The following is a 57,671-nucleotide window of genomic DNA, read 5'->3' as shown; positions in this document are numbered from 1 at the left end:
GGGAAGCAGAGGACGTTGTTGACCTGGTTCGGATAGTCGGAGCGGCCCGTGCAGATCATGGCGTCGGGGCGCACTTTTCGCGCCTCTTCCGGCATGATCTCGGGCGTCGGATTGGCCAGCGCCATGATCAGCGGTTTGTCGCCCATCGCCTTCGCCATCTCGGGCTTGAGCACGCCCGGTGCCGACAGGCCGATGAAGATGTCGGCGCCGCCGATGACGTCACCGAGCGTGCGTTTGTCGGTCTTCTGCGCATAGACCGCCTTCCAGCGGTCCATCGTGGTGTTGCGCCCCTCGTGCACGAGGCCGTCGATGTCGCAAACCCAGATGTTCTTGCGCTGCGCGCCCATCGACACCAGAAGATTGAGCGTCGCGATCGCAGCGGCCCCTGCCCCCGACGCCACGATCTTGACCTCGGACAGCTTCTTGCCGTTCAGCCGGAGGCCGTTGGTGATGGCGGCGGCGACAATGATGGCGGTGCCGTGCTGGTCGTCATGGAACACCGGGATCTTCATGCGCTCCTTCAGCTGCGCCTCGATCTCGAAACATTCCGGTCCGCGGATGTCCTCGAGATTGATGCCGCCGAAGGTCGGCTCGAGCGCCGCCACCGTCTCGACCACGCGATCGATGGTGTCGGCAGCGATCTCGATGTCGAACACGTCGATGCCGGCGAATTTCTTGAACAGGACCGCCTTGCCCTCCATCACCGGCTTGGAGGCCAGCGGGCCGATATTGCCGAGGCCGAGCACCGCGGTGCCGTTCGAGACCACGGCGACCAGATTGGCGCGGGTAGTCAGCGTCGCGGCCTCGGCCGGGTTCTTGGCGATCTCGGTACAGGCAGCCGCAACGCCCGGAGAATAGGCAAGTGCGAGGTCGCGCTGGTTGGCAAGCGGCTTGCTCGCCTGGATCTCGAGCTTTCCGGGGCGCGGCAGACGATGGTAGGCCAGCGCCGCCTGGTGGAGATCATCAGAATAGGACGACATGCGGTCTCTTGCCTCGCTTTACCGGCCTCAAAATGCCTCATCCGGAGCGGCCATCCAAGCGGATGGTATTTCCGGGTCATGGAAACCGGATGAAGCACGGCCGAAGGCCCGGTGGCAACATCCGATTGCGGCCCCATCAACAGGGCTCACCTTCAAATATCTGATAGCGTTAGCTTTCCCTGGACCGCGCGGCGTTTCCCGAATATGGCAGGTTGCGCAGTGCAAAACGGGCAACTGGAGCTGGGAATGAAGCGTGTCCTGATCGGCCTCGTCGTAGCAGCCGTGCTCGCCGCGGGCGGATGGTTCGGCTTCAACCTCTATGTCCAGCACCGGGCGACGAGCGAGGTCGAGGCGGCGTTCGAGCGGCTTCGCGCCGGCGGCAGCAAAGCGAGCCACGGCAAGGTCACCTTCGAGCTGTCGAGCCGGACCCTGACGGTCGAGGACATTGCGGTCGATCCCGGCAGCCAGGGGCACGTCAAGATCAACGCCTTCAAGAGCACCGGTGTCCGCCGGGTCGACGAGACGCGCTTTGCCGCTGACAGCATCGAGATCTCGGGTGGCGAGGTCGCTGTGGACGAGTTCGGCCCCGCCAAGCTCAAAGTGGCCTACAAGATCCCGCAGATGACGCTGCGCGACTACGTCGGTCCTCTTCAGATTCAAAGCGCGCCGGCATCCGGCTCTTTCATCGACATGTACCGGTTTGTGCTCGACCAGTTCGCGCGCGTGACCGCGACCTCCGTGACGGTGCCGTCCGTCACCATCGATCTCGACGCCGGCAACAAGGGCGGCAGCGGTGAAGTGATCTATTCCGGACTCGCGCTCCAAAAGCTCGACAGTGGAAAGGTCGATGCGATGAAGATGGATCGCGCCACCTTCACGATCAACGTTCCGCAGCCGGGCAAGGCGGAAAGGCTGACCGGCGAGATCTCCGCCATCGTCATCAACGATTTCGACTCGACCCCGATCCTCGCCGCGCTCGATCCGCAGACGAGCGGTGACGACAGCTACCGCCGGGTCTACCGGCAAATCTCAACCGGCCCCTATTTGCTGAAGTCGGCGCAGGGACTGCGCATGGATATCGACGGCTTCGCCATGGCCGACATCGAGGTGCAGCCGTCCAAACTGCATCTGCTCGAGATATTTGCCATGCTGCCGCAGGATAACTCGGCCCCGCCAACGCCGGCGCAGACGCGCGAGCTGATGGAGAAGGTCGCCGGATTCTATGAAGGTCTTCGCATCGGCAAGGCCGAGATCGGCAAGATCTCGATCGGCACACCGCAGGGGACCGGAAAGATCAATGCGATCCGCTACCGGCAGGGCGAATTCGCGATCGAAGGCGTCGATGCCCCCTCGCCGCAGGGCCAGTTCAAGATGGAGCGCTTCGCGCTCAAAGCCTTCAACATGCCGAATCTAATGCGCTGGGCATCAAGCCTCAGCAATCCCGGGCAGCCGCCCTCGCCCGATCAGATGGTGGGCCTGTTCCGGGTGCTCGAAGGCGCCGAGATCAAGGGTGTGGTCTCGCCTTTCAAGAACACGCGGCAGCTCGTCACCATCGACACGATCAGCCTGAACTGGGGCCAGCTGGTCGGATCAATCCCGAGCAAAGCCAATCTGGTCGTGAAGATGGTCACGCCGGTGGACCCCTCCAGTCCGGCGCAGCAGGCACTGACCATGGCCGGCCTCGACAAGCTCGCGATCGATCTCGATCTCGGCGCGGCGTGGACGGAATCATCGGGCGCGTTCGCGCTGACGCCGACGACGATCGATCTCGGCAATCTCGCGAGGGCCCAGGTCCGTCTCGCGCTCGCCAACGTGCCGCGCAGCGTGTTCTCGCTCGATGCGGCGCAGGCGATGGCAGAGGCCGCGCAGATCGAGACCGGCGCGATCGAGCTATCCTTGCGGGACAGAGGCGTCGTCGATCTCGTGGTGGCGCAGTTCTCGCGCATGCAGAATGTCAGCCGCGACGCCGCGCGCAGCGCCATCGTCGCGATGATCAGGGCGCAGGGTGAGAAGGTCGCGGCCACCAATCTCGATGCCAAGGCGGCAGCCGATGCGCTGGCCGACTTCGTCGCGACGTCAGGGCAGACGCTGACGATCAAGCTGACGCCGCTCGGCAAGGTGCCGGTGCTTCAGCTGATGGATGTCCTGAACTACGAGCCGATCGTCGCGCTGGCCCAGTTCAGGATCGAGGCGTCGACGGGGCTGTAGAGCGAGGATTAGCGATTTCGTGTCCCGGACGCGCTGCAGCGTGAAACGCTGCTGCGCAGAGCCGGGACCCAGGGAAGCTGCTGAGCACGGAGATGCATGGGCCCCGGCTCTGCAGCGCACCGCTTCGCGCTGCCATAGCGCGTCGAAGACGCGCGTAAACGCGCTGATGGCGTCCGGGGCACGAGATCACTTCTGCGGCAGGTTCACCCGGATGTGCAGTTCGCGGAGCTGCTTGGTCGTGGCTTCCGACGGCGCGCCCATCAGCAAGTCCATGGCCTGCTGGTTCATCGGGAACAGCGAGATCTCGCGCAGATTAGTGGTGCCACAGAGCAGCATCACGATGCGGTCGACGCCGGCGGCCATGCCGCCATGCGGCGGCGCGCCGTACTGGAAGGCGCGGTACATGCCACCAAAACGCTCGACCACTTCCTGCTCGCCATAGCCTGCGATCTCGAACGCCTTCACCATGGCTTCCGGCACGTGGTTGCGGATGCCGCCCGAGGCGATCTCGTAACCGTTGCAGCAGATGTCGTACTGGAACGCCTTGATGGTCAGCGGATCCTGGGACTTCAGCGCGTCGAGGCCGCCCTGCGGCATCGAGAACGGGTTGTGCGAGAAGTCGACCTTCTTGTCGTCCTCATTGTACTCGTACATCGGGAAGTCGACGATCCAGGCGAGCTCGAACCGCTCCTTGTCGGTGAGGTTCAATTCCTCGCCGACCTTGTTGCGGGCGAGGCCCGAAAACTTCCAGAACTTGTCGGGATCGCCGGCGACGAAGAAGGCGGCATCGCCCTCCTTGGTGCCGATCTGCGCGCGGATCGCCGCGGTGCGCTCGGGCCCGATGTTGTTCGCAAGGGGTCCCGCGCCCTCGCCGCCCTCGCGCCACATGATGTAGCCGAGGCCGGGCTGGCCTTCGCCCTGTGCCCACGAATTCATGCGGTCGCAGAACGCGCGGCTGCCGCCGCCCGGGGCCGGAATGGCCCAGACCTGGTTCTTGGGATCTTCGAGCATGCGCGCAAAGACCTTGAAACCGGAGCCACGGAAATGCTCGGAGACATCCTGCATCTCGATCGGGTTGCGCAAATCCGGCTTATCGCTGCCGTACTTGCGCAGCGCCTCGGCGAACGGAATGCGGCGCCAGTTCTTCGTCACCGGCTTGCCCTTGGCGAATTCCTCGAACACGCCAGTGATGACCGGCTCCATCGCCGCGAACACGTCTTCCTGCGTGACAAAGCTCATCTCGACGTCGAGCTGGTAGAACTCGCCGGGCAGGCGATCGGCGCGCGGGTCCTCATCGCGGAAACACGGCGCGATCTGGAAGTAGCGGTCGAAGCCCGACATCATCAAGAGCTGCTTGTACTGCTGCGGCGCCTGCGGCAGCGCATAGAACTTGCCGGGATGGATGCGCGAGGGCACCAGGAAGTCGCGCGCGCCTTCCGGCGAGGACGCGGTCAGGATCGGGGTGTTGAACTCGAAGAAGCCCTGCCCCTCCATGCGCCGGCGCATCGACTTGATGATCTCGACGCGGGTCATGATGTTCTGGTGCAGCTTTTCGCGGCGCAGATCGAGGAAGCGGTACTTCAGGCGGATGTCTTCGGGATATTCCTGGTCGCCGAACACGGGCAGCGGCAGGTCGCCGGCAGGCCCCAGCACTTCGATCTCGCTGACATAAACCTCGACCTTGCCGGTCGGCAGATCGTCATTGTCGGTGCCTTCGGGACGGCGACGGACCTTGCCGTCCATCTTGACCACGAATTCCGAGCGCAGCTTTTCGGCCAGCGAGAACGCCGGCGAGTCCGGATCGACCACGCATTGGGTCAGACCGTAATGGTCGCGCAAATCGATGAACAGCACGCCGCCATGGTCGCGCACGCGATGGACCCAGCCAGAAAGGCGGATGGTCTCGCCGATGTTGCTCTCGCGGAGCGCGCCGCATGTATGTGACCGGTAGCGATGCATGGTCGTCCCAAAATCAATGTCGGAGGGGTCGAATCGGACGACCGTAACGGCCGGTCCGACGTTGCGGCAGGGTTTACCCCGGGAGACCGGGGGCGGCAACCAAGGGAACGGCCCGATTTCGCCCCAGGACGCCCATTTTTGGCCAATTCGGGCTGGAGCCTTTGCCATCAGCCGTTCCAGCCCTATCTTGAGGCCATGACGGTCCATTTCCCCTTCCAGAACTCCTATTCGGCCCTGCCGGACAGCTTCTTTGCCCGCGTTGCGCCGACGCCTGTCGCCGCCCCCCGGCTGATCAAGCTGAACCGCCCCCTGGCGGTCCAGCTCGGGCTCGATCCGGACCTGCTGGAAACCCCGGAGGGGGCTGAAATCCTGGCCGGTAAAACGGTTCCTGATGGCGCCGATCCGATCGCCATGGCCTATGCCGGCCACCAGTTCGGGCAGTTCGTGCCCCAGCTCGGCGACGGCCGGGCGATCCTGCTCGGCGAGGTCATCGACAAGGACGGCGTCCGCCGCGACATCCAGCTCAAGGGCAGCGGCCCCACGCCGTTCTCCCGCCGCGGCGATGGCCGCGCCGCGCTCGGGCCGGTGCTGCGCGAATACATCGTCAGCGAGGCCATGTCTGCGCTGGGCATTCCGACGACCCGCTCGCTCGCCGCCGTCGTCACCGGCGAGCATGTCATCCGCGAGACCGCGCTGCCTGGCGCCGTGCTGACGCGCGTCGCTTCCAGCCACATCCGCGTCGGCACCTTCCAGTTCTTTGCCGTGCGCCGCGACACCGAGGCGATCCGCCGGCTCGCCGAACACGTCATCGCCCGCCATTATCCGGACCTGCTCCAGGCCGAGCGGCCTTATCACGCCCTGCTCGCCGCAATCGTCGCGCGCCAGGCCGAGCTGATCGCGCGCTGGCTGCTGGTCGGCTTCATCCACGGCGTGATGAACACCGACAACAGTTCCATCTCGGGCGAGACCATCGATTACGGCCCCTGCGCCTTCATGGATGCCTACAACCCGTCGCAGGTGTTCTCGTCGATCGACGAGATGGGCCGCTACGCCTATGCTAACCAGCCGCGCATCGGCTTGTGGAATCTGACGCGGCTGGCCGAATGCCTGCTGCCGCTGTTGTCTGACGACCAGGAGAAAGCCGTCGCGGAAGCGCAGGACATTCTCGGCGCCTTCTCCGAGACCTTCAGCAACGCCTATCAGGCGGGCCTGCGCAAGAAGATCGGCCTGTTCACGGAGCGCGACGGCGACGACGCGCTGATCCAGGACCTGCTCGACGCCATGGCCAAGAACCAGGCCGACTTCACCTTGACGTTCCGCAAGCTAGGTGACGCCGCAGCCGATGACGGCACTGATGTGCGCGCGCAATTCATGGAGCCGGCAGCCTTCGACGAATGGGCCGGCCGCTGGCGCGAACGCATCGCGCTGGAGCCGCAGAGCGCGAGCGAGCGGCAGGCCGCCATGCACGCCGTCAATCCGCTCTTCATCCCGCGCAATCACCGCGTCGAGGCCGTGATCCAGGCCGCCGTCAACGACGACAATTACGCGCCGTTCGAGGAACTGGTGAAGGTGCTGGCAAAACCGTTCGAGGACCAGCCGGAGTATGCGGCCTACGCCGATCCGCCGCTGCCGGACCAGCGGGTTTTGCAGACGTTCTGCGGGACGTGAGGGACGTCCGTCCCGCTGGCTGCTGCACGGCTACCACGCATAGCGCACGACGCCTTTGCCGGCGTAGGAGCGTGTGACGTTGGAGAATTCGCCCTCGAATGTCCCGGCGGCCGACCAGCCGCTCAGCCATTTCCTCTCGATGGCGCCGGTCACGAGTGCCGCGTCGGCGGCCATGGCCGCGCCGTTCACCACGAAGCTTGCGCCGGGCAGTGCCTGGAAGGTCGCCCCGACGGCGCGGTCCGGATTGAAGTCGTGCGCCCAGGCGGCGCGCCCGCGCAGCGTAATGATCCCGTCCGGCGCCGCGAAAGATTTGTCGGTCCGCAGGCCGAGTTCGCTGCGCGTATCCGTGACGCTCTTGCCGTTGTAGGCCAGCGCAAACTGGTTGCTGCCGACGATCGCATGCTCGGCATAGGAGGGCAGATCAAAGGTCGTGAATTGCGCAGCGGCATAGGGCGCAAGGCCGATGCCCTGCGTCACAAAGCGGTAGCCGCCCTCGAGCCGGCCGGAATAGGCATTGGCATTGAACTCGGCGCGCAGCCGATCGAGACCGGCGACGGTGACCGTGCGATCGGTGACGACGTTCTGCCAGCCATAGGCGAGCGCGCCGGAGATGTAGGCGGGGCCGACGACGTGCCGAACATGCACGCCGGCCTGGAACAGGTCGGAGCGGCCGCCGCCCAGATTGTTGGCGGTCGCGAAATTGGTGCCGCCGCCGGCGAGTGCAAAGCCGACCAGCGTGTCGCGCGAGATGCGATAGTCAGCGCCGACCGCCGTCCCGTAGAGGCTGCTGGTGGTGTTGTTCGAGCCGGTGACAGGACTGCCGTCGGTCGTCTGCGAGCCGCCAAAACCCGCCGCCCAGACGCTCCAGCGCTGCCCGAACGCGGGTGCAGCCGGCGCCTTGGTCGACATGGCCGCGTAGGCCTCGCGCTCACGCCTCGTGCTCCCCTTGCCGCTTGCCGCATAAGCCATACTCTCCTCGGCGTAAGCGCTGGAGGCGCCACCCGAGCCCGCGGCATCGTCGCGCCCGGCGACGAAGGGGTCCGTCATGACTCCCATGAACTGGGTCATCGCGCCGAACGTCGTCTGCTGCGGCGCGCTGCCGACCTCGCCGGAGAGCTGAGCCAACCCCGTCGGCCCGAGGCCGCCGAACGCGATCGGGATGGTGCCGTTCGTGTTGAAGAAGTTGATGATCGCGTTGCCGACGTTCTGCTGATTGCCGTTCAGGCTGCCCGAGGGCGGTGCGAAGCTCAGCGCGAGATCCAGATAGGCGTGGTTCGCGTCCTGGCTCAAGCTGGTGTGAAAACCCGCCGGCAGCCCGAACGAGAGCACAGTGGGATCGAACGAGCCCGTGATGCTGCCGGCGTTGAGGATGGTATATCGCTTCGTGACATAGCTGCCCGGGAAAAAGGCAGCGCCCACGGTAGCACCGCCAAGCGACGCGTTACCGGTCACAGTCGCAAAGGTCGAGGTCGTGGGATCGACGAAGACGAGATAGGCCGCGCCGGACTGCATCGCGAGGCTGGCGAGCGTCATCGACGTGCCCGGCGCAAAGCTGCCGGGCGCAAGCAAGCCGCCGGAATTGACCTGGGTTGCGCCAAGCGTGCCGGATCCATTGAGCGACCCGCCGTCGTTGACTGTCACGGCGGACGCCGCGAGCGAGCCATTCACCATCAAGGTGCCGCCATTCACGGTCGTGGTGCCGGTGTATGTGCCGCTATTGCCCGACAGCAACATCGTTCCGGAGCCGGTCTTGACGAAATTGCCGGTGCCGATAATCGCGCCCGCGAATATCGAATCCGAGTTGTCGCCTCCGACGGTCAGCGTGAATCCACCAACGTCGGCCTGGGTCCCCGCGACGCCGGCAAGCGACCCGTAGGTCGCGCCGCCCGACGTCGAGTAAACCAGCGCTCCGCTGGCTGCCAGGTTCACCCGGCCGGAGACGCGGCCTCCATAGCTGTTCATATGGGCAAGGCTGCCCGAAAGCGTGAGGTTTCCGTTGATGGTGCCGTAGAGCTGGATGTATCCGCCGGCGGCGTCGACCGATCCATTGATCGTGCCGGTCGTGTCGACGAGGATGGTGCTCCCGATCGCACTGGCAAAGCTGTTCGTCGCGTTCAGCGTACCCGAGACGATCATATTGCCGTTGTTGACCACATTGGCCGCCGTCAGCGACCGTCCCGCATCGATCTGCGTAAAGAAGATCATGCCGACGGTGTTGTTGGTGAACGTGCTGATGCCGGTGATGTCGCCACCCGAGACCGTGAAGTACGCACCGTCGCCGGCGGTCACTGCGCCACTCGCAATCAGATTCCCGGTGACCGTGAAGTTGCCGCCGGTCTGGTTGGTAATGTCGCCAAAGATCCTGCCGGCGGCATTTACCGCACCGGAGTTCGTAAGCGCGCCATAGACCGTGCCCGTGCTGGTGAACGTCGCGCCAGCGGCGTTGGTGATACCGAAAAGTCCGGCATCTATCGTGCTCAACGTCCCGCTGTTTGTGAAAGTGCCAGCATTGTTGGCAATACCGCCCGCGGCCGACAACGCAGCGCCCCCCGCCACGGAGATCGTACCCGAATTCGTGAGGAGTTGCGCAATGCTGTAGTTAGCGCCGACAGTGAACGAGCCGCCTGACCCATTGGCGAACGTGCCGTTTGCAACAGACGACCCAATGACGAAAAAGGCGCCGGAATTGCTCACCGCTCCGCCAATGCTGCCGCCATTGGAGTTGAATGTCCCGGACGTATTGGTCACCGCGGCGAGCGAGCCGTTGTTGTTGACAGTGCCTCCGTTGTTGGTCGTCGTTCCAGCCACACTGCCGAAGACATTGTTCGTGAAGGTACCGCCCGTCACCGCCATCGTTGCATTGAAATGTCCGGAATTGCTCACGGACCCGCCAGACACGGTCGAGGCCGCCGATATGAAGCCTCCGCCGTTATTGATGAAGGTGCCGCCCGTGTTCGTCAGAACATCGATCAGGCTATTGTTGGTCGCGGTGCCCGCGTTCGTGAGACCGCCATTCACGGTTGCGAGGCCAGCTCCGCCATTCGTGAACGTTCCACCAGCACCATTTGCGATTCCACTGGTCGTCGTGAGCGTGCCGGCATTGACCAATTGGCCTGCCGTGACGCTGACGGCGGTAAATGAATTGGTGCCCGACAGCGTCAGCGTACTTGCCCCGGCCTGCGAAATCGCGGTCCCGGTCATGTTGTTGCTGATCGAGATCGACTGGCCGGCGCTTGCGTTGTTGACGATGTTCGGCCCGGCGCCGTTGAAGTTCACGGCCTGGCCGCTGATGGTGAAGCTCTTTGCGTTGGCGCTGAAGGTCCAGGAATCGGGCGTGATTGGACCTGATGTGACCGTGACGGTCGCGCTGCCCGTCGACGAAAACGTCGCCGCCTGCCCCGCGGTCACCGGCGGCGCCCCCACCGGCGTCGTGCCCCAGTTGGTGCCGAGATTGTAGTCGGCGGTCGTTGTGGTCGAGCCGGTGTCGCCCCAGGTCTGCGCACAGACGCTCGACAGGCTCGTACTCGCCAACGCAAGGGCGAGCAGGCCTATCTTGGTTGCCCGACTGGCGGTCCGGCTTCCTCGCCCCGCAGCCAGGACGCTTTCGCCCACAGCTGCCCGCGTCTGCTCAAATGAATCAATGAACGCAATCACCCGGCGTGCGGGCCTCGACAAACCTGCCCCGATCATTCCAATTCCAGAACCGCGTGATGAATCGTGTCCAGTCGTTTCAGACCGTTAATGGCTAGCCGGTTCCCAGTCGCCTAGCCATGGGTGTGGGCCTGACCCGGTTCAACGGCTGATCGAATCCCGTCTGACTGTGTCTCAATCGCAACATGAGGTTGCAGCGCCACCGCCAAATCGGCGCTGGCCACGAGCGCATCGGCCGCCCTGTCATCAAATCGAAACAATCGCGCTCTAACGGGCTGCCAGCGTCATGCAAAATCGATGACCGCCCAAGCAACCCATGGCCGCACCTTCGCGGCAGGGTAGCCCGCGTCCTACATTTCAATCATGAAAGCTCGGACGCGGCCATCAACACCGATCCGCTCGACGATTCCGTGATCATCAGGGTCTCGCCGGTCTGATCGAGCGCCACGTTGGTGCAGGTCTGCCCGGCGCATGATTTGATCCGTGCGATGCACTCACCGTTCGGCGCCAGCACGAAGACATGGCCAAGCGAGGCATGCGCGACGAACAGCCGTCCCTCACGGTCCACCGTCAGCCCGTCCGGCCCGCTGGTGCCGAAGAACGAGGCGAAGCGCCCGACCTTGGCGACGCCGCCATCGCGCATCAGCGGCACGCGCCAGACGCTGTTGTCGCGCGTCATCGCGACGAACAGCACCGTCTCATCCGGACTCAGCACAAGGCCGTTCGGGCTCGGCCCATTCGAGATCAGGCAGTCGAGACGGCCGTCGGTGCGGAGGCGAAAGACCCGGCCGCTTGGATCATGCAGTCCGGTCTGGCCCTGATCGGTGAAATAGACATCGCCGTTCGAGGCGATATGCAGGTCGTTGCAGCCTTTGAAGGACTCCGAGTTGCGATGCGCCAGGATGGGCGTGATCGTGCCGCGTCCGGGATCGAGCTCCATGATGCCGTTCATGTAATCGGCCACGAGAATGCGGCCGTCGGGCGCGATCTTCAGGCCGTTCGGCCATCCCCGATATTCGGCGATCAAGGACCACGCCCCGTCGCGTGCGATCCGGAAGATGCGGCCGAACGGGATGTCGACGACGTAGAGATTGCCCTCCGCATCGAACGCCGGCCCCTCGATGAAACTGTCGACGGGATGACCGCCGCGGTTGGCATCAGCCCAGTCCGAGCGGACGCCGGGGCGCCGGAACTCTGCGGGCATCGCCGAGAAGACGCGGGTCTCGAGGCGGCGCGGCGGCGTGTCGAGATACATCATGACCGATCGTCCAGCGCGCGGCGCGGCTGCCCCTCATATTTATAGGCAAACTGCTTCGGCATCGGCCCCTTGTTGCGGTCCTTACGCCCGGTCTGCTCCCAGGCATGGGCGAGTATACCGACCGCGCGCGACAGGCAAAACACGCCCCGCGCAAGCGGTGGCGCAAAGCCGAGCTCGCCATAGATCACCGCGGTCGCGCCGTCGATGTTCATCGGGATCAGCTTGCCCTTGCGCGCCTGCATCACGCGCTCGATTGCGCGCGCGGCGTCGGCATAGCGGCCGCTGACGCTGCCCTCGGCCGCTGCCGCGTCCACCAACGCGAGCAGCGGCGCGGCACGCGGGTCGATCGGATGAAAACGGTGGCCGAAGCCCGGCAGGTACTTGCTGCGGGTCGCGGTGAAATGATCGATGGCCGCGCCTGCGGCTGCGTCGATCTCTGCGGTCTCGCTTCGCCGCAAGACGTCGTCATAGAGTTCGACCGCCTGCTCGCCGGCGCCGCCATGAACGTCATCGAGGGTGTTGATGGCGGAAGCCATCGCGCCGTTGAGCGGCAGGCCGCAGCTCACCGCCATCTGCGCAATCGCGATCGAGGGGGCATGCGGGCCGTGGTCGACGGAGGCGACCAGCGCGGCCTGCAGCAGCCGCTCCTGCGCCGCCGTCGGCAGCTCCCCGCGCAGCATCAGCCAGATCATCGCCGGAAACGAGATCCGGCCGATCAGGTCCTCAATCGGATAGCCCCGATAGGCGATGCGCCCGGGGGCGATATCGCATATCGACGTCCGCCACCATTGCGCAGCCGCGTCCCGTAATGCGCTCTCGTCGCTCATTGTGCGCTCCGCTTCGTGCCGTTCCTGTTCGTGGCCACCGCTGCGGCCGCGCCGCTCGTGACAAGGCGGGCGATGGCCTCCTCGGAGTAGCCGAGTTGCGCGAGCCAGCGTTCGGTATCGGCGCCGAGCTCGGGCGGCGACGTCGGCACCGGAAAGTCCTCGTCGAGCCGGAAGCCCGGCCGCGTGATCCGCAGTGGTCGTCCTTGGTCCGGCTCAGCCGGCAACGTTTCGACAAAGCGGCGCTCGAGCAGTTGCGGCTGGGTGAGGATTTGCGGCACCGTCAGCACGCAGCCTGCCGGCACGCCGGCTGCGTTAAGTTCGCGCTCCCAATCCTCCGCCGCCTTTGCGCCCAGCGCATCGTTGAGCGCCTGGTTCAGCGCCGCGCGGTTGGCCTTGCGCGTCTCGCGTTTGGCAAAACGCGGATCGGTCGCGAGCTCAGCTCGGCCGATCAGACCGCACAAGGTCTGAAACTGCTTCTGCTCGTTGGCGGCGATGTTGAGCGGCCCAGTCGCGGTCCTGAACGTGCCGGAGGGCGCGGCGGTGAAGTTCTCGTTGCCCATCGGTTCCGGTTCGACGCCGGCATTGAGGTGGTTGGAAACGACCCAGCCCATCGCAGCGACGGTTGCTTCGAGCAGCGACACGTCGATGAAGCGGCCGCGGCCGGTTTGCCGCTGATCCACCAGCGCGGAGCTGATGGCAAAGGCCGCCGTCAGTCCGGCGATGGTGTCGGAAATCGGAAATCCCGTACGCAGCGGCGCGGACTGCGCATCGCCCGTCACGCTCATCGCACCCGACAGGCCCTGCACGATCTGGTCATAGGCCGGCCGCTTCGCCCATGGCCCGGTCTGGCCGAAGCCCGAGATCGCGCAATAAACCAGCCGCGGATTGTGCCGGCTCAGCACGTCGTATCCAAGGCCGAGCCGCTCCATCACCTTGGGTCGAAAATTCTCCAGAACCACGTCCGTCTTGGCGACGAAGCGCAGGAACACCTCCCTTCCCGCCTCCGACTTCAGATCGAGCGCAACCGATTGCTTGCCGGCGTTGACGGCAACGAAGGACAGGCCCTGGAGCCGCTCCCCCTGCGTCGGATCGGCGCCGAGGCGTCGCGCCAGGTCACCGCCATCAGGTTTCTCGATCTTGATCACCTCGGCGCCGAGGCGCGCGAGATGGTAGCCGCAGAACGGACCGGCCAGCACATTGGACAGGTCGAGGACGCGGATGCCGGTGAGCGGCAAGGACATTCCGTTGGCCCCTACTTCAGTTGCTCGGCAGCGCGCTCGGCGAAGCGATTGGTGAAGGTCTTGGTGAGGTCGATCTTGGCGGCCGCGATCTTGGGATCGTAGTCGCTCAGGACTGCGAGCGGGACCTTGGCGGCTTCGGCGTCCATCCGGCCCGTCTGCGAGAACAGCGCCTTCGAGGCCTTCATGATCTCGATGTTCACGTCGCGATTGTCGGTCTTGTAGCCGGCGGGGATCGCATCGACGAGCTGCTCGGTCGGGACCGAGTTGATCCAGCGGTGCGTCTTCAGGAACGCGTTGACGAGACGCTGCACCGTCTCCGGGTTCTTGTCGATGAACGACTGCTGGAGATAGAGGCAGGCTGTCGGATAGATGCCGCCGAAGGCCTGCTTTGAGCCCTCGATCGTACGCGCGTCGAACAGCGGCGTCGCCGAGTTCTTGCGCGCCAGCAGCGTCGCAATCGGATCGAAATAGACGAGCGCGTCGATGTTCTTGGCTTCGAGCGCGACCATGCCCGGCGCGCCGCTGCCGACCGCGATGATGTTGACGTCGCGCGGCCCGAGCCCGGCTTTCTTGATGTAGTAGCGTGCCATGGTGTCGGTCGACGAGCCGGGCGCCGTAATGCCGAGCTTGAGCCCCTTGAGGTCGGCTCCGGTCTTGACCTTGTCGGCGAGGTCGTTGCGGACTCCGAGCAGCACGCCGGGGATGTCGTTGAGCAGGAATACGCAGGAGATCTCCTTGCCCTGCGCCTGCATCTGGATCGTGTGGTCGTAGAAGCCGACGGTGCCGTCGACCGAACCGCCGATCAGCGCCTGGAGGGCCTTCGAGCCACCGGCCTGGAAGTTCTCAACGGTGACGTCGAGCCCCTCCTCCTTGAACATGCCGAGTTTCACGCCGAGTTCGAGCGGCATGTAGTTGAGTATCTGAGAGCCGACGGCGATCTTGAGCTTGGCCTTTTCGGGCTCGCCGGCCTGCGCCGAGAGGACGGAAAGACCGATCGCCGATACGGCGAGGATCAGCCGGGTGAAGACGCGCATGCGAACCTCCATGTTTGTGTTGTTGTTCGGTCAGACTTCGTGGGCCGGCGCGGGACGCCACACCAGGAGCCGTTTCTCGGCACGATCGACCACCGCATCGAGGGCGACGACGAATGCGGACAGCACGATAATGCCGGCGAACACACCGGCGGCATCGAGCACGCCCTCGGCCTGGGCGATCAGGTGACCTAGTCCGGCGGACGAGCCGAGATACTCGGCGACCACCGCGCCCATCACGGCCATGCCGACGGAGACCCGCAGGCTCGACAATATCCAGGTCGTGGCCGACGGCAGGTAGACGTGGCGCAGCAAAGACCATTTGGACGCGCGCAGGAGGCGGGCATTGGCGAGCACCACCGGATTGACCTCGCGCACGCCCTGGAAGGTGTTGAAGAAAGCGACGAACAGCACCAGCGTGACGCCCAGCGCCACCTTCGAGGTCAGGCCGAGGCCGAACCAGATCACGAAAATCGGTCCGAGCAGAATACGCGGGATGGCGTTGAACATCTTGATAAAGGGCTGCACGACCTCGGCCGCAAACGGGTTCAGGCCGAGCCAGATCCCGAGCGTGGTGCCGATCGCGATCCCCGCCACGAAGGACAGGATCGTCTCCAGCAGCGTGACGCCGACGTCGGTCCAGAAATCCGCGGTCGACATCCATTCGCCGATCCGCGCGACCAGCGTCGATGGCGCCGGAAAGAAGAACGGGTCGATCAGCCCTGCTCGCACGCCGGATTCCCAGACCAGGAGCAGGCTCAGCACGATCGCGACCTGAACGAGAACGACTTTACCCCTGCGCGGCATAGCTCTTCTCCACTTCGGCGCCGAGCAGCGACCAGATTTGACGATAGAGTGCGACGAATTCATCGGTGGTCTGGAGCGCCGATACGTCGCGCGGGCGTGGCAGCGTGATCGGGACGTCCCCGACCATGCGGCTGCCCGGTCCCGCCGACATCACCACGACACGATCAGCGAGCGTGATCGCCTCGTCGAGATCGTGGGTAATGAAGATCAGGGAGCGCCGCTCCGCCTGCCAGAGATCGAGCAGGATGCGGTGCATCAGCCGGCGGGTGTGCACGTCGAGCGCCGAAAACGGCTCATCCATCAAGACGATCCTCGGCTCCATGATCAGGGTCTGGGCCATCGCCACGCGCTTGCGCTGGCCGCCCGACAGCTGATGTGGATAGCGCTCCTCAAACCCCTTCAGGCCAACCTTGGCAAGCCAGGGCCGCGCCTGCGCCCGCGCCTCTTCGACCGATTTACCCTGAAACACGAGGCCGAGCCCGACATTGTCCTGCGCCGTCTTCCATGGCAGCAGACCCTCCTGCTGCAGCATGTAGCCGGACTGGTCGTTCAGGCCTGTGAGCGGCTTACCGAATACGCTGACCTCCCCGGCGGCTGGCTTCAGCAATCCTGTGACCGTGTTGAGAATGGTCGACTTGCCACAGCCGGTCGGCCCGACCACTGCCACGAACTCGGCCTCGCCGACCTGGAGGTTCATGCTTTTCACGGCGGTGAAATCGCCGAAGCGGATCATGACGTCGCGCAAATCGACGGCCAAGGTCGGCTGCCCTTCCATTGTTTCGCTCCGCAGAACCAGTTCTATTGTTCAAAATCCGTAACCGGACCCGGCATCTGAGTCAAATTGATTTCGTATAACAGAACCCACCTATCGGCTGTTTTGTCGACTTTTGGATGCACTCGTGATATCTGTTCTGTCCAGCAGAACAGGATTTGAGATGGCCAAGACAGGCGTCGATGCGGTGGCCCGGGCGCTAGCGATCCTCAGGGCGTTTGAGCCGGAGCGCAGCGCCATGACGCTGACCGAGATTGCCGAAGCGACCGATCTCTATAAGAGCACGGTGCTGCGCCTCGCCGCGACGCTGGAGAGCGACGGCTTTCTTGTCCGTGGCGCAGACCGGCTGTTCCGTCCCGGGCCAGAACTCTGGCGCCTCGGTGCGCTCTATCAGCGCGGCCTCGATCTCGGCGACCTCGTGAGACCGACGCTGCATCGCCTTGTCGAAGCGACCGGCGAGACGGCCTCGTTCTACATTGCCGACGGCGACGAGCGCATCTGCCTCTACCGGGTCAACTCCCCGCGCTCCGTACGGCATCATCTCGACGAAGGGCAGCGACTGCCGATCGATCGTGGCGCCGCCGGTCGCGTGCTCACTGCCTATCGCGATCCCGTTTCGGCCGAAACGAGGAAAATCCGCGAGCGCGGTTTCTACGTGTCGCTCGGCGAGCGTGATCCCGAGGTCGCAGCTGCCGCAGTCCCCGTGATCGATGTCCAGGGCAAATTGCGCGGCGCCTTGTCAGTGTCCACGATCCGGACCCGCTTCGACGCAGAGGCGCGCAAGGCCGCGGTCAACGTTCTGATTTGCGAGGCCAAAGCCCTGAGCGGTCTGCTGCCCGCCGGTGAGCGCTGACAAGCAGAGCGCAGCTTCAGACCGATCAATTTGCGCCGCCGGCGTGCGTCCCGATGGCACAGCCACTTGCCGCTGTGGATCGCGACGCGCGCGCGCCTTTCGCTGTCATCAAACTGAAACACTCGCGCTCTAACGGGCTGGCAGCGCGTCTTGCCGGAGGCGCCCATCCTCCAACGATCCTGACAAGCGCGCCATGCCCTTCAAGTTCATCCACATCACCGACACGCATCTCGCAAATCCCGGGCTGAAGCTCTATGGCCTCGATCCGCGCGCCCGGCTGGATGCGGCGGTGGCCGACATCAACAGGCACCAATCGGATGCCGCCTTCGCGGTCGTGACCGGCGACCTCACCCATTGGGGCGAGGCGGAATCCTACGCCAATTTCGCCGAGGCGATGGCGGCGCTGAAAATCCCGTACATCGCCATGGTCGGCAATCACGACAAGCGCGTGGCTTGCCTCGACGGCCTGAAGGCCGCGCCGCGGGATCCCAACGGCTTCGTGCAGGGCACCCGCACCACCGAACATGGCCTGTTCGTCTTTTTGGACACGCTGGACGAGACCAGCCACGCCGGCGAGATGTGCGCCAAACGCTTCGAGTGGCTGGCGAAGACGCTTGCAGCCGTGCCGGCCGACCAGCCCTTCGTCGTGTTCATGCATCATCCGCCGTTCCCGGTCGGCGTGCACGCGATGGACGAGATCGCGCTGAAGCAGAGCGCCGAATTCGCCGAGGTCATCGCGCCCTATCGTGCACGTATCCGCCACCTCTTCTTCGGCCATGTGCACCGGCCGATCTTCGGCAGCTACGGCAAGATCCCGTTCTCGACGCTGCGCGGCACCAATCACCAGGTCTGGTTCGAGCTCGATGCCAACGCCGCCGCTCATCTGGCGAGCCACGAACCGCCGGCCTATGGCGTGGTGCTGATCGACGATCAGAACCTGGTCGTGCACAGTCACGACTTCCTCGACACCAGTCTGCGTTTCCCCTTCGATCCGCCCGCCGGCGTCGACGGCCGCGACTATGCACTCAATTTCCCGGCGCGATGAGATGAGCCTCGCTGAACCCGCGGCTCTCCCTGTCGCGGCATCAGTGGCACCGCGCCTGCACGTCCTGAAGCGGTTTTCGAGCCGCTTCAAAGCCTCGCTGCCCGCCTACCTGCTGCTGCTGCCCTCGCTGATCTTCCTCGCGCTGTTCACTTATGGTGCGATGGGGCGCGTGTTCATCGACGCGCTCTATCAGCGCGCCACGCCGAAGGCGCCGGTCCGCTTCGTCGGTCTCGACAATGTCAACGCGGTGCTGGCCGATCCCGCCTTCGCCGGTGCTGTCATCAACAATCTGCTCTATGCCGTCGGCACGGCGATCCCGAGCATCGCGCTCGCGCTGCTGTTCGCGCTGGCGCTGGCACGCACCCATGCGGTGAACAGCGCATTGCGCGCGGCGCTGTTCCTGCCGGTGCTGATTCCGATGGTCGCGGCCTCCGCGCTGTTCCTGTTCATCTTCCTGCCCAATGTCGGCCTGCTCGACCATTACATCGGCCGCCTGCTGCCGGTGTTGCCGAACTGGCTCGGCGACCCCGACATCGCGCTTTACGCGATCATGGTCATCACGATCTGGAAGAACGCCGGCTACTACATGCTGTTCTTCCTCGCCGGCCTCCAGGCGGTGCCCGAGGACGTGATGGAAGCGGCCCATCTCGACGGCGCAGGTCCGTATCAGAGGTTTCGGCACATCATCCTGCCGGAGCTCAAGCCCACCTTCCTGTTCGTCATCGTGATCGCCACGCTGAACGCGGTGACGCAGGTCGACCACGTCTTCGTCATGACCAAGGGCGGGCCGTCGAACGCGACCAACCTCGTGCTGTTCTACATCTACCAGCAGGCGGTCGAGCACTACGATATCGGCAAGGCCTCGGCGGCCACGCTGTTAACGCTGGCCGCGCTGATGGGCCTCACCGCGCTCTCGTTCCGCACCATGGCCAACCGGGAGGGCGGGCCATGAAACTGATCGACTGGCTGCTCAAGGACGCACCGCTCGCCACGCGCCGCGAGATCACGCCCAAACTCGGCTTCCTGCTGACGGTGCTGCTCGCAATCGTCTGGCTGATCCCGTTCCTGTGGATGGGCGTTGCGACGCTGCGCCCGGCCTCCGACGGCATCAATGCCATGGCCGAGCTGGTGCCGAGCCTGAAGCCGACGCTCGACAATATCAGGGACGCCTGGGAGATCGGCGATTTCCCGCGCTACACCCTCAACACCACGTTCATCTGCACCGGCATCCTCCTGGTGCAGTTCGTTACGATCACGCTGGCGGGCTTTGCCTTTGCGCGGCTCGACTTCGCCGGCAAGACGCTGATCTTCTATCTGTTCCTGATGCAGCTGATGCTGGTGCCGGTGCTCTTGATCGTGCCGAACCTGACGCTCGTGGCGCAGCTCGGCCTCTACGACACGCTCACCGGCGTGATGATGCCGTTCTTCGCCTCGGCCTTCGGCACCTTCCTGATGCGGCAGGCCTTCGAAGCCATTCCGACCGAACTGGAGGACGCCGCGCGGATCGACGGCGCCAGTCTGTTCCAGCGCATCCGACACATCTACGTGCCGCTGTCGATGCCGAGCTTCTCGGCGTTCGCCATCATCTCGGTCACCAGCCACTGGAACGACTTCCTCTGGCCGCTGATGGTGATCAATTCGCCGGACAAGCGACCGCTCACGGTCGGCCTTTCCGTCTTCACCGCGACCGCCGAAGGCACGCAGGCCTGGGGCACGATCGCCGCCGGCACGCTGATGGTGATCGCGCCGCTGCTCATCACGTTCCTGATCTTCCAGAAGCGTTTCATCAGTTCTTTCGTCACCTCAGGCATCAAATAGGAGAGTTTTCGATGCTGTTTACCCGCAGGCTCATGCTGGGCCTCGCCATGGCAGGCTCGATTGTCAGCGCCCTCGCCGTCCCCGCGATGGCGGAAGGCCCGACCGAGATCGACCTGTTCTTCCCGGTCCCCGTCGACGGCAAGCTCGCCCGCGACATGGGCACCCTGATCAAGGAGTTCAACGACACCCATCCGGCGATCAAGGCGACCGCCGTCTACACCGGCTCATACGACGACACGCTGATCAAGACGCGCGCCTCGATCAAGGCCGGCAAGCCGCCGGCGGCCGTGATCATGTCGGCGAACTTCCTGCTCGACATGCAGATCGAGAACGAGCTCACCAATCTCGATCCGCTGATTGCCGCCGACGGCACCACCAAGGAGCAGTTCCTGGGCCAGTTCTTCCCGGCGCTGCAGGGCAACGCGGTGATCAACCGTTCGGTCTACGGCGTGCCGTTCCACAATTCGACGCCGTTGCTCTACATCAACGCCGACAAGGCCAAGGAAGCGGGCCTTGATCCGAGCAAGCCGCCGCAGACCTGGGCCGAGCTCACCGACTGGGCCAAGAAGCTCACCAAGCGCGAAGGCGACAAGGTGACCCAATGGGGCATCGCGATCCCCTGCGCCTATGACTATTGCGGCTGGATGATGGAAACGCTCACCATGACCAATGGCGGGCGCTACTACAACGAGGAGTTCGGCGGCGAGGTCTATTACGACACGCCCTCGATGCTGGGCGCGCTGACCTGGTGGAACGACCTCGTCTACAAGCACAAGGTCCACGCCCCCGGCGCCACGCCCGGTCCCGCCGTCAGCACCTCCTTCATCTCCGGCAATGCCGCGATGATGATGCTCTCGACGGGCTCGCTCACTTACGTGCGCGACAACGCCAAGTTCAACTACAAGGTCGCCTTCATCCCGCGCAACGTCCGCAACGCCGTGCCGATCGGTGGCGCCTCGCTGATCGTTCCGGCAGGCGTCGAGGCCGACAAGCAGAAGGCGGCTTGGACGCTGATCAAGTGGATGACCTCGCCCGAGAAGAGCGCCTGGTGGAGCCGTGCCACCGGCTATTTCGCGCCGAACATGGCGGCGTACAAGACGCCCGACATGGTCGACTTCCTGGGCAAGAACCCCGACGCCAAGACCGCCGTCGAGCAGCTCGACGTCGCAAAACCGTGGTTTGCGACCTACAAGACCGTGCCGGTCCGGAAAAACCTCGAGGACGAGGTGATGCTGGTCCTCAACGGCAAGAAGCAGCCGAAGGAAGCCCTGGTGGCCGCCCAGAAGGCCGCAGATGAGACGCTGAAGCCGTACAATGCGGAGACGTCGCTGAAGCTGCCGTAAGGCGGGCGACTCCGAGCCACGAACGCGATCTCATGGGGTGGGCAAAGGCGCACAGCGCCGTGCCCACCTTCTTCCTCCATGGAGTGATGGTGGGCACGCTACGTTTTGCCCACCCTAACGAAACGCGCCCCAAAAGCGCGACCTCAGATCGTCACGACGATCTTGCCGAACTGTTCGTTCGACTCCAGAAAGCGATGCGCTTCGACGATGTCTTCGAACCGGAACGTCCGGGCGATGACCGGCTTCAATGCGCCGTCTGACAGACCGTCGAGGACGAACGCCTTTGCATTCGCAAGGCGTACGGGATCGCGGATGATCTCGTGCACGAGGTAGCCGCGCAGAACCAGGCTCTTGGTCAACACGTTGAAGAGCGGAAACGGCGTCGGCGCGGGGCTCAGCCCGCCATACTCGATTAAGATTCCGCCCCGTGACATCGCCGCGGTCAGCGGCTCGAATGCGGGACCGCCGACGGCGTCGAACACCACGCGGAGGCCGTTTGGGCCCGCAACCTCCGCCAGCCGCCCCCCGATATCTTCCTCGTCCGAGGCGATCACGTGGGCCGCGCCGGCATCGCGCAAGGCAGCCTGCTTGCTGGAGGTCCGCGTCAGCGCGACCGGGACCGCGCCGATCCGGTTCGCGATCTGGATCGCCGCAAGCCCGACACTGCTCGATGCCGCCGTGATGGCGACGAGCTCGCCTCGTCCAAGTCCGGCAATATCGACCAGCGCGCCGTAAGCCGTCAGATACTGCATCCACACCGCGGCCGCGACCTCGAAGCCGAGCTCGGGCGGATGCTTCACGACGAGCTCGGCCGGAAACGTCGCGAGCTCGGCATAGGCCGGCCATCGCACCATTGACAGCGGCGGCACGATGCTGACCGCATCGCCCGGCGCAAAGCCGGTCACGTCTTCGCCAACTACCTCAACGAGGCCGGCCGCCTCCAGACCAAGGCCAGACGGAAAGGTCGCGGTCTCGATATAGGTGCCCCTCCGCAGCAGCGCCTCCGCGCGGTTGAGACCGAGTGCCCTGACGCGGACCTGCAGCTCGCCCCTCGCTGGCGGTGGAACGTCCACGGTCTCGATACAAAGCACTTCGGGACCGCCATGCCGGTGAAAGCGAACGACGCGCGCCACGGATACACTCCAAAACAATTGAACCGAATGAGAGCTATGCCGATCCGCCTGAAGCGGATAAATGGCTCAAATAAGCGAACAGTCGAAACCAGGAGTTTTCAATCATGGACCGCCTGACCAGCATGGCCGTGTTCGTTCGGGCCGTCGATCTCGGCTCGTTCGCGGCCGCGGCCGACGCCCTGGAGATGTCCGGGCCGATGGTCGGCAAGCACGTCCGCTTCCTCGAAGAACGCCTCGGCGTCCGCCTTCTCAACCGCACCACGCGGCGCCAGAGCCTGACCGAGACCGGCCAGGCCTATTACGCGCGCTGCCGCGCCGTGCTCAGCGAAGCCGAAGCCGCCGACAACGTCGTTGCCGATGAACTGTCCGAGCCGCGCGGAAAGCTGCGCGTGACCATGCCTGCCCTGCTCGGACGGCATTGCATCGCCCCTCTGTTGATGAAGCTGGCGCGAAAATATCCGCATCTCGAACTCGACCTCTCGTTCGGCGACCCGATCGCCGACATCATCGAATCCGGCTACGATCTTGCGATCCGGACCGGTGATCTCGACGACCAGTCCGGCCTGATCACCCGGCGCATCGCGAGCCAGCGCATGGTGGTGTGCGGCGCGCGGTCCTACCTGCGCGCCAACGGCAAGCCGAAGGCGCTCGACGATCTCGCCGGGCATCAGGCCATCATCTATCGCCGCTCCGGCCGTGTGCGGCCGTGGCTGTTTCCGCAAGAAGGCCAGCTTCCACGCGAGATCATGCCTGCGGGCAGGCTGAGGCTCGACGATCTCGAGGCGATCGCCGATGCCACCGTGCAAGGCATGGGGCTCGCCTGGCTGCCGTACTGGCTGGTCCGCGAACGCCTCCGCACCGGCGCGCTGGTCCGCCTCTTCGAAGGCCAGGGCGAATTCCTCTACGACTGCCACGCGCTGTGGCCCCGCTCGCCCCGGCTTCCGCCGAAAGTCCGCGCCGCCGTGGACGCGCTGGCCACCGCGTTGCCGAAGCACATGGAGTGATGGTCGAGCCGGGCTCCGTTAACCCCTCGTCCACCATCCGGCCCGCGCCGCCCGCGGTAACCACGAGAATTAACAGACCCTCAACGCAGCCCAGACAAGTCTAGCAATGTTTCCTGAGGGGTTTTGCCGTGGATCTGTTGGTTTTCGAGTTCCTGGGACTGGCTCTGGTCGCGATGTGCGTGCTGGTCGTGGCGCTGCCCTGTGCCCGTAAATCCTCGCAGCGGGTCCGCTACGAATAGGAATTTCGTCGGAAAGCAGCGATTCCGGCCCGGTGCAAGCCTCGAATTCGCTTAGAGCCCCTTGACATCACAGCGCTTTCGGCAGAACGGCTGATGGACTTGTCATGGGCCGTTCATGGATTTGATTACCACCACCGCTGACCTCGCGGCTGCCTGCAGCCGGCTGGCCAAGCACCCCGTCATCACCGTCGATACCGAGTTCCTGCGCGAGACCACCTATTACCCGCTGCTGTGCGTGGTGCAGATGGCCAGCCCCGAGGAAGCGATCGTCATCGACGCCCTCGCTCCGGGCATCGACCTCAAGCCGTTCTTCGAGCTGATGGGCAACGAGGCCGTGCTGAAGGTATTCCACGCCGCCCGCCAGGATATCGAGATCATCTGGCACCAGGCGGGCATCATCCCGCACCCGGTGTTCGACACCCAGGTCGCAGCCATGGTGCTCGGCTACGGCGACAGCATCGCCTATGACGCGCTGGTCGAGAAGGTCACCGGGCACCGCCCGGACAAGACCCACCGCTTCACCGACTGGTCGCGCCGGCCGCTGACCAAGGAGCAGATGCATTACGCGGTGTCCGACGTCACGCATCTGCGCGACGTGTTCGCCGCCCTCGATGCCGACCTCAAGAAGCGCCGCCGCAGCGAATGGGTCTCGATCGAGATGGAGGTCCTGACCTCGCCTCGCACTTACGACTTCCACCCCGAACGTGCCTGGGAGCGGCTGAAGACGCGCGTGCGCAAGCCGAAGGATCTCGCGGTCCTGATGGAGGTCGCCGCCTGGCGCGAGCAGGAAGCGCAGAGCCGCGACGTGCCGCGCGGCCGCGTGCTGCGCGACGAGGCCGTCAGCGACATCGCCACCCATGCGCCGAACACGCTGGAGAAGCTCGCGAACCTGCGCTCGGTGCCGAAGGGTTTTGAGAAATCCAAATGGGGCGCGGACATCGTCGCGGCGGTTCAGCGCGGGCTCGCGCGGGATTTGTCGACGCTGCCGAAGCTGGAGAAGCCACGCAACAACAACAACGGCGCGGCCATCGTCGAGCTGCTCAAGGTGCTGCTGCGCATGACCGCCGAGCGCCACGCCGTTGCCAGCAAGGTGATCGCCACCGTCGACGATCTCGAGGAGATCGCGGCCAGTGACGAGGCCGATGTCCCTGCCCTGCGCGGCTGGCGCCGCGAGCTGTTTGGCGATGCCGCCCTGAAGCTCAAGCGCGGCGAACTTGCGCTTGCCGTCGAGAAGGGCCGCGTGATCGGGGTTCAGCGGGCTTAGCGCTGGCGGCTAGCTATCAACGCGCAATAACTCTCGCGCCGTCATCCTGAGGTGCGAGGCGTGCGGTGCAAAGCACCGCACGGGGAGCCTCGAAGGATGAGCGGCCCCGTTGTCGCCGCGCCGAGAGAGTCGGGCCGTCGCCCTTCGAGGCTCGCCGAAGAGGCGAGCACCTCAGGGTGACGGGGATAGACCGACTGCGCCGCCTTACGCCGGCGTCAGCTTGGCCACTTCCGGCTTCATGTCATTCAGCACGCCCGCGATCGCCGCAACCAGCTCATCGATCTGGGCCTTGGTGACGATCAGCGGCGGGCAGATGGCGATGGCATCCAGCATGTTGCGCGAGATCACGCCGCGCTCCTGGAGCATGCGGCTGGCCATGCCGCCGACCGCACCGGGCGTCGCCGCTGCCGTCTTGCGGCCCTTGTCGAGCACCAGCTCGATCGCGGCGATCATGCCGACGCCGCGGACCTCACCGACCAGCGGATGGCTGGTCAACTCGCGCAGGCGGCCCTGCATGTAGGCGCCGAGCTCGGCGGCATGCGCGACCAGGCCACGCTCCTCGATGATCTTCAGGTTCTCCAGCGCAATGGCCGAGCCGACCGGATGGCCGCCCGCGGTGAAGCCGTGGCCGAGCACGCCGATCTTGTTGCTCTCGTCGGCGATCGGCTCGAACATCTTGTCGTTCATCAGGATCGCCGAGAACGGGAAATAGCTCGAGGTGATCTGCTTGGAGACCACGAGCGCATCGGGCTTGATGCCGTAGGTCTCGCAGCCGAACATCTTGCCGGTGCGGCCGAAGCCGCAGATCACCTCGTCGGCGACCAGCAGGATGTCGTACTTCTTCAAAACTGCCTGGATCTTGTCCCAATAGGTCGCCGGCGGCACGATGACGCCGCCCGCCCCCATCACCGGCTCGCCGAAGAAGGCCGCGATCGTCTCCGGGCCTTCCTTCTGGATCAGCGCGTCGAGCTCCTCGGCCCTGCGCGTCGCGAACGCCTCCTCGCTCTCGCCGGGAGCGCCGTCCTTGTAGAAATGCGGCGAGCCCGTGTGCAGGATGTTCGGCAGCGGCAGGTCGAACGAGCGGTGGTTGTTCGGCAGGCCCGTGAGGCTCGCCGAGGCAATGGTGACGCCGTGATAGGCGCGCATGCGGCTGATGATCTTCTTGCGCTGGGGCTGGCCGAGCGCATTGGAGCGGTAGGCGATCAGCTTCAGGACGGTGTCGTTGGCCTCCGAGCCTGAGTTGGTGAAGAACACCTTGCTCATCGGAACAGGCGCGAGCGAGACCAGCTTCTCGGCGAGATCGATCGAGGGCCCGTGCGATTTGGCGGAGAACGTATGGTAGAACGGCAGCGCCAGCATCTGCTTGTGCGCGGCCTCCACCAGGCGCTTCTCGTTGAAGCCGAGCCCAACGCTCCACAGGCCCGCCATCGCCTCGAAATAGCGCTTGCCCGCCGCGTCGAACACGTAAGGGCCCTCGCCGCGCTCGATCACCAGGGGACCGGCCTGCTGATGGGCGCGCGCATTGGTATAGGGATGGAGCTGGTAGGCCACATCGCGGGCTTCTTGCGAATTGGGCAGCATGGACATTTGCGGAGATCCTTAAAGTCGTCGCGTCGCCGGCGCGGCTCACGTCATCACTTGATGACCGAGTTACTGGCTATTGCCATGAGACGGAACTTGCAACGCCAATTCGTCGGCAATGGGCGCTCGGCAGCGTTGCACAAAGCCACACACGGGACGCTTGGAGAACTGGCAGCCGTCAGGCCGCGCTGTCATCATCGCCCTCGCCGGCGGCGCGGGCGGCTTCCCTCACCTCGACCAGCGCCATCGACAGCAGATAGACGGTCGTGGGCAAGCCGACGCGGCGCGCCGTCTCGGCGGCACGCGACAGCTGGTTCGCCAGTTCCTTGAGCTCGTCTCCACGTGGCAATGTCCCATCCCATCCGCCGATTGCGGCCGCCTACACCGCAACGGCGCCGCTGGCTCTGATCAGCTCGGCGCTGGACTGGATTGTAGCAAAATTGCCGATGACATTCACCACCGAGGTTTTGTAGGCCGCCGCCTCACCCGTGCCGGGCTGGCGACAGGCCACGGCATCGGTGACGACCTGATAGCGGTGGCTGCGGTGAAACCCGTCCACGGCGGTGGCCAGGATGGTCTCGTCCAGGGAAAAGCCGATCACCACGCAGCGCACGTTGCGGATATTGGACATATAGTCCACAAACCGCGCGGAACTGTAGGCCGACGGCAGCGGGTGCTCGAACGTCATCTCTCCGGGCCTCGGCTTCGCCTCCGCGATCCAATCGGTCAGCTTCGATGCCGGATTGAACCATGCCGCCTGGGCGATGCGCTTCAGATGCATCACCGGCCAGAGATTGCTGCGCCACAGCGTCAGCAACTCCAGGCAGCGCAAGGTGGCTGCGTCGCCGTCGAAGATGACGTGGTGACGCCCGGGGGTCAGGTATTCGACCTGGAGATCCGCGCAGACCAGGATCGGCGGATCGTCGGAGATGGAAGCCAGCATTGTCTTGCGCGCAGCTGCATCGGTTTCAGCGATCGGCGAGTGCGACGTCCCGCAGCGGCGACGTCACCGCCCGGCCGGCGGACGCATCGAGCACGCCCGGCCGGTCCCAATCGCCCTCGGGCCGGATGATCACATAGGGATCGCTGTCGAGCGTGATGGCGTCCGGCCCCGGCTCGATCTCCAGCAGCATCTCCGTATAGGAGAAATCGGAGAAGGTGATCTTCCTGTTATGGCCGAGCGGCTTGGCGCCGAAATGGGCCCAGAAGTCGACCAGCCGGTCCTGCGCCTGGCCGTAGATCTTGCGAAAGCCCTTGCGCTTCACATAGTCGACGCTCGCCTGCACCAGCTTGAACGAGACGCGCGAGCGCCGGTATTGGTGCCGGACCGCCAGCCGCTCGACCTTGGCGAAATCGCCGAAGAAGCGTACCCGCAGGCAGCCCGCGGGCTCGTTGCCGACATAGCCGATGAAATGCGCGGCCACCATGTCGTTGCCGTCGAATTCTTCGTCGAACGGACAATCCTGCTCGGCGAGATAGACCGCCGAGCGGATCGCGGTGACCAGCATCAGGTCGCTGGGATCACGCGCGATGCGGACGGTGATGGCGCGGGAGTCGGGCTTGGCGAGGGGAATTCTAGTGCCGTGCATCTGCAAAACTCCTTGATTGGATGATCGCGCCCGGCATGCGCGCCGGCTGCCGATGCCAGGGGCGCTCGTAACACCAGAGGTCGGGCTGGAAGCTCGGCACCGGAGCAAAGCCGGTCGCTCTCATGATCTCGCGTCCGGCCACGGTTGACGGCTGCGCATAGCAATCGGCGCCGCGAAACCTTAGCTGTCGCAGATGAGCCGCGGCCTTGCCGAGACCGGCGATGCCGCGCCCCGTCGCCGCAATCGCCCAGATGTAGATGGCCGCGACGTCTTCTTGCGCGGAGGCGAGATAGTGCATCTCGGGCGCGGTGAGGCAGATCTCGTCCAGCAGCAGCGCATCATGGCCGCGCTCATTGAGAAACAGGAAAGCCATGCCGCCGACGAGACGGCCCTTCCGGCTGAAGGTGAGAATGCTCTGGGGATCGAACGTGAAGTATCTCGTCAGGCCGGCGGCGCCGATCTGCACGCCCGGCACGAGCCGCCGTGCCATGTCGGCAAGATCGGCGACTTCGGAAAATTGCGCGCAGCGCACGTCGACGTCCGCACTGAGCGGCAACGCGTCGAAATCATGCCTTGCGGCAAACGAGCCCCTTTCCATACCACCCTCACCCCTCTATCGTTTGCGGCTTTCGTACCCCGCTATGAGGATGAGCTTAGCGGCTGGGGATCTGGCGTATGCAGCAGTTATTGCACCGGGGTGCTGCGATGATGCAGCACCGTGAAGAAGCCCTGGACGCGTCCTGGGACGATTTGAAGCTGTTTTTAGCGTGCGCCAAATATAAAAGTTTCCGCAACGCCGCCGAGGAGCTCGCCCTTACCTCCACCACCTTGATGCGCCGGATCGACCGGCTCGAGGAGAGCATCGGCTGCAAGCTGTTCCTGCGCGACCAGAGCGGGCTCACGCTCAGCGATGAAGGCACCGCGATGATCGCCGACGTTGCGCATATGGAGCGTCATGCCTTCAACGTCTTCCGCCGCGCCTCGCGCGTGTCGAACGATACGTCGGGCACCGTGCGCGTCGCAGTGACGGAGGGCCCGGGCAATTTCTGGATCCTGCCGCGGCTGATCGATTTCCAGAAGACCTATCGCAAGATCACCGTCGATCTGCGCTGCGCGATGGAGCAGGCCGACGTCGCGCGCCTGGAGTCCGACATCGCGATCCAGCTCGAGCCGCCGACCAATCCCGACCTGATCGTCGCCAAGCTCGGCCGCCTGCACATCTATCCCTTCGTCTCCAAGGAGTACGAAGATCTCTATGGCCTGCCGGCCACCCTCGCCGACCTGACCAACCACCGCATCATCAAGCAGAGCGCGCCGCAGGTCGACGACGGCGCCTATGCCCGCGTGCTCGGGCTGAAATCGCTCGAAGGCATCGTCGGGATCAAGACCAACTCCTCGGTCGGCGTGCTCTATGCGGTGGAGCGCGGCGCCGGCATCGGCTTCCTGCCGACCGTGTCGGTCGCGCTCGGGGCGCCGCTCGTTCCCGTCGATCTCGGCGTCAGCCACCACGCCGATCTCTGGCTCACCTATCACAGCGAGTTTCGCGGCTCCGAGCGCCACAAGGTCGTGGTCGAGTGGCTGAAGAAGATCTTCGACCCGAAGACCTATCCCTGCTTCCGCGACGAGTTCATTCATCCGAACGCGCTGGTGCCGATGATGACGGCCGCGCGCGAGGGCTTTGGATTGACGGGCTATGTCGCGGCGACGCCGACGTAAGCGGTCGCTACCATCGATATTCGAAGCCGACCGTGCCCTGATGCGAGGTCAGCTCGTTGCGGAACTTGCCGTCGTAGTTGATGTAGAGCCGCGCCGTGTTGGTCAGGCTGAGCGAGGCCGAGGCGCCCGCGTCCGCGCCGTAACGGCTCTCCCCGATGCCGGGCACGACGATGCTCTGGCTCCCGAGGCTGACCTGCACCGATCCCAAATTCTGGTCAAAATTGTCAACGAACTTGCCGTAGGCCGATAGGTCGAGAATCTTCCGGTCGAAGATGAAGTAACGGCCGATCTCCGCACCGATCATGATGCGCGCGCGTGAGAGTGCCGTGGAGCCGACATTGAGCGGATCAAGCCCGCCCGTCTCCTGGAATGCCGCGCTGGTGGCGCGCACATATTCGAGCGCGCCCTTGGGCACGACGCGCATCTGGTCCTTGGTCCAGTAATAGCTGATCTCGGTCAGCGCGCCGTCGACCGCGGCGCGATAGCCCGCGCTGGCAAGGCCAAAGCCGGTATCCCGGCTGGAATGGACCTTGCCGAAGCCGTGCACCACCGCGAAAGCCCAGGTCCATGGGCCCTTGTCGACCGAGCCGTTGAACCCGATTTGCGTGAGGTCGAGCGTTGCCGACTGCAGCGCCAGCGGCACATCGATGTCGGTGTGACTCTGGTCGACGGAGAAGCCGAGATTGACGCCGGGCGCGATCCGCGCGCCGAAGCCGGCGACGCCGCCGAACGTCTTGCGCTTGTCGCCGACGAAATCGCCTTGCGCGTCGGTCCGCACCGACATGCCGTAGCCCTCGAACCAGGTGCGGTAGCGCGGATCTTCCGTGGCCGCGGACGCGCCGCCGCCACCGGGATTGGTCCGGAATGCCCGGTTGACACCGCCGGAAGCCTGGTTGCCGAGCCGCTCCAGGAAATTGGAGCCGAAATTGAGCATGCTGTTGCCGACCGACTGGTCGTAATTGATCGAGGTCGGCGTAGGAATTGGTGTCGGGGTCGGCGTCGGAACCGGGGTCGGTGACGGCGTGGGTGTCGGCGTCGGTGTTGGTGTTGGTGTTGGTGTCGCGGTTGGCGTCGGCGTCGGACTTTGCGCGAGGACGGGCGTCGCGGCCGACGTCATCACGACGAGTGCAAACGCCATCGCGACCGTTGCCGCCCCCCTGACGACGCGGCTCAGCCAAATCGTCTGCCGTGTCCCTGAGAGCTGCGAGGTGCAGCGCATGACGACAAATCCCAAAGCAAATGGCGGCCGCAAAAATGCAACAGGAGCGGCCCAAGCATGATGCGATTTGTGCCGAACTGTTACTGAGGGTCAACCGGTTGGCACACCACCGTGGAGGCTATTGCCTCGGTTGTGGTTCCTTTGCCACAGGTCGCAAATCGCGGGTTGTGACAGCCCACCCGGCCTTGAAAATCGCGCGCGGCTTGCTAACGCGCGATTTTCGTGTTGCAATATTGGTCACAATCGGAATTAGCCGCGCGGCTGTGCGTTTCGCGACACTGAGACTCGAACAGACTTCCGGAAGCCCGTTTGTGGCGTGGCACGCGAAATAGCGGCCGCGTCTTTTTTGTACCAAGTGGAGGAGACTACGATGCCGCAAAAGGGCACCGTCAAATGGTTCAACCCGACCAAGGGCTATGGGTTCATCAAGCCGAACGGCGGCGACAAGGACGTGTTCGTCCACATCTCGGCCGTCGAGCGTGCCGGACTTTCGACCCTCAACGAGAACCAGGTGGTTGAATACGACCTCGTGGAGAACCGCGGCAAATCGTCCGCGGAGAACCTCAAGGTCTCCTGATTTCTCTCAATGAGAGATCATGACGTTGCCCCCGGCTCTGCCGGGGGATTTTGTTTAGGGACCAGAAGAAGAAAGCGCTTCAGCTCACCACAGGCGCAATCAGAAAATTCTCGGACGCAGAGCTCCCCGCCGTCTTGCACACATCACCTTCGATCTTGACCTTGCCGGTCGCCAGCAGCCGCAGCGCTTCGGGATAGATGCGGTGCTCCACTTCGAGGATGCGCTCGGACAGCGTGTCCGCCGTATCGTGGTCGCTGACGGGAACTGCGCCCTGCATCACGATCGGGCCGGCGTCGGTCTCGGGGATCACGAAGTGCACCGTCGCGCCGGACAGTTTGACGCCGGCGCGCAAGGCCTGGCCGTGCGGGTCGAGGCCGGGGAACGACGGCAGCAGCGACGGATGGATGTTGAGCATCCGCCCGTACCAGGCTTTTGTGAACTCCGCGGTGAACAGGCGCATGAAACCGCCGAGACAGATCAGCTCGATGCCATGCTGGTCGAGCGCTGCCTGCAGCACCTTCTCGAAACCGGCGCGGTCCTTGCCGAACGGCTTGCTCTCGATCACCAGCGTGTTGACGCCGCTCGCCCTCGCCCGTTCGAGGCCCGGCGCGTCCGCCTTGTTCGAGATGACCAGCGAGATCTCAGCCGGAAAGTCGGCCGAGCTTGCTGCCTTGATCAGCGCGGACATGTTGGAGCCGCGACCGGAGATCAGGATGGCGACGCGGCGCTTCATCACAGTTCCAGATCGAGGTGACCGTTATAGACGACGCGGTGCTCGCCCTCGGCGGGGATCACGGTGCCGAGTTGCACCGCGGTCTCGCCGGCGTCGGTGAAGACCTCGACCACCTTGTCGACCTTGTCAGGCTCGACGATCGCGATCATGCCGATGCCGCAATTGAAGGTGCGCAGCATTTCGAGCTCGGCAATGCCGGCTTGCGCCGCCAGCCATTTGAACACCGGCAGCACCGGCAGGCGCGCGAGGTCAATGCCGACGCCGAGATTCTGCGGCAGCACGCGCGGAATGTTGTCGGTGAAACCGCCGCCGGTGATGTGGGCAAGCCCCTTCACCGCGCCCGTCTCGCGGATCGCGCGCAGGCAGGATTTGACGTAAAGCCTGGTCGGCGTTAGCAGCGCGCCGCCAAGCGTCATCACCGGCGCGAACGGCGCCGGCGCCCCGAAGCCGAGGCCGGACCGCTCGACGATCTTGCGCACCAGCGAGAAGCCGTTGGAGTGCACGCCCGACGAGGCGAGGCCGATCACGGCATCGCCCGCGGCGATGTCCTTGCGCGGCAGCAGCGTGCCCCGTTCGGCCGCCCCGACGGCAAAGCCGCCGAGGTCGTAATCGCCGTCCTTATAGAGGCCGGGCATTTCTGCGGTCTCGCCGCCGATCAGGGCACAGCCGGACTCGCGGCAGCCTTCGGCGATACCGGCAACGATCGAGGCGGTGGCGTCCGGATCGAGCTTGCCGCAGGCGAAATAGTCCAGGAAGAACAGCGGTTCGGCTCCCTGCACCACGAGGTCGTTGACGCTCATGGCGACGAGGTCGATGCCGATGCCGCCATGCAGGCCGGTTTCGATCGCGATCTTGACCTTGGTTCCGACGCCGTCGGTCGCCGCGACCAGGACGGGATCCTTGAAGCCGGCCGCCTTGAGGTCGAACAGGCCGCCGAAACCGCCGATTTCGGCATCGGCGCCGGGGCGCGCAGTGGCGCGCACCATCGGCTTGATCAGGTCGACGAGGCGGTTACCGGCGTCGATATCGACACCTGAATCGGCGTAAGTGAGGCCGTTTTTGCGGTCGGTCATGCCCGATTTCCAGTGGGTTTGCGGCTGGTTACGTCGAATTCCGGGGACGCGCAATGGCTCGCATGGCGCGCCTGCCTATACTATGTAGATATCAACCGGTTCAGCCTCCCGAGGGGCCGGATTCGAGGTCAGGCCGGGTGCCGGGAAGCGCCGCGTGAGTATTCCGAATATCATTACCCTGGGCCGCATCCTGCTGGTCCCGATCATCGTCTGGGCCATCGTGTCGAGCCAAATGGAGGTGGCATTCGCCGTCTTCCTGATCGCCGGCATCAGCGACGCCGTCGACGGCTTCCTGGCCAAGCGCTTCAACATGGCGAGCGAGCTGGGCGCCCTGCTCGACCCGCTCGCCGACAAGGCGCTGCTGGTGTCGATCTACCTCGCGCTCGGCATTTGGGGGGACATCCCGCGCTGGATCGTGATCCTGGTGGTGTCGCGCGATATCATGATCGTCGCAGCAGTGATCGTATCCTGGCTGTTCGACAAGCCGGTCGAGATGAAGCCGTCGAAAGTATCCAAGCTAAACACAGTGGCGCAGGTCGCCTATGCCGCTCTGGTGCTGGCCGCCCTTGCCTTCGGCTTCAAGCCGGCGCCCTATGACATCGTCCTGATGGGCTTCGTCACGGTCTTCACGCTCTCCTCCGTGTCGCTCTATCTCGTCGAATGGCTGCGGCACATGAGCACGATCGAGGCGAAGTGAGCCGGACGCGGCCCCGCAAAAGGCCAACTCGCACTCGATGAAGTCGACTCTTTCAAACAAGGCCGGCACGCCGGCATGGAGCAAGGCCAGCGTGGCAGTCCGCGTTCACCCCCGACAATTGGCCTTCGCGCTTCCGCATGCGGAGAGCCTCAGCCGGGACAATTTCCTCGAAGGTCCCGCCAACGAAGCCGGCCTTGCCCTCATCGATGCTTGGCCGGAATGGCCGAACCGGATCATGTGGCTGGCGGGCCCCGAAGGCAGCGGCAAGAGCCATCTCGCCGCGATCTGGGCGGAGGTGTCAGGCGCACGCTCGACCTCGGCCAATGCGCTGACCGCCGCAGGCGTCCCCGGCGCGCTCGTCACCGGCGCGGTGGTGGTCGAGGATCTCAAGGCCGGGGATTTTGATGAGCGCGCGCTGTTCCATCTCATGAACCTGGCCCGCGAGGACGGCGCCTATGTCCTGTTCACGGGCCGCGAGGTGCCGGCGTCGCTGGAGATCGACCTCCGCGACCTCCGCTCGCGCCTGCGCGCCGTGCCCGTGGTCGCACTGCTGCCGCCGGACGACCAGCTGTTCCGCGGCCTCATCGTCAAATTCTGCGCCGACCGCCAGCTCAGCGTGGACGAGAGCGTGGTCAGCTATCTCGCCACCCGCCTGGAGCGGTCCTCGGCGGCGGCCCGGCAGGCCGTGGAGCTGCTCGACAGCGAGGCCCTCCGGCTCGGTCGGCCCGTCACAAGGGCCTTGGCCGCCGAGCTGCTGCGGGACGCGTGACCCGTCCGCCTGCCCCCGAGGCCGCTTGACGCGGCGTGGCGGCGGAACATCAATGTCATCGAAACGTCATCGGACTAACACATGCTCCCGCCGGTTTTGCGCATAAGTCGCAAATTGGGGCGAACTGGATGGACCGACTTCTTATGGATTCCGCGCAAGCTGTTGAAACTAAAGAAAAAGCGACGGAGGCCGAGGGCCTTCCGGCAATCGCGACCAGCCCTGAACGATTCATCAATCGCGAGCTCTCCTGGCTGCATTTCAACCGCCGTGTCCTCGAGGAGTCGGTCAATCCGAGCCATCCCGTGCTCGAGCGGGTGCGTTTCCTGTCGATTTCGGCGAATAACCTCGACGAGTTCTTCATGGTCCGCGTGGCCGGTATCAAGGCCCAGGTCCGCGAGGGCATTGCCGAACGCGCGCCCGACGGCCTGACGCCGTCCGAGCAGCTCGCGCTGATCAACCGCACCGTCTCGCAGCTTGCCTCCGACCAGCAGGCGATCTGGGGCGATTTGCGCGGCACGCTGGCCGATGTCGGCATCGTGCTGGTCGACGGCAAGGACGTCACCAAGCCGGAGCGGACCTGGATCGAGGACTACTTCCTCAACAACGTGTTCCCGCTGCTGACGCCGCTCGCGATCGACCCGGCCCACCCCTTCCCGTTCATCCCGAGCCTCGGCTTCACCATCGCGCTCCAGCTCACGCGCGCCGCCGACGGCAAGCAGATGAACGCGCTGATCCGCATGCCCGGCAAGATCGACCGCTTCATCCGGTTGCCGTCCGAGGGCAAGGCCGTCCGGCTGATCTCGCTGGAGCAGGCCACCGGCCTGTTCATCAACCGCCTGTTCCCCGGCTACAATCTGCACGGCCAGGGCGCCTTCCGCATCATCCGCGACTCCGAGCTCGAAATCGAAGAAGAGGCCGAGGACCTCGTCCGCCTGTTCGAGACCGCGCTGAAGCGCCGCCGCCGCGGATCGGTGATCCGGCTCGAGATCGACGCCAAGATGCCGGAAGAGCTGCGCAGCTTCGTGCAGCACGCGCTCTCGGCCGCCGACGATGAGGTGTTCCTGGTCGACGGCGTGCAGGCCATGAACGAGCTCTCGCAGCTCACCCGGCTCGACCGGCCCGACCTCGAATTCACCCCTTACGTGCCGCGCCACCCCGAGCGCGTACGCGAGCATGGCGGCGACATTTTTGCGGCGATCCGGCAGAAGGATTTGATCGTCCACCATCCTTACGAGTCATTCGACGTGGTGGTGCAATTCCTGCAGCAGGCGGCGCGCGACCCCGACGTCGTCGCGATCAAGCAGACGCTTTACCGCACGTCCAACAACTCGCCGATCGTGCGCACGCTTGCGGAAGCCGCCGAGGCCGGCAAGTCCGTCACCGCGCTGATCGAGTTGAAGGCGCGCTTCGACGAAGAGGCCAACATCCGCTGGGCGCGCGACCTGGAGCGCGCCGGCGTGCAGGTGGTCTATGGCTTCCTCGAACTGAAGACGCATGCCAAGCTCTCGATGGTCGTGCGCCGTGAAGGCGGCAGCCTCACCACTTACGTGCACACCGGCACCGGCAACTATCATCCGGTCACCGCGCGCATCTACACCGACCTCTCCTATTTCACCTCGGATCCGACCATCGGCCGCGATGCCGCGCGCGTGTTCAACTTCATCACCGGCTATGCCGCGCCGAGCGATCTGGAGAAGATGGCGGTGTCGCCGCTCACCCTGCGCAAGCGCGTCATCGAACACATCCAGGGCGAGACCGCGCATGCGCGGCATGGCCGCCCCGGCGCGGTCTGGATGAAGATGAATGCGCTGGTCGACCCCGACATCATCGACGCGCTCTACGAGGCCTCGCAGGCCGGCGTGCAGGTCGAGCTCGTGGTGCGCGGCATCTGCTGCCTCCGTCCCGGCATTCCCGGTCTGTCGGAGAACATCCGCGTCAAATCGATCATCGGGCGATTCCTGGAACACGGCCGAATCTACTGCTTCGGCATGGGCCAGGGCCTGCCGAGCGCGAAAGCGGCTGTGTATATCTCCTCGGCCGACATGATGCCGCGCAACCTCGACCGCCGCGTCGAAGTGCTGTGTCCGCTGCAAAATCCCACGGTGCATCAGCAGGTTCTCGAACAGATCATGGTCGCGAACCTGAAGGACAACGAGCAGAGCTGGCAATTGTTGCCGGACGGGTCCTCAACGCGTATGAAGGCCGCGAAGGGCGAGGAGCCTTTCAACGTCCACAACTACTTCATGACAAATCCGAGTCTGTCTGGCCGTGGAAAGTCGCTCAAGGAATCCTCGCCGCGCCGTCTCACGCGCCGGAACGAACGCCATCAATCCTGATCCGGGATATTTGACGTGACGCGGCCGCGCAAGCGCGGCTCCAGCGTCGCGGTCATCGACATCGGCTCCAACTCGGTCCGTCTTGTCGTCTACGAGACGCTGGCGCGGAGCCTGATTCCGATCTTCAACGAGAAGACGCTGTGCGGCCTCGGGCGAGAGGTGCAGAGCACGGGCCTGCTCGCGCCTGACGCGGTCGACAAGGCGCTGACCTCGCTCAAGCGCTTTCGCGCGCTGTGCCGCGTCATGCAGGTCGGACGCGTGTTCGCGATTGCGACCGCGGCCTGTCGCGATGCCTCCAACGGCCCCGACTTCATCGCCAAGGCCGAACGCATCTGCGCCGTGAAGATCGAGATCCTGTCGGGACCGCGCGAGGCGCGGCTGTCGGCGCTCGGCGTCATCTCCGGAATCCATCACCCCGATGGCATCGTCGGAGATCTCGGCGGCGGCTCGCTCGAATTGATCGACGTGCGCCGGAACAGTGTGCGCAGCGGCGTGACGCTGCCGCTCGGCGGCCTCGCGCTCCAGGACCTCGCGCACAAATCGCTCAAGCGTGCCGACCGTATCGTGCGCGAAGAGATCGACGAGGTGCAGCTGCTCAAAGCGGGCAGCGGCCGCACCTTCTACGCCGTCGGCGGCACCTGGCGCGCGCTCGCGCGCATCCACATCATCCAGAGCGGCTATCCGCTGCAGGTGATGCACGGCTATTCGATCTCCGCGGCCGAAGCGCTCGACTTCTCGCGTCGGCTGCGCCGGCTCGCGGCCGCGAACATGCTCGCCGACATCGAGATCGTCGCCGACGCCCGCCGCCCGCTCCTCACCTATGCGGCCCTGGTGCTCGAGCACATCATTCGTGTGGCCAAGCCGAAGACCATCGTGTTCTCGACCTTCGGCGTGCGCGAAGGCCTGCTGCACGAGAAGCTGGCGGAATCCGAACGCAACAAGGATGGCCTGATCTGTGCGGCGGAGGACCTGAACCAGCTGCTGTCACGCTCGGCCAAGCACGCCCGCGAGTTGATCGCCTGGACCGACCGCCTCGTGCGCGTCGTCAAACTGCGCGAGACCGAAGAGGATCGCCGCCTGCGCCACGCTGCGTGCCTGCTCTCCGACATTGGCTGGCGCGTGCACCCCGACCACCGCGGCGAGCAGACGCTGAGCCTCGTCGTCAACGGCAATTTCGGCGCGATCACCCACACCGAGCGCGCCTTCGTCGGCTTGTCGGTGTTCTATCGCTACGCTGGCCTCTCCGAAGAGAACCAGCCGCCGGTCACGATGCAGGAGCTGCTGACCCCGACGCAACTCGAACGCGCCCGCCTGCTCGGCGCCGCGTTCCGCGTCGCGCACCTGATCTCGGCCGCGCGCCCGGGCGTCCTTCCCGCCACGCATTTCCGCAGCCATGGCCGCAACCTGATGCTGGTGTTCGAGCACCGGCTCGGCGACCTCGTCGCCGACCGGGTCGGCAGCCGCTTCAAGCAGCTGGCGCGCCTGGTCAGCCGCGCCGGATCGATCGTGCGGCGGTGACGTTGCGAATGCGAGTCCATCGCAGTTAGGCGGCGCCATTCTTCGCGCCAACCATAAACCATTCTTCATGTCCGGCGGCGGGTTGATGCATATCAACCCGCCGCCGTCGTGTCGGATTAGCGTGCAGCCACGTTGATTCGGACGTCAATTCGCCATGCAGCTCCACCTTGGGATTCGCCGATCGGTCCGCGCCCGGAAAGCGGCTGGTTGCGCCTTTCTTGCGCTCGCATTCAGCTGTGCGTCTGCGGTGTCGCTGGCGCAGGACGAAGTGAAGCTGAGCGATGTACAGGCGCGCAATCTCGGTGTCCGCGTCACCCATCCGATTCCGAGCCGGACCGACCTCACGCTGCCCTATCCCGTCCAGATCGTGATCCCCACGCAGCAATTGTGGGTGGTCAGCGCCCCCGTGGCCGGCATGGTCGCCAATCTCCTGGTCGGGCGCGGTGATCGCGTCACCGCCGGTCAGCCGCTGGTCACGCTGGAGAGCCCGAGCTTCGTCTCCCAGCAGCGTGACTATCTGCACGCGATTGCGCAGGAGCACCTCGCCAGCCAGCAGCTCAATCGCAACCTCGATCTGTTCGAGGGTAAGGCCGTGCCGCAACGCGTGCTCGAGGCCAGCCAGGCCGAAGCGCGCCAGTCTGCACTCGTCGTCGCCGAACGGCGTCAGATGCTGCGTCTGAGCGGGATGTCCGACGATGCTATTTCCCGACTGTCCCAGGACGCCGCGATCAGCGGCACGCTCACGGTCAACGCGCCGCAAACTGCCTCCGCGGTCGACCTCGCCGTGTCGCCGGGACAGCGGCTCGAACAATCGGCGCCGCTCGTCAAGCTGGCGCGGCTGTCGCCGCTATGGGCAGAAATCGCGGTGCCCGCCGCCAACATTCGAGCGATCCGCACCGGCGCGAGAGTCGAGATTGAAGGCTATTCCACGCCCGGCAAGGTCGTGCTGGTCTCAGAGACCATCGACCCCGCCACTCAAACCATTCTGGTCCGCGCCGAAGTCCCCAACGACGGCGAGCTGCATCCCGGTCAGACCACCGCCGCGCGCATCGGCTTTCTCTCCGCCGGCGTAAGCGGCTTCGAGATTCCCTATAGCGGGCTGATCCGGCAGGGCGAGCGGACGTCGGTCTTCGTCGCCTTCGATGGCGGCTTCCGCCTGGTCCCGGTCAAGCTGCTTGCGGAAGACCAGGATCATGTCGTGGTGTCTGGCCCCATCTCAGAGCAGGACGCTATCGCGATCGGCGGCATCTCGGCGCTTCGCGGCATTCTCTCCGGACTGGGGCAATAGATGCTCCGCCGCCTGGTTGCGTTCGCGTTGTCGCAGCGACTGTTCGTCATGCTGGGCGTGCTGCTCGTGATCGCCGCCGGCGCCGTCCTGCTGCCCGGCCTGCCGATCGACGCTTTTCCTGATGTCTCGCCGGTTCAGGTGAAGATCATCATGAAGGCACCCGGTCTCACCCCCGAAGAGGTCGAGCAGCGCATCACAGTCCCGGTCGAGCTCGAGCTGCTGGGATTGCCGAACAAGAAAGTGCTCCGTTCAACCACAAAATACGCACTGGCCGACATCACCGTCGATTTCGAGGACGGCACCGACATCTACTGGGCGCGCAACCAGGTCTCGGAGCGTCTATCGAACGTCTCGCGCGATTTCCCGGAAGGGGTGAGCGGCGGACTTGCGCCGATCACGAGCCCCCTCGGCGAGATGTTCATGTTCACGATCGACAGCTCCGAGCTTTCGCTCGCCGAGCGCCGCACCCTGCTCGATTGGGTAATCCGCCCTGCCCTGCGAACGGTCCCGGGCGTTGCCGACGTCAATGCGCTCGGCGGCTATGTCCGCGCCTTCGAGATCGTGCCGCGCAACGACGCGCTGGCCGCGCGCGGCATTAGCTACGACCTGTTCCGTCGAGCCATCGAAGCCAACAGCCGCAACGACGGTGCCGGGCGGGTCAATCAGGGCGAGGACAGCGCCCTGGTTCGGATCGAAGGCAGCATTCGTTCGATCGAGGACATCAAGGCCATCGTCGTCGATACCCGTGAGGGCGTGCCGATCATGGTCAAAGACGTCGCGACCGTCAAAGTCGGGACGCTGACGCGCTATGGCGCTGTCACGGCGGATGGCCGCGGCGAGACCGTCGAGGGGCTCGTGCTCGGCCTGCGCGGCGCCAATGCGGGTCAGCTCATCCGCGACGTGCGCGCCCGGCTTGCCGAGCTGCAGCCCTCGCTGCCCAAGAGCGTGTCGATCAACGTGTTCTATGACCGCAGCCGCCTCGTCAACCGCGCGGTAGGCACCGTGGTGCGGGCGCTTGCCGAGGCCACTGTCCTCGTGATCGTTCTACTGCTGCTCTTCCTCGGCAATTGGCGGGCTTCACTGGTGATCGCGCTCAGCCTGCCCCTCGCCATCGTAATCGCGCTGATCATCATGCGCGTGGTCGGCATGTCGGCCAATCTAATGAGCCTCGGCGGACTTGCGATCGCGATCGGCATGTTCATCGACGCGCTGGTGGTGGTGGTCGAGAACATCGTCGGCAATTTCGGCAAGCACGAATCTGGCAAGGCCCTGCCGCCGATTCACCTGATTTATCGCTCGGTCTGCGAAGTTTTGGAGCCGGTCGCCTCGGGCGTGCTGATCATCATCATCGTGTTCGTCCCCCTGCTGACACTGCAGGGGTTGGAAGGCAAGCTGTTCATCCCGGTGGCGCTGGCCATCATCTTCGCGCTGGCCGCCTCTCTGCTGCTGGCGCTCACAGTGATCCCGGTTGCGACCTCCTACGTGCTCAAATCTGCCTCGCATCGCGATCCCCTGCTGGTGCGCGCGGCCCAGCGGGTCTACGAGCCGACATTGGCCTGGGCCTTGAACAACGAACGCAAGGTGATTGCGGCAGCGCTGATCGGCCTCGTCAGTTCAGTGTTTGCCTACACCATGCTCGGCAAGACCTTCATGCCAACCATGGACGAAGGTGACGTCATCGTCAGCGTGGAGACGCTTCCCTCCGTCAATCTCGACGAGTCGCTTGCGATGAATGCAAGGCTGCAGGCTGCGCTGCTGGCGGTGCCTGATGTCGCCGGCATCGTCGCCCGCACCGGGTCGGACGAACTCGGCCTCGATCCCATGGGTCCCAACCAGACCGACACGTTCCTCGTGCTCAAGCCGGCGGACGAGCGGACGAGCGACAATCGCGAGGTCCTACTGCAGAAGCTTCGCGAGGTCCTGACCGGCTTTCCTGGCATCTCGCTCAGTTTCACCCAGCCCATCGACATGCGCGTGCAAGAGATGATCAGCGGCGTGCGCGGCGACGTCGCCGTCAAGATCTTCGGCCCCGACATTCCGAAGCTGAACGAGACCGCGGCAAAGCTTTCGGCGATCCTGTCCGGCATCGACGGGGCCGAGGACGTCTACACCACGCTGAACGAAGGGGCCCAATATTACACGGTCGCGGTCAATCGTATGGAGGCCGGGCGCCTCGGCCTGACCGTCGATTCCATCGTCAACTCGCTGCGCACCCAGATCGAGGGCCGGACCATCGGCACCGCGCTGGAGGAAGGCCGCCGCACACCGATCCTGGTCCGCGGCAGCGAGACGACGCGCGCAGCACCGACCCTGCTGGCGAGCCTGCCGCTGACGCTGGCCTCCGGACAGCACGTCGCGCTGTCGCAGGTCGCCCGCATCCAACGCGTCGACGGCCCGGTGAAGATCGACCGCGAGGACGGCGCCCGCATGAGCGTGGTGCGCGCCAACATCCGCGGCCGCGACATGGTCGGCTTCGTCGAAGCGGCGCGCCAGAAAGTGGCGGGCGAGCTGCCGCTTCCGGACGGCTACCGGCTGAGCTGGGGCGGACAGTTCGAGAATCAGCAACGCGCCGCAGCGCGCCTGTCCGTCGTGGTGCCCGTCGCGATCGGCTTGATCTTCGTGCTGCTGTTCACGACGTTTGGTGCCATCCGCCAGGCCTTGCTGGTGCTCGTCAACATTCCCTTTGCCCTGATCGGCGGCGTGTTCGCGCTGGTCGTGACGGGCGAATATCTGTCGGTGCCGGCCTCGGTGGGCTTCATCGCGCTGCTCGGCATCGCCGTGCTCAACGGCGTCGTGCTCGTGTCCTATTTCAACCAGCTCCGCGCGCACGGCCTCCCTGAGGATCGAATCGTCGTCGAAGGCGCCATGCGCAGGCTGCGCCCTGTGCTGATGACTGCGAGCATCACGGCGCTTGGCTTGATCCCGCTGCTGTTCGCCTCCGGCCCCGGCTCGGAAGTGCAGCGGCCGCTGGCCGTCGTCGTGATCGGAGGTCTCTTGTCCTCCACGCTGCTCACGCTGATTCTCCTGCCGATCCTCTATCGCCGCTATGGCGGGGCGTCGAAGGGGGCGAAATGACCGACCAGCCCGTCTGTCTCACGCTCATCGTGCCGCACCGGCTTCGCGACGAGATGTTCGACTTTCTCACTGAACAGAGCGATCTGGTGTCGGGATTCACGGCCGCGCGAGGCTCAGGTCATGGTGCCGAGGTCCGGTTGTTGACGGCCGCCGAACGCGTGAAGGGCCACGCCGATCAGACCATCGTGCAAGTGGTGTTGGCAGGGGCCGATGCCGGCCATCTGCTCGGCCGCCTGCGGGTGTCGTTCGCCGGCACCAAGCTGGTCTATTGGACCACGCCCGTAACGGAACACGGCAGGATCGACTGAGCGGCCTACTCCGCCGACGCCTTGGCGTGGTGCTCAGAGGATTCCAGCGCGGCCTTGCTGAGGCTGCGCCGGCGCCAGATCGAGCCGACGAGCAGCACGACGACGACGCCGACCGCGGCGCAGAGATATTCGGCACCACCGCCGCCATGGGCGAATTGCGGCGGGAGGTGCAGGCTGCCGAGCATCCTGTCGAGCGAAGCGCCGAACGGGCCCTCGGACAGTGAATGCAGCTTCGGCGCAACGCCCGGATCGGTCGCGATCACCTCGCCGGCGATCCAGCCGAGCAGCGCAGCACCGGCCCAGACCAGCACCGGCAATTTGGCGAGCAGCGCCATGATCAGCGCGGCACCGGCGACGATCAGCGGCACGCTGATGGCAAGGCCCAGCACCAACAGCGGCACACTGCCGTTGGCGGCGGCAGCGACCGCAATGACGTTGTCGAGGCTCATGACGATGTCGGCGACGACGACGATCTGCACCGCCTGCCACAGATGCGAAGCCGACTCGACGTCGTCCTCGTCCTCCTGTTCCGGCACCAAGAGCTTCGCCGCGATCACGATCAGTGCGAGGCCGCCGACCAGCTTGAGGTACGGCAGCTCCATCAGGCTCGCGACGATGCCGGTGAAGATGATCCGCAGCAGCACCGCCGCGCCGGCGCCGAGGATCATGCCCCACAGGCGGTGCCGCGGCTTGAGGCCGCGGCAGGCAAGCGCGATCACCAGCGCGTTGTCGCCGGAGAGCAGGATGTTGATCCAGATGATCTTGCCGACCGCAATCCAGAAGGTCGGCTCGGCCATCTCATTGCGGAACTGGGTGAAGAATGCCCCGATCGTAGCGGGATCGAAGATCTGCCAGAGCCAATTCACAATGAGTCCTTATCCCCCGTCGACTTTCCAGATCGGCTGATGATCAGCCGACGATCTCGTTGCCCGAGAAGAACTGCGCGATCTCGATCGCGGCGGTCTCCGGGGCGTCCGAACCGTGCGCGGAGTTCTCGCCGATCGACTTTGCGTAGAGCTTGCGGATGGTGCCGTCGGCCGCCTTGGACGGGTCGGTCGCACCCATGACGTCGCGGTACTTGGCGACGGCATTCTCGCCTTCCAGCACCTGCACCACGACCGGACCCGAGGTCATGAACTCGACGAGCTCGCCGAAGAACGGGCGGGCCTTGTGGACCGCATAGAAGGTCTCGGCCTGTTCCTTGGTCATGCGGATGCGCTTCTGCGCGACGATGCGCAGGCCCGCCTTTTCGATCACGGCGTTGACCGCACCGGTCAGGTTACGCGCGGTTGCATCGGGCTTGATGATCGAGAAGGTGCGTTCGATGGCCATAATCTTGTCCTTGAGAAGAAAGCGGTGGTTTTCGAGTTGCGGGGCTTATATCGGCGCCTTTGCCGGACGGCAAGCGACCGCCAAGACGGCCCCCGGACGCTTCGCCGCAGGCTGCCTTGCCCTAGCTTAGGCATGCATTACCGAGATTTCACCCAGATGAACTCAATCTGAAGGCCCCGTTCAGGGCTCGGTTCAGGCTCGGAGGCGTAAGGTCAATCCCATCGAAACCAAGGCCTGATCGTCAGGCCGACCGTTTCGGCGGCCTTTCCATCGGCGCGATAGCCCCGCGCCGGCAGTTTTGAGGAGATCACCATGTTGAGGAAACTTTCGCTTGCCGCCGTCGCTGCGGTTGCGCTGGGTGCCGCGCTGGCACCGACCTCCGCCTCCGCTCACTGGCATGGCGGCTGGGGCTGGCATGGCGGTGGCTGGCACCACGGCTACGGCTACGGCTGGGGCGGACCGCGCTTCTACGCCGCTCCCGTCGCCTACGGCTATGGCGGCTGCTATGTGCGCCGGCTGGTCCCGACCCCTTGGGGACCCCGCTGGCGGCTGGTCAACCGCTGCTACTGAGCCCGACAGCACTTTTCCCCCGCTACCTTGAGGTGCCGTTCCCCCCTGCGGTACCTTCCAAGAGAGGCCCCGGCGATCCCCCCGCCGGGGCCTTGTATTTAGGCAGATACATCAAATTCATACAATTTTTACTAGAATGCCCGGCATTGCCCACGGCCCGCGAAACTATTTTGTGGCCAACGACTTGGTAGCGTGTCGTTACTTTGAAGACACGGAACCCCGCGATGGCTGGTCCTTTTGCCAATGACAGCGAACAGATCGACCGGCGCACCAGCCGCTCGATTTGCGATGCCGTGGGCGAACGGCTCCAGCAGAGCCTGCGCCCCGAACCCCGGCTCCCAACGCACCTCGAGCAGTTGCTCCACAGACTGGCGCAGCGCGAGCGCGAGTCGCACTGACGAAAAATCGGGTTGCGTTTGGTGCTGCGTGCGGTGACAAGGCCGCATGCTTGCGATCACCGACCTCTCCATCCGCCTCGCCGGACGCCTTCTGATTGACCAGAGTTCCGTGCAGATCACGCCGGGCTCACGCGTCGGCATGGTCGGGCGCAACGGCACCGGCAAGTCGACCCTGTTCAAGGTGATCCGCGGTGAGCTCGCGGCCGAGCACGGCACGGTCACCCTGCCGCCGCGCTGGCGCGTCGGCAGCCTCGCCCAGGAAGCGCCGAACGGCCCCGAGAGCCTGATCTCGGTCGTTCTCAAGGCCGACCTCGAACGCGACGCGCTGCTGCACGAAGCCGAGAGCGCCACCGACCCGCACCGGATCGCGGAGATCCAGACCCGCCTCGTCGACATCGACGCGCATTCGGCGCCGAGCCGTGCGGCTGCGATCCTTTCCGGTCTCGGCTTCTCGGCCGCCGACCAGCTGCGGCCCTGCGCCGAATTCTCCGGCGGCTGGCGCATGCGCGTCGCGCTGGCGGCGACGCTGTTCGCAGCACCCGACCTGCTGCTGCTCGACGAGCCAACCAACTATCTCGACCTCGAGGGCACGCTGTGGCTGGAGGATCACCTCGCGCATTATCCGCGCACCGTGATCGTGATCAGCCATGACCGCGACCTCCTGGAAAGCTCGGTCGACCAGATCCTGCATCTGGAGCGCGGCAAGCTCACGCTCTATAAAGGCACCTACTCCTCCTTCGAGGAGCAGCGCGCCGCGCGCGAGCTGCTCGATGCCAAGGCGGTCAAGCGCCAGGAGGCCGAGCGCGCCCGCCTGCAAGCCTTCGTCGATCGCTTCAAGGCCAAGGCCTCGAAGGCGCGGCAGGCGCAGTCCCGCGTCAAAATGCTGGAGCGGTTGAAGCCGATCACGGCGCTGGTCACCGAGGACGTGCGCGAGATCACCTTCCCCGCACCGGAAAAGATCCTGTCGCCGCCGATCATCGCGGTGGACAATGCCTCGGTCGGCTACGATCCGGCCACTCCGGTGCTGAACCGTGTCACCTTGCGCATCGACAATGACGACCGCATCGCGCTGCTGGGCGCCAACGGCAACGGCAAGTCGACACTCGTCAAGCTGCTCGCCGGACGGCTGGCACCTTTCTCAGGAAAGGTCACCCGCGCGGACAAGCTGTCGATCGCCTATTTCGCGCAGCACCAGCTCGACGAATTGAACGAAGACGGCTCCGCCTACGACCACGTCCGCAAGCTGATGGGCGATGCGCCCGAAGCCAAGGTGCGCGCCCGCGCCGGCGCGATCGGTTTTTCGGGCAAGGCGGCCGACACCAAGGTGGCAAAACTGTCGGGCGGCGAGAAGGCGCGGCTGCTGCTGGGCCTTGCGACCTTCTTCGGCCCCAACATGATCATCCTGGACGAGCCGACCAACCATCTCGACATCGACAGCCGCGCCGCGCTTGCGGAGGCCATCAACGAATTCCCCGGCGCCGTCATCATGGTCTCGCATGACCGCTATCTGATCGAGGCCTGCGCCGACCGGCTCTGGATCGTCGCCGACCGCACCGTCACCAATTACGACGGCGACCTCGACGAGTATCGCCGCCTGATCCTGTCCGCGCGCAATGCCGAGCCTGCCCCGCGCGAGCGCAGCGCGGCCGAGAAGCCGCAGCGTCCGAAATCGGACAATCGCGGCTCACTGAAGAAGCGCATCGCGGAGGCCGAGGCCGAAATCGCCCGCGTCAGCGAGATCATCACCAAGATCGACACCGCGCTCGCTTTGCCCGACATTTTTACGCGCGATCCCAAGCAGGCCGCGCAACTGTCGAAAGCGCGCGCCAATGCCGCCGACGCGCTGGCGCGGGCGGAGGAGCAGTGGCTGGAGGCGAGCGCGCAGTTCGACGCAGCGGCGGGCTGAATCAAAATCTGAAAAACAACCCCATGCACAGTAGCATCCGCTATTCGACAACGCGATGGACGCGCGCGAGCAGCGCAGGCAACGCATCAGCTGCGTTGCATGTCGGATAATGTCAGGCTCGCAAACTTGCGGTGCCCCGTGGCGGGCGGCGCGGCACCCATGCTACAAAAAGCGACCGGCCTTTGCGGCCCAAGGGATATTTGGATAGACAATTTTCAGGGAGATCGCAGATGTCGTCGCCCGAACCGATCAAATTCACCGACGGCGCGGCTTACGAGCGCTTCATGGCGCCCTGGAGCCGGTCCGCCGGAACTCTCTTTCTCGACTGGCTGGCGCCGGGCGCAGGACGGGCCTGGGTCGATATCGGGGCCGGCAACGGCGCGTTCACCGAGCTCATCCTTGCGCAGACCGCGCCTTCATCCGTCTGCGCGATCGACCCCTCGGACGCACAGATCGAGACTGCGCGCCACAAGCTCTCGGCAAGGCAGGTCGAGCTGTCGATTGGCGATGCAATGGCCCTTCCCTACGAGGACAATCGCTTCGACGTCGCGGTGATGGCGCTGGTGCTGTTCTTCGTGCCGGACCCGCGCAAGGGCGCCGCGGAAATGCTCCGCGTCACCAAGCCCGGCGGCATTGTCGCGTCCTACACTTGGGACGTCATGCGTGGCGGCACCCCGACGCAGCATTTGTGGGAGGAGATGGACGCGATGGGCAAGCCTACGGCGCGGCCGCCGAGCGCGGAGGTCTCGCGTTTCTCGGCGCTGAAGGCGCTCTGGGCGGAGCTCGGCATCCGCGATGTGGAGACGCGCGAGCTCGTCGTTGAACGCACCTTCGTCGACTTCGACGATTACTGGTTATCCATGGTCGTGAGCAGCCCGAGTGGAATCGTCGGGAAGCTGTCGGATGCGGAAAGCGCTGAGCTGAAACGCCGGCTCCAGGACAGATTGCCGGCGACCGCGACGGGAGCGATCACGGTTCACGCCTGGGCGACGGCGATCAAGGGAAGAAAGGCCTCTTGACCAGCGGTGCTTAGGCCGCCTGCTTCTTCTTCGGCTTCGACTTGGCGGGCTTCGGCACGACCTGCGGCTCGGGATTGCCTTCGATCGAGGACAGGCGGCCGGATGTGAACGTGTAGATTCCGGCTCGCGGGCCGGTGGTCCAGGTCACCACAGCGACACGGCGGCCGGCGGCATCCCCGGAAATGTTCACGTTCGAGGGCGCGCCGATGCCGCGAACCACGTCGCATTCGGTGTGGCCGAGCGCGACCGTGCCGCCCATCGGGGCCGGTGACGTCGAGGCATTGGCATCGGCCGGTCCGGGCGGCGGCGCCATGCCGGGACAGGCGCCGTCGGCGCTGACCAGATCCTCGGCGCCCACCGGCTTGTCGGGAGTGAGAGGTGGCGATTCGATCGAGATATTCTTGATGAAGAGGCGGCCGGGCCGCTGGAACCATTCGGCGTCCTTGGCAGACGCCAGCAGGTCGGTCCCGCCGGCACAGCCCGCAAGCAGCGGTGCCATGGCAGCCAACGCAATTATGAGCGAGCTGGGAAGCTTTTGATGTCGCACGATAAACTAAATTCCCCGCGTGAAGGACCGGCCCTAAACGATTGTCCCAACATCACTTTGCGGCACGAAGGTGGCCAAGGCCAGCATTGCCCCGAAAGCGCAAATTATCATTAATTGCGTTCGACCGCTAATTCCGGCGCTGCCACCGGCCCCTCTCGTCGGCCTGCCAATAGGTGACATCAAATCCCTTCGCCTTGCAATCCGTCCAGGCGCTACGGGCGAGCGCCAGCGCGTCCGGATCGTCGCCGTTGAACAGCAGCACCATGCGCTCATAGGCCTGCGCATCCTGCGGCAGCGCGGCATTGTCGACCAGGAAGCGGACATTGGCGCCGTTGGGATTGCCCTCCTCGATCTCCAGCACGATCGGCTGATCGGCGGCATCGTTCACCCGCCACGTCGCGTGCGGCAGGAAGGAATCGTCACGATAGGTCCAAAGGTGCGCGTCGAGCGCGTCGGCGCGCTCCTCCGAGGTCGACTGCACCACGACGCGCCAGCCGCGCTCGAGCGATTTCTCGAGAAGCGGCGGCAACACGTTCTCCACCGTCATGTTTTGCAAATGGTAGAACAGGACTTCGGTCATCTCAGGTCATTTGCGCTCGTAGTGATCTGCGACCAGCCGATCGAGCAGACGGACGCCGTAGCCGCTGCCCCAGCTCTGGTTGATGTCGGTTTTCGGGGCGCCCATGGCCGTGCCGGCGATGTCGAGATGCGCCCAGGGGGTGCCGTCGACGAAGCGCTGCAGGAACTGCGCCGCCGTAATCGAGCCGCCGTGACGGCCGCCGGTGTTCTTCATGTCGGCGAACTGGGAATCGATCAGCTTGTCGTATTCGGGGCCGAGCGGCATGCGCCAGACCTTCTCGCCGCTCTCGATGCCCGCGGCGAGAAGGCGGTCGGCGAGCTCGTCATTGTTGGAGAACATGCCGGCATGCTCGGTGCCGAGCGCGACCATGATGGCGCCGGTCAGCGTCGCCAGGTCCACCATGAATTTCGGCTTGGTCTTCTTGGCGACGTACCAGAGCACGTCGGCGAGCACGAGGCGGCCCTCGGCGTCGGTGTTGATGATCTCGATGGTCTGGCCCGACATCGAGGTGACGATGTCGCCCGGCCGCTGCGCATTGCCGTCCGGCATGTTCTCGACGAGGCCGATGGCGCCGACCACGTTGGCCTTGGCTTTACGCGCCGCCAGCGCGTGCATCAGGCCGACGACGCAGGCCGCGCCCCCCATGTCGCCCTTCATGTCCTCCATGCTGCCGGCCGATTTGATCGAGATGCCGCCGGTGTCGAAGCAGACGCCCTTGCCGACGAAGGCGACCGGTGCCTCGCCTTTCTTGCCGCCGTCCCAGCGCATGATCACCGTGCGACTCGGTCGCACCGAGCCCTGACCGACGCCGAGCAGCGCGCCCATGCCGAGCTTCTGCATCGCCTTGACGTCGAGCACCTCGATCTTGACGCCGAGCTTGCGGAGCTGGCCGGCACGGCGCGCGAACTCCTCGGGAAACAGCACGTTCGGCGGCTCGTTGACGAGATCGCGCGCGATGATCACGCCGTCGACGACATGGCCGGCCGCGACAAACGCCTTCTTGGCGGCGGCGGCATCGCCAACCGCAAGCGAGATTTCGGCGCGCGCGGCGCCCTCGTCGCCCTCCTTCTTCTTGGTCTTGTAACGGTCGAACTTGTAAGCGCGCAGGCGCAGGCCCGAGGCGATCGCGACCGCCTGCTCGCTTGCCATGGCGCCATCAGGCAGTTCCGCGATGATCGTCATTGCGGCGGAACCGGCCGAGAGCTTGCTCGCAGCGACGCCGCCGAACTTCAGGAAGTCGTTCGCCTTCAGATTCGCCGCCTTGCCGGCGCCGATCACGACGAGGCGGGCGGCCTTCAGACCCTCCGGCGCCAGGATGTCGAGGGCCGCGCCGGTTTTACCTTTGAAGCCTGCCGCGGAGGCTGCCCGCTTCACCAGATCCGTGGCGCTGCCGAGCGCCTTGGCCGTGGCCGGACCGAGCTTCAGACTGTCGTCACAGAACACGACGAGGATGCCACGGGCGGCTGAGGACAACGGGACGAAGCCGACCTTGATGGCATCGGACATGGGTAACTCCTTCAAAACATCGGGCTTTTCGCCGCGCATCGGATCCGGCCCCGGGCCGGTACTGAACGGCGATTCACTGGACTTTGCTCACTATGGGCCAGCGGCGCGCCAGATGCCAAGCACCCGCGTGGCCGCCATGCCACAACGAGGGAAATATTAACCATATATTGAGGGCGCCACGCGGCAGCCATTTTGTTGACGGATCAAAGGGATGGTAGTGAGAGAGTAAACCGGCGGACGAGATGGTTCGACCGACCTTGGGGATCCCCTTTGGGGATTGGTTGGCGAGCCGGCGTTCCCAAGGTTTGGGGTCTTGGTGGGGATTCGTGCGGTAGCGCATGGGGTCGATCGATAGGTATATCTTCCGCACGACGCTGGCGTCGTTTGCGCTGGTCCTGGTCAGCCTCACCGGCGTGATCTGGATTACGCAGGCGTTGCGCGGCATCGACCTGATGACGAGCCAGGGCCAGACCATCCTCACCTTCCTCGGCATCACCAGCCTCGTCATTCCGGCGCTGGTCCTGATCATCTCGCCGATCGCGCTGATGATCGCGATCTCGCACACGCTGAACAAGCTGGCGACCGATTCCGAGATCATCGTGATGAATGCCGCCGGCTTCTCGCCGTTCCGGCTGTTCTATCCGTTCTTCTACGCCACCTGCGTGGTGGCGCTACTGGTCGCCTTCATCGCAGCCTATCTGGCCCCCGACGGCATGCGGCGGATCAAGCAGTGGGACGCCGAGATCACCGCCGACGTGCTCACCAACATCCTGCAGCCCGGCCGCTTCGCCCAGCTCGACAAGAACCTGACGATCCGGATCCGCGAGCGCCAGCCCGGCGGCATCCTCGCCGGCATCTTCATCGACGACCGCCGCGATCCGAACGAGCGCGTCTCGATCGTCGCCGAGCATGGCGAGGTCGTGAAGAACGAGAACGGCTCGTTCCTGGTCCTCAAGGACGGCAATCTCCAACGATTCGAGGCCGGCAAGCGCGATCCGGCGCTGGTCGCGTTCGGCCGCTACGGCTTCGACATGTCGAAGTTCGGCAACCAGGGCCATGACGTCACCCTCGGCATCCGCGAGCGCTATCTGTGGGAGCTGTTCGCGCCGGCCGAGGACGATCCGGTCTACAAGCAGATTCCCGGGCAGTTCCGCTCGGCGCTACATGACAGCCTCTTGGCTCCGATTTATCCCTTTGCCTTTGCCGTGCTGACCTTCGCCTTCCTCGGCGCGCCCCGCACCACCCGCCAGAGCCGCAATTTCTCGATCGGCTCCTCGATCCTGGCGGTGTTCGGCCTGCGCATGGCCGGCTTTGCCTGCTCCGTGATGGCGGTGAAATCGCAAGCGCCGGTGCTGGTGCAATACGCGATGGTGCTCGGCGCCATCGGCGTCGGGTTGTGGATGATCATCGGCGGCATCGTGGTCGAGCCGCCGCCCGGCCTGATGGAGGCCATCAACCGATCGAACGCGCGCATCGCGCGGCTGTTCAGACGGCCGGTCGCCGCATGAGCATGCTCACCAACACACTCGGGCGCTATTTCGCCGGCCGCTTCGTGGTCGCCGCGCTTGGCGTGTTCGCCAGCATCTTCCTGCTGCTGGTACTGGTCGATTACATCGAGATGGTGCGCAAGACCTCGGGCCTTGCGTCCGCCTCCGCGATCATGGTGGCCGAGACCTCGCTGTTCCGGGTGCCGCAGCTTCTGGAGAAGCTGACGCCGTTCTGCATGCTGATCGGCGCCATGACCTGCTATCTCGCCCTCTCCCGCCGGCTCGAGCTGGTGGTCGCGCGCGCCGCCGGCATCTCGGCCTGGCAGTTCATCTCGCCGGCGCTCGGCAGCGCGCTGCTGATCGGCGTGATCGCCACCGTCGCCTACAATCCGATGTCGGCGAACTTACGCGAGCTCTCCAAGCGCATGGAGGCCGAGCTGTTCGGTTCTGCGCCGGGCGGCGGCATCCAGGATGCCTCCGGCTTCTGGCTCAACCAGGTCACCAGCGACGGACAGACCATCATCAACGCGGCGCGCAGCGAACAGCAGGGAGTTCGCCTCACCGGGCTGACGCTGTTCCGGTTTGACACAGAGCAGCACTTCAAGGAGCGGATCGAGGCGCGCGAGGCGACCCTCGAATCCGGCCATTGGCTGTTCAAGGGCGTGCGCCGTTTCTCGCTCGACAGCCCGCCGGTCGATCAGGCCAGGCTGGAGATTCCGACCACGCTGACCGAAGCGCAGGTCCGCAATAGCTTTTCCACACCCGAGACTGTGTCCTTTTGGCAACTACCGGGCTACATCCGCTCGTCCGAAAGCTCGGGCTTCGCGACAGCCGGCTATCGACTCCAGTATCACAAGCTGTTGGCGCAGCCGTTTTTGCTGGCCGCCATGGTGATGCTCGCGGCCTCGGTGTCGTTGCGCTTCTTCCGGATGGGCGGCGTGCAGAAGATGGTTTTGAGTGGCGTGGGCGCAGGCTTTCTGCTCTACGTTTTGTCGAAAGTGACTGAAGACTTGAGCAAGGCTGAGTTGATGCATCCGATCGCTGCGGCGTGGTTGCCCGTGGTGGTGGGCGGCCTCACCGGCTTTTTGGCCTTGTTGTACCAGGAGGACGGTTAGTGACTGCCGTCCATCGAGGACCCGTGTCGCGTTTGACGCGCCGCATCGTGATGCGCGCGAACGGGGTTGGCTTGTCCGTGCGCAGGCTCCTGCTCGCGGTTGCCGCCGTGGCATCGCTCGGCGGGCTGATTGACGTCGCCGCTGTCACGCCGGCCTCGGCTCAGGCCTTCACCTATAATCCGCTGCCGTCGCGCCCGAAGCCGCCGAGAGCCGCCAACGACAACCAGATGCTGGTTCAGGCGACCGAGGTCGACTACGACTACAACAATTCGCGCGTCTCCGCGGTCGGTAACGTCCAGCTGTTCTACAACGGCACCAGCGTCGAGGCCGACCGGGTCATCTACGACCAGAAGACCAAGCGGCTGCATGCCGAAGGCAACATCCGCATGACGGATGCCGACGGCAAGATCACCTATGCCGAGATCATGGATCTCTCCGACGATTACCGCGACGGTTTCGTCGATTCGCTACGCGTGGACACCGCCGACCAGACCCGCATGGCGGCGAGCCGTGCCGATCGCTCCAGCGGCAACTACACGGTGTTCGAGAACGGTGTCTACACGGCCTGCGCGCCGTGTAAGGACGATCCGAAGAAGCCGCCGCTGTGGCAGGTCAAGGGTGCCCGCATCATCCACGACCAGCAGGAGAAGATGCTGTATTTCGAGACGGCGCAGCTCGAATTCTTCGGCGTGCCGCTCGCCTATCTGCCCTATTTCTCGACGCCCGACCCGACCGTGAAGCGCAAGACCGGCTTCCTGGTGCCGGCTTTCACGTCGAACACCCCGTTCGGCTATGGCGTCGAAGTTCCGTTCTACTGGGCGATCGCGCCCGACATGGACCTCACCTTCAGCCCGCGCTTCACGAGCCGCCAGGGCGTGCTGTTCCAGACCGAGTTCCGCCAGCGCCTGATGGATGGCGCCTACCAGATCCGCGTCTACGGCATCGACCAGCTCGATCCGGGCGCGCTTGCCGGCCAGCCCGGCGACCGCCAATTCCGCGGCGCCGTCGACACCAAGGGTCAGTTCGCACTGAACGACAAGTGGGTCTGGGGCTGGGACGGCATCATAATGTCCGACTATTACTTTTTCTCGGACTACCGCCTGGCACAGTATCGTGATCCGCTCGGATCGTTCCTGTATCTGCCGACCGACGCGCTGTCGCAGCTGTATCTGACCGGCGTCGGCAATCGTAGCTTCTTCGACGCGCGGACGATGTACTGGCTGAGCTACTCGGGCAACCAGCAGCAGGTCCCGGTCGTCTATCCCGTGATCGACTACTCGAACGTGCTCAACTATCCGGTGTTCGGCGGCGAGTTCTCCTACAAGACGAACTTCGTCAACCTGACCCGCAACGACGCCGTGTTCGATCCGATCACGACGCTCGCCAACACCAACAGCCTGTGCACCACGACGTCGGCCGATCCGCTCGCCCGCCTGCCGTCGCAGTGCCTGCTGCGCGGCATGCCCGGCACCTACACCCGCCTGACGGCGGAAGCGCAGTGGCGCAAGTCCTACACCGATCCGTTCGGCGAGATCTGGACGCCGTTCGCGATCCTGCGCGCCGACGCGATCAACGCCGACGTCTCCAATCAGCCGGGCGTGTCGAACTACCTGGCCACCGGCGACACCCAGGCGTTCCGCCTGATGCCGACCGTCGGCCTCGAATACCGCTATCCCTTCATCAACGTTCAGCCGTGGGGCTCGACCACCATCGAGCCGATCGCCCAGATCATCATCCGGCCGAACGAGACCTATGCCGGCAAGCTGCCGAACGAGGACGCGCAGAGCATGGTGTTCGACACCTCGAACCTGTTCAGCGTCGACAAGTTCTCCGGCTACGACCGTGTCGAGGGCGGCGGCCGCGCCAATGTCGGCGTGCAGGCCACCACCCAGTTCGACCGCGGCGGCGCGGTCAAGGTGCTGTTCGGCCAGTCCTACCAGCTGTTCGGCATGAACTCCTACGCGGTCCAGGACACCGTCAACACGGGCCTGGATTCCGGCCTCGACAAGCCGCGCTCCGATTACGTGGCGAGCGCCGCCTACTCGCCCAACAGCACCTATACGTTCAGCGTCCGTTCCCGCATGGACGAGCAGACCTGGAACGTCCAGCGCTTCGAGGCCGAAGGCCGCGCCAACTTCAATCGCTGGTCGGTCAGCCTGATGTACGGCAATTACGCGGCGCAGCCGGAGCTCGGCTATCTGACCCGCCGCGAGGGCATCCTGACCTCGGGCTCGCTGAAGGTCGCCGCCAACTGGGTCGTGACCGGCTCGGCGCGCTGGGATCTCGAGGCCAACAAGATCAACCAGTATGTGGTCGGTGCCGGCTATGTTGACGATTGCTTCGTGCTGGCGGCGAACTATGTAACTTCGTATAGCTACTCGGCCGGCTCGGCACCGCCCGTGCTGAGCCATGCGTTCATGTTCCAGATCGGCCTGCGCACGCTGGCGACCTCGACCGGATCCAGCAGTTCGTCTGGCCTTCAGTGATCTTTTGGAAGTGACGGCCGGCCGCTCCCGATCGCGAGCTCATCCCGGCTGACATGCGAGCGACAACAATCATGACGACTCCATTGCCTGTCTTCCGCCTCCTCCTCGCCGTCGGCGCCGGACTGATCCTGACCGGCCTGCCCTCGCCCTCGCGCGCGCAGAACATCGTCCTCATGGTCAATGGCGATCCGATCACCGACTTCGACATCGAGCAGCGCTCCAAGCTCGACCAGCTCACGACGCAGAAGACGCCGTCCCGGCAGGACGTCATCAACGAGCTGATCGACGACAAGGTGAAGCTGAAGGAGGGCAAGAAGTACGGGGTCGATCCCGGAGTCTCCGACATCAACCAGTCCTACGAGGGCATGGCGCAGCGCATGCGCCTCACCCCAGATCAGCTCACCAAGTCACTGGAATCGAAAGGCGTCCGCCCCGAGACGCTGAAGGGACGCATGAAGTCCGAGATGGTCTGGACCAGCCTCGTGCGCGGCCGCTACAAGGAGCGCCTCCAGGTCGGCGAGCGCGACGTCGCGCAGGCCGTGCAAGCCCAGACCGGCGACAAGCTCCAGATCGAGGGCACCGAGTACAAGATGCAGCCGATCGTGCTGATCGTTCCGAAGGGATCGTCTTCGGCCTTCCAGGAGACCCGGATGAAGGAGGCCGAGCAATATCGCGCCCGCGTCGGCAGCTGCGAGGAGGCCAATTCGCTGTTCCGCTCGACCCCGAACGCCACCATCCGCGAGAGCGTGACCAAGACCACCGCGGAGCTGCCCGAGCCGCTGCGCAAGGTGCTCGACGACACTCCGATCGGCCATCTGACCGCGCCCGAGGTGACCAAGGCGGGCATCGAGATGGTGGTGCTGTGCTCGCGCAAACCGACCATGATCGACACGCCGAAGAAGCGCGAAGTCCGCGAGAAGATGTACCAGGAGAAGTACGAGAAGACCCAGAAGGCCTATCTCGAAGAGCTCCGCAAGGCGGCGATGATCGAATATCGCAACCGCTGATGGCCCAATCTTCCGTCGAGCTTCGCGCAAAGCCCCTCGCCCTGACCTTAGGTGAGCCCGCCGGCATCGGCCCCGACATCACCATTGCAGCCTGGCTCCGGCGCCGTGAGCTGAACCTGCCTGCCTTCTACCTGCTCG

The 57,671-nt window shown here is 64.9% G+C and carries 50 protein-coding genes (2 of these 50 running past the window's edge); 27 read left to right on the top strand and 23 right to left on the bottom strand.

The window, feature by feature from the left end; genetic code table 11:
• Positions 1-980 carry the beginning of an NADP-dependent malic enzyme gene (locus HYH08_RS02545; RefSeq protein ID WP_220008155.1) on the bottom strand. It extends 1,330 nt beyond the left edge of the window, so 980 of the gene's 2,310 nt are visible here — the first part of the coding sequence; its start codon is at positions 978-980; its stop codon lies off the left edge, out of view.
• A 246-nt stretch (positions 981-1,226) separates the two neighbouring features.
• Here HYH08_RS02545 and HYH08_RS02540 point away from each other — a divergent pair, with 246 nt between their 5' ends.
• The gene (locus HYH08_RS02540; RefSeq protein WP_220008154.1) at positions 1,227-3,188 is read left to right on the top strand and encodes an aq_1923 C-terminal domain; all 1,962 of its coding nucleotides are present in this window, start codon (positions 1,227-1,229) and stop codon (positions 3,186-3,188) included.
• Positions 3,189-3,374: 186 nt separating this feature from the next.
• On the opposite strand, the gene aspS is transcribed toward HYH08_RS02540, so the two are convergent.
• The gene (aspS, locus tag HYH08_RS02535) at positions 3,375-5,147 is read right to left on the bottom strand and encodes an aspartate--tRNA ligase (RefSeq protein WP_220008153.1); all 1,773 of its coding nucleotides are present in this window, start codon (positions 5,145-5,147) and stop codon (positions 3,375-3,377) included.
• A gap of 195 nt (positions 5,148-5,342) precedes the next feature.
• Here aspS and HYH08_RS02530 point away from each other — a divergent pair, with 195 nt between their 5' ends.
• Complete coding sequence (locus HYH08_RS02530) at positions 5,343-6,815, top strand: protein adenylyltransferase SelO (RefSeq protein WP_220008152.1); 1,473 nt, start codon at positions 5,343-5,345, stop codon at positions 6,813-6,815.
• Between the two features lie 30 nt (positions 6,816-6,845).
• Here HYH08_RS02530 and HYH08_RS37355 read toward each other — a convergent pair whose 3' ends face one another.
• The 7 genes from HYH08_RS37355 to HYH08_RS02495 all read right to left on the bottom strand — a co-directional run bounded on the left by HYH08_RS37355 (position 6,846) and on the right by HYH08_RS02495 (position 16,405).
• Entirely contained in the window at positions 6,846-10,346 is a 3,501-nt protein-coding gene (locus HYH08_RS37355) for an autotransporter domain-containing protein (RefSeq protein ID WP_228747465.1), read from the bottom strand.
• 481 nt (positions 10,347-10,827) lie between these two features.
• A complete protein-coding gene (locus HYH08_RS02520) occupies positions 10,828-11,724 on the bottom strand; it encodes an SMP-30/gluconolactonase/LRE family protein (RefSeq protein WP_228747464.1) in 897 nt (298 codons plus the stop codon).
• Positions 11,721-12,551, bottom strand: coding sequence for a citryl-CoA lyase (locus HYH08_RS02515; RefSeq protein ID WP_220008151.1), 831 nt, complete (start codon positions 12,549-12,551; stop codon positions 11,721-11,723). Before HYH08_RS02515 ends, HYH08_RS02520 begins: the two co-directional genes overlap by 4 nt.
• The gene (locus tag HYH08_RS02510; protein WP_220008150.1) at positions 12,548-13,792 is read right to left on the bottom strand and encodes a CaiB/BaiF CoA transferase family protein; all 1,245 of its coding nucleotides are present in this window, start codon (positions 13,790-13,792) and stop codon (positions 12,548-12,550) included. Before HYH08_RS02510 ends, HYH08_RS02515 begins: the two co-directional genes overlap by 4 nt.
• A gap of 11 nt (positions 13,793-13,803) precedes the next feature.
• Positions 13,804-14,826, bottom strand: a complete 1,023-nt coding sequence (locus HYH08_RS02505; RefSeq protein ID WP_220008149.1) for an ABC transporter substrate-binding protein — start codon at positions 14,824-14,826, stop codon at positions 13,804-13,806.
• A gap of 30 nt (positions 14,827-14,856) precedes the next feature.
• On the bottom strand, positions 14,857-15,630 hold the full coding sequence (locus tag HYH08_RS02500) for an ABC transporter permease (RefSeq protein WP_220008148.1): 774 nt from the start codon (positions 15,628-15,630) through the stop codon (positions 14,857-14,859).
• Positions 15,614-16,405 (bottom strand): ABC transporter ATP-binding protein, encoded by a 792-nt coding sequence (locus HYH08_RS02495; protein WP_220008147.1) that lies wholly within the window; start codon positions 16,403-16,405, stop codon positions 15,614-15,616. The genes HYH08_RS02500 and HYH08_RS02495 overlap by 17 nt, the downstream gene beginning before the upstream one ends.
• 160 nt (positions 16,406-16,565) lie before the next feature.
• Between HYH08_RS02495 and HYH08_RS02490 the strand changes: the two genes are divergently transcribed.
• From HYH08_RS02490 to HYH08_RS02470, 5 genes are all read left to right on the top strand, one after another.
• Positions 16,566-17,255, top strand: coding sequence for an IclR family transcriptional regulator (locus tag HYH08_RS02490; protein WP_220008146.1), 690 nt, complete (start codon positions 16,566-16,568; stop codon positions 17,253-17,255).
• 193 nt (positions 17,256-17,448) lie between these two features.
• Complete coding sequence (locus HYH08_RS02485) at positions 17,449-18,300, top strand: phosphodiesterase (RefSeq protein ID WP_220008145.1); 852 nt, start codon at positions 17,449-17,451, stop codon at positions 18,298-18,300.
• Between the two features lies 1 nt (position 18,301).
• Positions 18,302-19,252: a carbohydrate ABC transporter permease gene (locus tag HYH08_RS02480; RefSeq protein WP_220008144.1), complete on the top strand. Its 951-nt coding sequence runs from the start codon at positions 18,302-18,304 to the stop codon at positions 19,250-19,252.
• Positions 19,249-20,118 carry a carbohydrate ABC transporter permease gene (locus tag HYH08_RS02475; protein WP_220008143.1) on the top strand — a complete coding sequence of 290 codons (870 nt, stop codon included), beginning with the start codon at positions 19,249-19,251 and terminating at the stop codon, positions 20,116-20,118. The genes HYH08_RS02480 and HYH08_RS02475 overlap by 4 nt, the downstream gene beginning before the upstream one ends.
• Positions 20,119-20,129: 11 nt before the next feature.
• Positions 20,130-21,461: an ABC transporter substrate-binding protein gene (locus tag HYH08_RS02470; RefSeq protein WP_220008142.1), complete on the top strand. Its 1,332-nt coding sequence runs from the start codon at positions 20,130-20,132 to the stop codon at positions 21,459-21,461.
• Between the two features lie 143 nt (positions 21,462-21,604).
• On the opposite strand, the gene HYH08_RS02465 is transcribed toward HYH08_RS02470, so the two are convergent.
• Positions 21,605-22,594: a zinc-dependent alcohol dehydrogenase family protein gene (locus tag HYH08_RS02465; protein WP_220008141.1), complete on the bottom strand. Its 990-nt coding sequence runs from the start codon at positions 22,592-22,594 to the stop codon at positions 21,605-21,607.
• A gap of 104 nt (positions 22,595-22,698) precedes the next feature.
• Here HYH08_RS02465 and HYH08_RS02460 point away from each other — a divergent pair, with 104 nt between their 5' ends.
• Complete coding sequence (locus HYH08_RS02460; protein ID WP_220008140.1) at positions 22,699-23,598, top strand: LysR family transcriptional regulator; 900 nt, start codon at positions 22,699-22,701, stop codon at positions 23,596-23,598.
• 354 nt (positions 23,599-23,952) lie between these two features.
• Complete coding sequence (gene rnd / locus HYH08_RS02455; protein WP_220008139.1) at positions 23,953-25,101, top strand: ribonuclease D; 1,149 nt, start codon at positions 23,953-23,955, stop codon at positions 25,099-25,101.
• A gap of 204 nt (positions 25,102-25,305) precedes the next feature.
• Here rnd and HYH08_RS02450 read toward each other — a convergent pair whose 3' ends face one another.
• The 5 genes from HYH08_RS02450 to HYH08_RS02430 form a co-directional block, all read right to left on the bottom strand.
• Positions 25,306-26,688 (bottom strand): aspartate aminotransferase family protein, encoded by a 1,383-nt coding sequence (locus HYH08_RS02450; protein ID WP_220008138.1) that lies wholly within the window; start codon positions 26,686-26,688, stop codon positions 25,306-25,308.
• A gap of 172 nt (positions 26,689-26,860) precedes the next feature.
• A complete protein-coding gene (locus HYH08_RS02445) occupies positions 26,861-27,031 on the bottom strand; it encodes a hypothetical protein (RefSeq protein ID WP_220008137.1) in 171 nt (56 codons plus the stop codon).
• Between the two features lie 30 nt (positions 27,032-27,061).
• Entirely contained in the window at positions 27,062-27,625 is a 564-nt protein-coding gene (locus HYH08_RS02440) for an isochorismatase family protein (protein WP_220008136.1), read from the bottom strand.
• Positions 27,626-27,650: 25 nt separating this feature from the next.
• The gene (locus HYH08_RS02435; protein ID WP_220008135.1) at positions 27,651-28,271 is read right to left on the bottom strand and encodes a GNAT family N-acetyltransferase; all 621 of its coding nucleotides are present in this window, start codon (positions 28,269-28,271) and stop codon (positions 27,651-27,653) included.
• The gene (locus HYH08_RS02430) at positions 28,258-28,869 is read right to left on the bottom strand and encodes a hypothetical protein (RefSeq protein WP_220008134.1); all 612 of its coding nucleotides are present in this window, start codon (positions 28,867-28,869) and stop codon (positions 28,258-28,260) included. The genes HYH08_RS02435 and HYH08_RS02430 overlap by 14 nt, the downstream gene beginning before the upstream one ends.
• Positions 28,870-28,946: 77 nt before the next feature.
• Between HYH08_RS02430 and HYH08_RS02425 the strand changes: the two genes are divergently transcribed.
• Positions 28,947-29,987 carry a LysR family transcriptional regulator gene (locus tag HYH08_RS02425; RefSeq protein WP_220008133.1) on the top strand — a complete coding sequence of 347 codons (1,041 nt, stop codon included), beginning with the start codon at positions 28,947-28,949 and terminating at the stop codon, positions 29,985-29,987.
• A gap of 7 nt (positions 29,988-29,994) precedes the next feature.
• Here the strand turns inward: HYH08_RS02425 and HYH08_RS02420 are convergent, their stop codons facing one another.
• Positions 29,995-31,206, bottom strand: coding sequence for an autotransporter outer membrane beta-barrel domain-containing protein (locus tag HYH08_RS02420; RefSeq protein WP_220008132.1), 1,212 nt, complete (start codon positions 31,204-31,206; stop codon positions 29,995-29,997).
• 370 nt (positions 31,207-31,576) lie between these two features.
• On the opposite strand from HYH08_RS02420, the gene HYH08_RS02415 reads away from it, so the two are divergent.
• Entirely contained in the window at positions 31,577-31,783 is a 207-nt protein-coding gene (locus tag HYH08_RS02415) for a cold-shock protein (RefSeq protein ID WP_008551638.1), read from the top strand.
• Between the two features lie 79 nt (positions 31,784-31,862).
• Here the strand turns inward: HYH08_RS02415 and purN are convergent, their stop codons facing one another.
• The gene (gene purN, locus HYH08_RS02410; protein ID WP_220008131.1) at positions 31,863-32,516 is read right to left on the bottom strand and encodes a phosphoribosylglycinamide formyltransferase; all 654 of its coding nucleotides are present in this window, start codon (positions 32,514-32,516) and stop codon (positions 31,863-31,865) included.
• Positions 32,516-33,589, bottom strand: coding sequence for a phosphoribosylformylglycinamidine cyclo-ligase (gene purM / locus HYH08_RS02405; RefSeq protein WP_220008130.1), 1,074 nt, complete (start codon positions 33,587-33,589; stop codon positions 32,516-32,518). The genes purN and purM overlap by 1 nt, the downstream gene beginning before the upstream one ends.
• A 154-nt stretch (positions 33,590-33,743) precedes the next feature.
• Between purM and HYH08_RS02400 the strand changes: the two genes are divergently transcribed.
• From HYH08_RS02400 to HYH08_RS02370, 7 genes are all read left to right on the top strand, one after another.
• Positions 33,744-34,286 (top strand): CDP-alcohol phosphatidyltransferase family protein, encoded by a 543-nt coding sequence (locus HYH08_RS02400; RefSeq protein ID WP_220008129.1) that lies wholly within the window; start codon positions 33,744-33,746, stop codon positions 34,284-34,286.
• Between the two features lie 91 nt (positions 34,287-34,377).
• Complete coding sequence (locus tag HYH08_RS02395; RefSeq protein ID WP_220008128.1) at positions 34,378-35,055, top strand: P-loop NTPase family protein; 678 nt, start codon at positions 34,378-34,380, stop codon at positions 35,053-35,055.
• 143 nt (positions 35,056-35,198) lie between these two features.
• Positions 35,199-37,391 (top strand): RNA degradosome polyphosphate kinase, encoded by a 2,193-nt coding sequence (locus tag HYH08_RS02390; RefSeq protein WP_220008344.1) that lies wholly within the window; start codon positions 35,199-35,201, stop codon positions 37,389-37,391.
• 15 nt (positions 37,392-37,406) lie between these two features.
• A complete protein-coding gene (gene ppx, locus HYH08_RS02385; protein ID WP_220008127.1) occupies positions 37,407-38,909 on the top strand; it encodes an exopolyphosphatase in 1,503 nt (500 codons plus the stop codon).
• 154 nt (positions 38,910-39,063) lie between these two features.
• Positions 39,064-40,197, top strand: coding sequence for an efflux RND transporter periplasmic adaptor subunit (locus tag HYH08_RS02380; protein WP_228747462.1), 1,134 nt, complete (start codon positions 39,064-39,066; stop codon positions 40,195-40,197).
• A complete protein-coding gene (locus HYH08_RS02375) occupies positions 40,198-43,272 on the top strand; it encodes an efflux RND transporter permease subunit (RefSeq protein WP_220008125.1) in 3,075 nt (1,024 codons plus the stop codon).
• Complete coding sequence (locus HYH08_RS02370) at positions 43,269-43,580, top strand: DUF3240 family protein (RefSeq protein ID WP_220008124.1); 312 nt, start codon at positions 43,269-43,271, stop codon at positions 43,578-43,580. Before HYH08_RS02375 ends, HYH08_RS02370 begins: the two co-directional genes overlap by 4 nt.
• A gap of 5 nt (positions 43,581-43,585) precedes the next feature.
• Here HYH08_RS02370 and HYH08_RS02365 read toward each other — a convergent pair whose 3' ends face one another.
• On the bottom strand, positions 43,586-44,446 hold the full coding sequence (locus HYH08_RS02365) for a TerC family protein (RefSeq protein WP_220008123.1): 861 nt from the start codon (positions 44,444-44,446) through the stop codon (positions 43,586-43,588).
• A 43-nt stretch (positions 44,447-44,489) separates the two neighbouring features.
• Entirely contained in the window at positions 44,490-44,912 is a 423-nt protein-coding gene (gene ndk / locus HYH08_RS02360) for a nucleoside-diphosphate kinase (protein ID WP_092294601.1), read from the bottom strand.
• A gap of 312 nt (positions 44,913-45,224) precedes the next feature.
• On the opposite strand from ndk, the gene HYH08_RS02355 reads away from it, so the two are divergent.
• The 4 genes from HYH08_RS02355 (at position 45,225) to HYH08_RS02340 (ending at position 48,805) form a co-directional block, all read left to right on the top strand.
• A complete protein-coding gene (locus HYH08_RS02355; protein WP_220008122.1) occupies positions 45,225-45,482 on the top strand; it encodes a sulfur globule protein precursor in 258 nt (85 codons plus the stop codon).
• Positions 45,483-45,706: 224 nt separating this feature from the next.
• The gene (locus HYH08_RS02350; RefSeq protein ID WP_220008121.1) at positions 45,707-45,880 is read left to right on the top strand and encodes a hypothetical protein; all 174 of its coding nucleotides are present in this window, start codon (positions 45,707-45,709) and stop codon (positions 45,878-45,880) included.
• A gap of 46 nt (positions 45,881-45,926) precedes the next feature.
• Entirely contained in the window at positions 45,927-47,786 is a 1,860-nt protein-coding gene (gene abc-f, locus HYH08_RS02345) for a ribosomal protection-like ABC-F family protein (RefSeq protein WP_220008120.1), read from the top strand.
• Positions 47,787-48,016: 230 nt separating this feature from the next.
• Positions 48,017-48,805, top strand: coding sequence for a class I SAM-dependent methyltransferase (locus tag HYH08_RS02340; RefSeq protein WP_220008119.1), 789 nt, complete (start codon positions 48,017-48,019; stop codon positions 48,803-48,805).
• A 10-nt stretch (positions 48,806-48,815) separates the two neighbouring features.
• On the opposite strand, the gene HYH08_RS02335 is transcribed toward HYH08_RS02340, so the two are convergent.
• The 3 genes from HYH08_RS02335 to HYH08_RS02325 all read right to left on the bottom strand — a co-directional run bounded on the left by HYH08_RS02335 (position 48,816) and on the right by HYH08_RS02325 (position 51,438).
• Complete coding sequence (locus tag HYH08_RS02335) at positions 48,816-49,313, bottom strand: hypothetical protein (protein ID WP_220008118.1); 498 nt, start codon at positions 49,311-49,313, stop codon at positions 48,816-48,818.
• A gap of 166 nt (positions 49,314-49,479) precedes the next feature.
• Positions 49,480-49,932, bottom strand: a complete 453-nt coding sequence (locus HYH08_RS02330; RefSeq protein WP_220008117.1) for a DNA polymerase III subunit chi — start codon at positions 49,930-49,932, stop codon at positions 49,480-49,482.
• Positions 49,933-49,938: 6 nt separating this feature from the next.
• The gene (locus HYH08_RS02325; protein WP_220008116.1) at positions 49,939-51,438 is read right to left on the bottom strand and encodes a leucyl aminopeptidase; all 1,500 of its coding nucleotides are present in this window, start codon (positions 51,436-51,438) and stop codon (positions 49,939-49,941) included.
• A gap of 338 nt (positions 51,439-51,776) precedes the next feature.
• Between HYH08_RS02325 and lptF the strand changes: the two genes are divergently transcribed.
• From lptF to pdxA, 5 genes are all read left to right on the top strand, one after another.
• On the top strand, positions 51,777-52,946 hold the full coding sequence (gene lptF, locus HYH08_RS02320; protein ID WP_220008115.1) for an LPS export ABC transporter permease LptF: 1,170 nt from the start codon (positions 51,777-51,779) through the stop codon (positions 52,944-52,946).
• Entirely contained in the window at positions 52,943-54,040 is a 1,098-nt protein-coding gene (lptG, locus tag HYH08_RS02315; protein WP_220008114.1) for an LPS export ABC transporter permease LptG, read from the top strand. Before lptF ends, lptG begins: the two co-directional genes overlap by 4 nt.
• Before the next feature lie 50 nt (positions 54,041-54,090).
• Entirely contained in the window at positions 54,091-56,526 is a 2,436-nt protein-coding gene (locus HYH08_RS02310) for an LPS-assembly protein LptD (RefSeq protein WP_228747494.1), read from the top strand.
• Positions 56,527-56,597: 71 nt separating this feature from the next.
• Positions 56,598-57,533: a SurA N-terminal domain-containing protein gene (locus HYH08_RS02305; RefSeq protein WP_220008112.1), complete on the top strand. Its 936-nt coding sequence runs from the start codon at positions 56,598-56,600 to the stop codon at positions 57,531-57,533.
• On the top strand, positions 57,533-57,671 hold the 5' end (the start) of the coding sequence (pdxA, locus tag HYH08_RS02300) for a 4-hydroxythreonine-4-phosphate dehydrogenase PdxA (RefSeq protein WP_220008111.1). Its footprint extends 890 nt past the window's final position; 139 of the gene's 1,029 nt are visible here — the first part of the coding sequence; the start codon lies at positions 57,533-57,535; the stop codon falls past the right edge of the window. The genes HYH08_RS02305 and pdxA overlap by 1 nt, the downstream gene beginning before the upstream one ends.

Origin of the sequence: Bradyrhizobium sp. BR 10289, assembly GCF_019455385.1 — a bacterium.
Classification (GTDB): Bacteria; Pseudomonadota; Alphaproteobacteria; order Rhizobiales; family Xanthobacteraceae; genus Bradyrhizobium.
Note: the sequence above shows the minus strand (reverse complement) of the source record. Positions and strands in the feature narration are given on the sequence as shown.

Bases quoted from the DNA above. Each gene is read 5' to 3' on its own strand.
- aspS (WP_220008153.1), bottom strand. From the start codon at position 5,147: ATGCATCGCTACCGGTCACATACATGCGGCGCGCTCCGCGAGAGCAAC.
- HYH08_RS02490 (WP_220008146.1), top strand. From the start codon at position 16,566: ATGGCCAAGACAGGCGTCGATGCGGTGGCCCGGGCGCTAGCGATCCTC.
- HYH08_RS02540 (WP_220008154.1), top strand. From the start codon at position 1,227: ATGAAGCGTGTCCTGATCGGCCTCGTCGTAGCAGCCGTGCTCGCCGCG.
- HYH08_RS02470 (WP_220008142.1), top strand. From the start codon at position 20,130: ATGCTGTTTACCCGCAGGCTCATGCTGGGCCTCGCCATGGCAGGCTCG.
- ndk (WP_092294601.1), bottom strand. From the start codon at position 44,912: ATGGCCATCGAACGCACCTTCTCGATCATCAAGCCCGATGCAACCGCG.
- HYH08_RS02505 (WP_220008149.1), bottom strand. From the start codon at position 14,826: ATGCGCGTCTTCACCCGGCTGATCCTCGCCGTATCGGCGATCGGTCTT.
- purN (WP_220008131.1), bottom strand. From the start codon at position 32,516: ATGAAGCGCCGCGTCGCCATCCTGATCTCCGGTCGCGGCTCCAACATG.
- HYH08_RS02380 (WP_228747462.1), top strand. From the start codon at position 39,064: ATGCAGCTCCACCTTGGGATTCGCCGATCGGTCCGCGCCCGGAAAGCG.
- rnd (WP_220008139.1), top strand. From the start codon at position 23,953: ATGGATTTGATTACCACCACCGCTGACCTCGCGGCTGCCTGCAGCCGG.
- HYH08_RS02430 (WP_220008134.1), bottom strand. From the start codon at position 28,869: ATGGAAAGGGGCTCGTTTGCCGCAAGGCATGATTTCGACGCGTTGCCG.
- HYH08_RS02305 (WP_220008112.1), top strand. From the start codon at position 56,598: ATGACGACTCCATTGCCTGTCTTCCGCCTCCTCCTCGCCGTCGGCGCC.
- lptG (WP_220008114.1), top strand. From the start codon at position 52,943: ATGAGCATGCTCACCAACACACTCGGGCGCTATTTCGCCGGCCGCTTC.
- HYH08_RS02375 (WP_220008125.1), top strand. From the start codon at position 40,198: ATGCTCCGCCGCCTGGTTGCGTTCGCGTTGTCGCAGCGACTGTTCGTC.
- HYH08_RS02370 (WP_220008124.1), top strand. From the start codon at position 43,269: ATGACCGACCAGCCCGTCTGTCTCACGCTCATCGTGCCGCACCGGCTT.
- HYH08_RS02310 (WP_228747494.1), top strand. From the start codon at position 54,091: ATGCGCGCGAACGGGGTTGGCTTGTCCGTGCGCAGGCTCCTGCTCGCG.
- HYH08_RS02500 (WP_220008148.1), bottom strand. From the start codon at position 15,630: ATGCCGCGCAGGGGTAAAGTCGTTCTCGTTCAGGTCGCGATCGTGCTG.
- HYH08_RS02510 (WP_220008150.1), bottom strand. From the start codon at position 13,792: ATGTCCTTGCCGCTCACCGGCATCCGCGTCCTCGACCTGTCCAATGTG.
- HYH08_RS02515 (WP_220008151.1), bottom strand. From the start codon at position 12,551: ATGAGCGACGAGAGCGCATTACGGGACGCGGCTGCGCAATGGTGGCGG.
- HYH08_RS02330 (WP_220008117.1), bottom strand. From the start codon at position 49,932: ATGACCGAAGTCCTGTTCTACCATTTGCAAAACATGACGGTGGAGAAC.
- purM (WP_220008130.1), bottom strand. From the start codon at position 33,589: ATGACCGACCGCAAAAACGGCCTCACTTACGCCGATTCAGGTGTCGAT.
- HYH08_RS02485 (WP_220008145.1), top strand. From the start codon at position 17,449: ATGCCCTTCAAGTTCATCCACATCACCGACACGCATCTCGCAAATCCC.
- abc-f (WP_220008120.1), top strand. From the start codon at position 45,927: ATGCTTGCGATCACCGACCTCTCCATCCGCCTCGCCGGACGCCTTCTG.
- HYH08_RS02340 (WP_220008119.1), top strand. From the start codon at position 48,017: ATGTCGTCGCCCGAACCGATCAAATTCACCGACGGCGCGGCTTACGAG.
- HYH08_RS02350 (WP_220008121.1), top strand. From the start codon at position 45,707: ATGGCTGGTCCTTTTGCCAATGACAGCGAACAGATCGACCGGCGCACC.
- HYH08_RS02425 (WP_220008133.1), top strand. From the start codon at position 28,947: ATGCAGCAGTTATTGCACCGGGGTGCTGCGATGATGCAGCACCGTGAA.
- HYH08_RS02390 (WP_220008344.1), top strand. From the start codon at position 35,199: ATGGATTCCGCGCAAGCTGTTGAAACTAAAGAAAAAGCGACGGAGGCC.
- HYH08_RS02415 (WP_008551638.1), top strand. From the start codon at position 31,577: ATGCCGCAAAAGGGCACCGTCAAATGGTTCAACCCGACCAAGGGCTAT.
- HYH08_RS02475 (WP_220008143.1), top strand. From the start codon at position 19,249: ATGAAACTGATCGACTGGCTGCTCAAGGACGCACCGCTCGCCACGCGC.
- HYH08_RS02460 (WP_220008140.1), top strand. From the start codon at position 22,699: ATGGACCGCCTGACCAGCATGGCCGTGTTCGTTCGGGCCGTCGATCTC.
- HYH08_RS02520 (WP_228747464.1), bottom strand. From the start codon at position 11,724: ATGATGTATCTCGACACGCCGCCGCGCCGCCTCGAGACCCGCGTCTTC.
- HYH08_RS02480 (WP_220008144.1), top strand. From the start codon at position 18,302: ATGAGCCTCGCTGAACCCGCGGCTCTCCCTGTCGCGGCATCAGTGGCA.
- HYH08_RS02440 (WP_220008136.1), bottom strand. From the start codon at position 27,625: ATGCTGGCTTCCATCTCCGACGATCCGCCGATCCTGGTCTGCGCGGAT.
- HYH08_RS02420 (WP_220008132.1), bottom strand. From the start codon at position 31,206: ATGCGCTGCACCTCGCAGCTCTCAGGGACACGGCAGACGATTTGGCTG.
- lptF (WP_220008115.1), top strand. From the start codon at position 51,777: ATGGGGTCGATCGATAGGTATATCTTCCGCACGACGCTGGCGTCGTTT.
- HYH08_RS02450 (WP_220008138.1), bottom strand. From the start codon at position 26,688: ATGTCCATGCTGCCCAATTCGCAAGAAGCCCGCGATGTGGCCTACCAG.
- HYH08_RS02355 (WP_220008122.1), top strand. From the start codon at position 45,225: ATGTTGAGGAAACTTTCGCTTGCCGCCGTCGCTGCGGTTGCGCTGGGT.
- HYH08_RS02530 (WP_220008152.1), top strand. From the start codon at position 5,343: ATGACGGTCCATTTCCCCTTCCAGAACTCCTATTCGGCCCTGCCGGAC.
- HYH08_RS02325 (WP_220008116.1), bottom strand. From the start codon at position 51,438: ATGTCCGATGCCATCAAGGTCGGCTTCGTCCCGTTGTCCTCAGCCGCC.
- HYH08_RS02435 (WP_220008135.1), bottom strand. From the start codon at position 28,271: ATGCACGGCACTAGAATTCCCCTCGCCAAGCCCGACTCCCGCGCCATC.
- HYH08_RS02495 (WP_220008147.1), bottom strand. From the start codon at position 16,405: ATGGAAGGGCAGCCGACCTTGGCCGTCGATTTGCGCGACGTCATGATC.